The 46,753-nt window shown below is 50.5% G+C and carries 44 protein-coding genes (1 of these 44 running past the window's edge); 5 read left to right on the top strand and 39 right to left on the bottom strand.

Going from position 1 to position 46,753, the window contains the following annotated elements:
- Nucleotides 1–199: 199 nt before the first annotated feature.
- The 5 genes from AC0LWT_RS08790 to AC0LWT_RS08770 form a co-directional block, all read right to left on the bottom strand.
- Nucleotides 200–1,093, bottom strand: coding sequence for a carbohydrate ABC transporter permease (locus tag AC0LWT_RS08790; protein WP_474680857.1), 894 nt, complete (start codon nucleotides 1,091–1,093; stop codon nucleotides 200–202).
- 17 nt (nucleotides 1,094–1,110) lie between these two features.
- Nucleotides 1,111–2,001, bottom strand: coding sequence for an ABC transporter permease (locus AC0LWT_RS08785; protein ID WP_474680856.1), 891 nt, complete (start codon nucleotides 1,999–2,001; stop codon nucleotides 1,111–1,113).
- Between the two features lie 87 nt (nucleotides 2,002–2,088).
- A complete protein-coding gene (locus AC0LWT_RS08780) occupies nucleotides 2,089–3,804 on the bottom strand; it encodes an extracellular solute-binding protein (protein ID WP_474680855.1) in 1,716 nt (571 codons plus the stop codon).
- 132 nt (nucleotides 3,805–3,936) lie between these two features.
- Nucleotides 3,937–5,382, bottom strand: coding sequence for a response regulator (locus AC0LWT_RS08775; protein ID WP_474680854.1), 1,446 nt, complete (start codon nucleotides 5,380–5,382; stop codon nucleotides 3,937–3,939).
- Nucleotides 5,375–7,126, bottom strand: coding sequence for a sensor histidine kinase (locus AC0LWT_RS08770; RefSeq protein WP_474680853.1), 1,752 nt, complete (start codon nucleotides 7,124–7,126; stop codon nucleotides 5,375–5,377). The genes AC0LWT_RS08775 and AC0LWT_RS08770 overlap by 8 nt, the downstream gene beginning before the upstream one ends.
- Before the next feature lie 223 nt (nucleotides 7,127–7,349).
- Between AC0LWT_RS08770 and greA the strand changes: the two genes are divergently transcribed.
- A complete protein-coding gene (gene greA / locus AC0LWT_RS08765) occupies nucleotides 7,350–7,826 on the top strand; it encodes a transcription elongation factor GreA (RefSeq protein WP_474680852.1) in 477 nt (158 codons plus the stop codon).
- Nucleotides 7,827–7,924: 98 nt separating this feature from the next.
- Here greA and AC0LWT_RS08760 read toward each other — a convergent pair whose 3' ends face one another.
- From AC0LWT_RS08760 to AC0LWT_RS08750, 3 genes are all read right to left on the bottom strand, one after another.
- Entirely contained in the window at nucleotides 7,925–8,323 is a 399-nt protein-coding gene (locus AC0LWT_RS08760; RefSeq protein WP_474680851.1) for a GyrI-like domain-containing protein, read from the bottom strand.
- A 93-nt stretch (nucleotides 8,324–8,416) separates the two neighbouring features.
- Entirely contained in the window at nucleotides 8,417–9,622 is a 1,206-nt protein-coding gene (locus AC0LWT_RS08755; protein WP_474680850.1) for an aminotransferase-like domain-containing protein, read from the bottom strand.
- Between the two features lie 174 nt (nucleotides 9,623–9,796).
- The gene (locus AC0LWT_RS08750; RefSeq protein WP_474680849.1) at nucleotides 9,797–10,222 is read right to left on the bottom strand and encodes a VOC family protein; all 426 of its coding nucleotides are present in this window, start codon (nucleotides 10,220–10,222) and stop codon (nucleotides 9,797–9,799) included.
- A 272-nt stretch (nucleotides 10,223–10,494) separates the two neighbouring features.
- Between AC0LWT_RS08750 and AC0LWT_RS08745 the strand changes: the two genes are divergently transcribed.
- A complete protein-coding gene (locus tag AC0LWT_RS08745; RefSeq protein ID WP_474680848.1) occupies nucleotides 10,495–11,202 on the top strand; it encodes a YoaK family protein in 708 nt (235 codons plus the stop codon).
- 15 nt (nucleotides 11,203–11,217) lie between these two features.
- Here the strand turns inward: AC0LWT_RS08745 and murI are convergent, their stop codons facing one another.
- From murI to AC0LWT_RS08720, 5 genes are all read right to left on the bottom strand, one after another.
- Nucleotides 11,218–11,991 carry a glutamate racemase gene (gene murI, locus AC0LWT_RS08740; RefSeq protein WP_474680847.1) on the bottom strand — a complete coding sequence of 258 codons (774 nt, stop codon included), beginning with the start codon at nucleotides 11,989–11,991 and terminating at the stop codon, nucleotides 11,218–11,220.
- Between the two features lie 276 nt (nucleotides 11,992–12,267).
- The gene (locus AC0LWT_RS08735; RefSeq protein WP_474680846.1) at nucleotides 12,268–13,482 is read right to left on the bottom strand and encodes a serine hydrolase domain-containing protein; all 1,215 of its coding nucleotides are present in this window, start codon (nucleotides 13,480–13,482) and stop codon (nucleotides 12,268–12,270) included.
- Nucleotides 13,483–14,440: 958 nt separating this feature from the next.
- Nucleotides 14,441–15,553 carry a cupin domain-containing protein gene (locus AC0LWT_RS08730; RefSeq protein WP_474680845.1) on the bottom strand — a complete coding sequence of 371 codons (1,113 nt, stop codon included), beginning with the start codon at nucleotides 15,551–15,553 and terminating at the stop codon, nucleotides 14,441–14,443.
- A 13-nt stretch (nucleotides 15,554–15,566) separates the two neighbouring features.
- Nucleotides 15,567–16,067, bottom strand: a complete 501-nt coding sequence (locus AC0LWT_RS08725; protein WP_474680844.1) for a DinB family protein — start codon at nucleotides 16,065–16,067, stop codon at nucleotides 15,567–15,569.
- 6 nt (nucleotides 16,068–16,073) lie between these two features.
- Nucleotides 16,074–17,015, bottom strand: coding sequence for a fumarylacetoacetate hydrolase family protein (locus AC0LWT_RS08720; RefSeq protein ID WP_474680843.1), 942 nt, complete (start codon nucleotides 17,013–17,015; stop codon nucleotides 16,074–16,076).
- A gap of 229 nt (nucleotides 17,016–17,244) precedes the next feature.
- On the opposite strand from AC0LWT_RS08720, the gene AC0LWT_RS08715 reads away from it, so the two are divergent.
- A complete protein-coding gene (locus AC0LWT_RS08715; protein WP_474680842.1) occupies nucleotides 17,245–18,006 on the top strand; it encodes an IclR family transcriptional regulator in 762 nt (253 codons plus the stop codon).
- A gap of 450 nt (nucleotides 18,007–18,456) precedes the next feature.
- Here the strand turns inward: AC0LWT_RS08715 and AC0LWT_RS08710 are convergent, their stop codons facing one another.
- Nucleotides 18,457–19,143 (bottom strand): PIG-L deacetylase family protein, encoded by a 687-nt coding sequence (locus AC0LWT_RS08710; protein WP_474680841.1) that lies wholly within the window; start codon nucleotides 19,141–19,143, stop codon nucleotides 18,457–18,459.
- Between the two features lie 184 nt (nucleotides 19,144–19,327).
- Here AC0LWT_RS08710 and AC0LWT_RS08705 point away from each other — a divergent pair, with 184 nt between their 5' ends.
- Together AC0LWT_RS08705 and AC0LWT_RS08700 are read left to right on the top strand one after the other, a co-directional pair.
- On the top strand, nucleotides 19,328–19,552 hold the full coding sequence (locus AC0LWT_RS08705; RefSeq protein ID WP_474680840.1) for a hypothetical protein: 225 nt from the start codon (nucleotides 19,328–19,330) through the stop codon (nucleotides 19,550–19,552).
- A 15-nt stretch (nucleotides 19,553–19,567) separates the two neighbouring features.
- A complete protein-coding gene (locus tag AC0LWT_RS08700; RefSeq protein WP_474680839.1) occupies nucleotides 19,568–19,879 on the top strand; it encodes a hypothetical protein in 312 nt (103 codons plus the stop codon).
- Nucleotides 19,880–19,890: 11 nt separating this feature from the next.
- Here the strand turns inward: AC0LWT_RS08700 and AC0LWT_RS08695 are convergent, their stop codons facing one another.
- The 25 genes from AC0LWT_RS08695 to AC0LWT_RS08575 form a co-directional block, all read right to left on the bottom strand.
- Nucleotides 19,891–21,978: an MMPL family transporter gene (locus AC0LWT_RS08695; RefSeq protein ID WP_474680838.1), complete on the bottom strand. Its 2,088-nt coding sequence runs from the start codon at nucleotides 21,976–21,978 to the stop codon at nucleotides 19,891–19,893.
- Nucleotides 21,979–21,990: 12 nt separating this feature from the next.
- A complete protein-coding gene (locus AC0LWT_RS08690; RefSeq protein WP_474680837.1) occupies nucleotides 21,991–23,145 on the bottom strand; it encodes an NAD(P)/FAD-dependent oxidoreductase in 1,155 nt (384 codons plus the stop codon).
- Nucleotides 23,146–23,169: 24 nt separating this feature from the next.
- Nucleotides 23,170–23,877, bottom strand: coding sequence for a methyltransferase domain-containing protein (locus AC0LWT_RS08685; RefSeq protein WP_474681041.1), 708 nt, complete (start codon nucleotides 23,875–23,877; stop codon nucleotides 23,170–23,172).
- Entirely contained in the window at nucleotides 23,870–25,021 is a 1,152-nt protein-coding gene (locus tag AC0LWT_RS08680) for a type III polyketide synthase (protein ID WP_474681040.1), read from the bottom strand. The genes AC0LWT_RS08685 and AC0LWT_RS08680 overlap by 8 nt, the downstream gene beginning before the upstream one ends.
- Nucleotides 25,022–25,185: 164 nt before the next feature.
- The gene (locus tag AC0LWT_RS08675) at nucleotides 25,186–26,730 is read right to left on the bottom strand and encodes an FAD-dependent oxidoreductase (RefSeq protein WP_474680836.1); all 1,545 of its coding nucleotides are present in this window, start codon (nucleotides 26,728–26,730) and stop codon (nucleotides 25,186–25,188) included.
- Between the two features lie 123 nt (nucleotides 26,731–26,853).
- Nucleotides 26,854–28,290 carry a hypothetical protein gene (locus AC0LWT_RS08670; protein ID WP_474680835.1) on the bottom strand — a complete coding sequence of 479 codons (1,437 nt, stop codon included), beginning with the start codon at nucleotides 28,288–28,290 and terminating at the stop codon, nucleotides 26,854–26,856.
- A 99-nt stretch (nucleotides 28,291–28,389) separates the two neighbouring features.
- Entirely contained in the window at nucleotides 28,390–28,830 is a 441-nt protein-coding gene (locus tag AC0LWT_RS08665; protein WP_474680834.1) for an AAA family ATPase, read from the bottom strand.
- Between the two features lie 2 nt (nucleotides 28,831–28,832).
- Nucleotides 28,833–29,570, bottom strand: coding sequence for a tRNA(His) guanylyltransferase Thg1 family protein (locus AC0LWT_RS08660; protein ID WP_474680833.1), 738 nt, complete (start codon nucleotides 29,568–29,570; stop codon nucleotides 28,833–28,835).
- Between the two features lie 225 nt (nucleotides 29,571–29,795).
- Complete coding sequence (locus tag AC0LWT_RS08655; protein WP_474680832.1) at nucleotides 29,796–30,944, bottom strand: Ger(x)C family spore germination protein; 1,149 nt, start codon at nucleotides 30,942–30,944, stop codon at nucleotides 29,796–29,798.
- On the bottom strand, nucleotides 30,941–32,416 hold the full coding sequence (locus AC0LWT_RS08650) for a spore germination protein (RefSeq protein ID WP_474680831.1): 1,476 nt from the start codon (nucleotides 32,414–32,416) through the stop codon (nucleotides 30,941–30,943). The genes AC0LWT_RS08655 and AC0LWT_RS08650 overlap by 4 nt, the downstream gene beginning before the upstream one ends.
- Entirely contained in the window at nucleotides 32,406–33,497 is a 1,092-nt protein-coding gene (locus AC0LWT_RS08645; RefSeq protein WP_474680830.1) for an endospore germination permease, read from the bottom strand. Before AC0LWT_RS08645 ends, AC0LWT_RS08650 begins: the two co-directional genes overlap by 11 nt.
- Before the next feature lie 66 nt (nucleotides 33,498–33,563).
- The gene (locus AC0LWT_RS08640; RefSeq protein WP_474680829.1) at nucleotides 33,564–33,950 is read right to left on the bottom strand and encodes a hypothetical protein; all 387 of its coding nucleotides are present in this window, start codon (nucleotides 33,948–33,950) and stop codon (nucleotides 33,564–33,566) included.
- Between the two features lie 24 nt (nucleotides 33,951–33,974).
- Entirely contained in the window at nucleotides 33,975–34,397 is a 423-nt protein-coding gene (locus AC0LWT_RS08635; protein WP_474681039.1) for a tetratricopeptide repeat protein, read from the bottom strand.
- Nucleotides 34,398–34,479: 82 nt separating this feature from the next.
- The gene (locus tag AC0LWT_RS08630; protein ID WP_474680828.1) at nucleotides 34,480–34,890 is read right to left on the bottom strand and encodes a hypothetical protein; all 411 of its coding nucleotides are present in this window, start codon (nucleotides 34,888–34,890) and stop codon (nucleotides 34,480–34,482) included.
- A gap of 27 nt (nucleotides 34,891–34,917) precedes the next feature.
- Nucleotides 34,918–35,325, bottom strand: coding sequence for an immunity 22 family protein (locus AC0LWT_RS08625; protein ID WP_474680827.1), 408 nt, complete (start codon nucleotides 35,323–35,325; stop codon nucleotides 34,918–34,920).
- A gap of 47 nt (nucleotides 35,326–35,372) precedes the next feature.
- Nucleotides 35,373–36,170, bottom strand: a complete 798-nt coding sequence (locus AC0LWT_RS08620; protein ID WP_474680826.1) for a hypothetical protein — start codon at nucleotides 36,168–36,170, stop codon at nucleotides 35,373–35,375.
- Nucleotides 36,171–36,175: 5 nt separating this feature from the next.
- Nucleotides 36,176–36,658, bottom strand: coding sequence for a hypothetical protein (locus tag AC0LWT_RS08615; RefSeq protein WP_474680825.1), 483 nt, complete (start codon nucleotides 36,656–36,658; stop codon nucleotides 36,176–36,178).
- A 276-nt stretch (nucleotides 36,659–36,934) separates the two neighbouring features.
- Nucleotides 36,935–39,292, bottom strand: a complete 2,358-nt coding sequence (locus AC0LWT_RS08610; protein WP_474680824.1) for a heavy metal translocating P-type ATPase — start codon at nucleotides 39,290–39,292, stop codon at nucleotides 36,935–36,937.
- Nucleotides 39,289–39,531: a hypothetical protein gene (locus AC0LWT_RS08605; RefSeq protein ID WP_474680823.1), complete on the bottom strand. Its 243-nt coding sequence runs from the start codon at nucleotides 39,529–39,531 to the stop codon at nucleotides 39,289–39,291. The genes AC0LWT_RS08610 and AC0LWT_RS08605 overlap by 4 nt, the downstream gene beginning before the upstream one ends.
- Nucleotides 39,532–39,836: 305 nt before the next feature.
- A complete protein-coding gene (locus AC0LWT_RS08600) occupies nucleotides 39,837–40,835 on the bottom strand; it encodes a type I glyceraldehyde-3-phosphate dehydrogenase (protein WP_474680822.1) in 999 nt (332 codons plus the stop codon).
- Between the two features lie 430 nt (nucleotides 40,836–41,265).
- On the bottom strand, nucleotides 41,266–42,024 hold the full coding sequence (locus AC0LWT_RS08595; RefSeq protein ID WP_474680821.1) for an HpcH/HpaI aldolase family protein: 759 nt from the start codon (nucleotides 42,022–42,024) through the stop codon (nucleotides 41,266–41,268).
- 21 nt (nucleotides 42,025–42,045) lie between these two features.
- The gene (locus tag AC0LWT_RS08590; RefSeq protein ID WP_474680820.1) at nucleotides 42,046–43,185 is read right to left on the bottom strand and encodes a M20 family metallopeptidase; all 1,140 of its coding nucleotides are present in this window, start codon (nucleotides 43,183–43,185) and stop codon (nucleotides 42,046–42,048) included.
- A gap of 6 nt (nucleotides 43,186–43,191) precedes the next feature.
- Nucleotides 43,192–44,700, bottom strand: a complete 1,509-nt coding sequence (locus AC0LWT_RS08585; RefSeq protein WP_474680819.1) for an alkaline phosphatase family protein — start codon at nucleotides 44,698–44,700, stop codon at nucleotides 43,192–43,194.
- A gap of 48 nt (nucleotides 44,701–44,748) precedes the next feature.
- Nucleotides 44,749–46,062 carry an ABC transporter substrate-binding protein gene (locus tag AC0LWT_RS08580; protein WP_474680818.1) on the bottom strand — a complete coding sequence of 438 codons (1,314 nt, stop codon included), beginning with the start codon at nucleotides 46,060–46,062 and terminating at the stop codon, nucleotides 44,749–44,751.
- 33 nt (nucleotides 46,063–46,095) lie between these two features.
- On the bottom strand, nucleotides 46,096–46,753 hold the 3' portion of the coding sequence (locus AC0LWT_RS08575) for a carbohydrate ABC transporter permease (RefSeq protein ID WP_474680817.1). It continues 167 nt past the right edge of the window; only the last 658 of its 825 coding nucleotides appear in the window; its start codon lies off the right edge, out of view — the gene reads right to left on this strand; the stop codon is at nucleotides 46,096–46,098.

Here is a 46,753-nt window from a genome sequence, read left to right as displayed (position 1 = left end):
TGATTCCCCCCCCCCCCCCCCGACTCGCCAAGCAAATGCGCTTCCCTGACAGGAGGGCCCTTCAACCGCCTGATGTTTGCACGCCAAGCAGATAGTGCTGCCTCCCGGCGTGCCGCTTTTTCAGCAGTCTGACTTTCCGGCGCAGCAAAAAAAAGCTTCAACCTGGCAGATTTTTCTGCGCGGTTGAAGCTTTTTCAAGCTACTCTTTCACGGAGCCGAGCGTAATTCCGTGAACGAAATATCGCTGGATGAACGGGTACAGAATAAGAATCGGCACCATTGAAATAATGATTTTGGCCGAGTTGAACGTCCGGTTGGATACGGCTAAAGCTTCGGCTAATTGCTCGGGGGACATTCCGGGCATCGTGCTTCCCGTCAATTGTACGAACAACGTTTGAATATACGTCTGCAGCGGATAATGCTCCGGTTTGTTCATCAGCACCAGCCCGTCGAAAAAGGCGTTCCAATGATGCACGATGCTGAACAGCGTGACGGTTGCGATCGCCGGCAGCGACAGCGGCACATACAGACGGAACATCGTGTACCACGGTCCCGCGCCGTCGATCGCTGCGGCTTCGGAGAGTTCCTTCGGCAAACCGCGAAAAAAGTTCATCAGCAAAATGACGTTAAACACGTTGACTCCGGTCGGAAGCACAAGCGCCCAGATAGTATCGATCAGTCCTAACTGCTTGATCGTCATAAACCACGGCACAATTCCGCCGTTGAACAGCATCGTAAAGACGAGAATCCACATATACACATTGCGCATGCGGAATTCCGCAGTTTCCTTCGATAGCGCGTAAGCCATTAAAACGGTCAGCACGAAGTTGATCGCCCCGCCGAGCGCAACCCTGTTCACGGAGTTTACGAACGAGTTGTAAAATTGGCTGTCGTTCAGCACTTTCGTGTAACTGGACCCCGTCGTCTGCACAGGCCACAAAATAACCTGCCCTGCGTCAGCCGCCGCTTTGCTGCTAAAGGATACGGCCAACGTATGCAAAATAGGAAAAAGGCATATGAGCGAAACGAGGATCAGAATCGCCAGGATGGCCCCGTCTGCGATCCGGTTGCGAATACTGTTACTGCCCACCATAGGCTATCGCCTCCCCGCTAAAATATTCGATAATTGGCAAATCGTCCGGCAAGCACATAAGACACGACGATCAGAATAAAGCTGACAGCCGATTTAAACAGCCCGACAGCCGTCGCCAAACTGTATTGAAGGTCGACAAGGCCTGCGCGGTATACGTAGGTGTCAATAATATCCGAAGACTGGTACACAACAGGATTGTACATATTGAAAATTTGATCGAAGTTGGCGTTCATCACGTTCCCCAGCGCCAATGTAGCGAGCAAAATAACCGTCGTCCGGAGCCCCGGCAGCGTAACGTGCCACAGCTGCTTCCAGCGGCCGGCGCCGTCGATCCCCGCCGCTTCGTACAAAGCGGGATTAATGGATGTCAAGGCGGCCAAATAGATGATCGTATTGAAGCCGAATTCTTTCCACACGTCGGTTCCGACCAGAATGACCGGGAACCAGGTATTGCTTCCGAAAAACATGATCTTCTTCATGCCCAGCAAGCCGAGCATTTGATTGACGATGCCGTCCAGGGAAAAAATATAGAAAAAGATCGTTGCCAGCAGTACCCATGACATAAAGTGAGGCAAATATACGATTGTTTGTATCCACTTTTTGGCGCTTCTTATCCTGACCTCGTTCAACAGCAGCGCAAACACGACGGGCACGATCAGGTTGGCGATAATTTTGGCAACGGCCAGTACGATCGTATTCGTTAAAAATTGCTTGCTGTCCGGCAGTTGAAACATATACACGAAATTATCGAAGCCGACCCATTCGGAATGGAAAATGCCCCGTGAAGGCTTGAAGTTTTGAAAAGCCATGACCGCCCCTAACATCGGCACGATGCTGAAGACAGCCAGCAGAATCATACCGGGCAGCAGCATGAGATGGTAATGCAGCTCATTGCGATTCATTTTCATCGGATGATCTCACCGCTTTCCGCTTGCTTGATTGGATCGGGGCCCCTGCAGCTACCCTACAGCCGGGAGCCCCTGCCTGACTTGCGATTATTTGGACTTCGCCGACGCTGCGACTTCCTTCGTAATTTCATCGCCGCCAAGCGATTTCCAGCGCGTGACAAAATCGTCGAACGAATCTACGGACTGCTGATTCATAATAATTTTCAGGAACGTTTCGTTTTCCAGCTTCTCAAGCGTCGACCATTTCGTTTCCATCGTGCGGGTCGTGCCGTAAAATACGCTGTACACTTTATCCATCGGCTTCTTGACCGCATCGCCGCCGACCAGGAAGGCGTAGGACGCTTTCCACGCGTTGATGTCTTTTTTCGGATTTTCTTTATCTTTCATGGCAAAATCATAAAGCTGCTTCGTGTCCTGATCCAATGTTTTCGGGTCAAGCCCGCCAGCCATCGCTTTTTGCACGTTGTCGCTGCGCTTCACGATCGCGTCCGCAAAGTCCAGCAGCAGATCGAAAGGATAGTAATTGCGGTTGTGCACGCCGGTTTGCGATTCGTAATCCGTCAGTTTTTTCGTCTGTTCGGCGTTCGGATCCTGGTTGCGTTCCAGACGGGTGAACACGTTCAGTTCCTTGACGACGGCTTCCGGGGTTTTGTAGCCTTTGCGCACAACGATGTAGCGGTCCGTTACCGGAGCCATGTGGGTGACGTACTTGCCGTTTGCATCCGTCGGAGCCAGCAGCGGAATCCATTCCGCTTTCGTATCGTTCGTTACGGCATCGCCGAGCGGGAAGTAAGGCGCCCACCATGGGCCGAAGAACATGCCGGCTTTGTTGGAGACGATCAGCTCCGTTGATTGCTTGCGCAGCGCGAATTCCTGATCGATCAGCCCGTCTTTATACCAGGACTGCAATTTGGCGAGCGCCTGTTTGTTTTCCGGCGTGATCGATCCGTAGACGACATTGCCGTCTTTATCTTTAATCCAGTTTTTCGGAAAAGCATGGAACGAATCGAACACCGCATCGAAGCCGCTGCTGTTCGGCTTTTGCCCCCAGACGACGGTTTTGTCCCCGGTTATTCCGACCGTATCCGCTTTGCCGTTGCCGTCAGGGTCCTGCTCCTTGAACGCCCTGGCGACTTTTTCGACATCGTCAATCGTCTTCGGCTCGGGCAAATTCAGCTTTTGCAGCCAGTCTTTGCGAATCCACAGCAAGTTCGGCGAATCGGCGTCGATGGCGACATTGGGCAATCCGAGCAGCTTGCCGTTAAATGTGGCGTCCTCCAGCGCTTTGCCGCCCGTGGACTGATAAATATCTTTGACCAGCTTGGACGCATATTTGTTATAGACATCCGTCAAATCCGCCAGCATGTCGTTATCGGCCAATTTGCGGAGCTGGTTGCGGTCTACGACCAATGCGTCCGGCAAATCGCTGCTGGCCATCGCCAGATTCACCTTTTGCGTATACGGATCGGTGCCGGGAGAACCGCCTTTCGCTTCCCAGGTGTGCACAACCTTAATATTGGTCAAGCTCTCCAAATACCGGGATACGGGATTGTTGTCGTTGGTGTCTCCGGAGGCCAGCTTGTTCGTCTCGGGAAGCGTAAAACCGATATTCAGCGTGACCGGCTGATCGTATTTTTGATAGGCCAGTTGTTCATTGGCTTCGGAGGTCGTTGCCGCTTTGCCGGAATTGGCGTCGCCGTTGGCCGTGCCGGGGCTCTTCCCGCTATCGGGCGCACTGCTGCATGCAGTGGCGAGCAGTGCCGCGGATACGAAGGCTGTAAACACTTTCAAAGTAACTTTCATCGTAATCCCCCTTGTTTGTATGTCGAATGCTTACACCGTTATTGTATAGGAATCCTGGCAAAGACCGGGAGAGAAAGCCGTTGCCCAGGCTCGTGCGGCTGTCTTGAGATTTCGGACGAATTTCTACCGGCATTAAACCAAATTCGTACCCCGGGCTTTGGAAACGCGGAATTCCGTAGGCAGCAGGCCGTTTTTGGCGCGAAACATTTTGCTGAAATATTTGTCGTCTTCAAAGCCGACGCGGGCCGCGATCTCGTAAACGGGATCATCGGTGCCGAGCAGCAGCTCTTCCGCCTTGCGCAAGCGCAAATCCCTCAGCACATGGCCGAACGAATCTCCGGCAAAACGTTTGAAGCATTGGCTGAAATAGCTTCGGCTCATGTTGACATGGAGCGCGACGCTTTCTTGGCTCAGCCGATCGCCGTCGCCAAGCCGGCTTGTCATATACAGCATCGCTTTCAGCAGGCTGCTCATCACTTCCCTGGACAGCTCAAGCTCGTTCGATCTACGCATCACCTCGTGTGCCATTTCCCGGAACCAGCGCTTCCACTCCGCCCATGACGCAATCCGGCTTGCTTCCGCAAGAAGATGCGGAGCTTCCGTATGCCAGTGAAACCATTCCTTCCATTCGGTTACAATCCCGCGGGCCAGCAGCCGAATGTTCCGTTCCCCGGGACGGACAGCTTCGATATGCGCCACGAAAGACTCCCACTCGTCCCGGTACAAAGCCCATCTCAGCTCCAAAGCCGCTTGAGCCCGCATCCCCCAGCTTTCATCCGGCTGCGCCTCGGAGGCTACGTCCAATTCGGCGGCCGATACGCCGGCATAAGCCGAACCCGGCTTCCATTCATAAAATAGCCACGCCCGGACTTGCCCGGCAAGCTTGTCCCGCATGGCTGACAATGAGTCCGGCGCAAGACCGGTCAGATGGAGAGCCCGCCCGCCCCCGCCGGACAAGTGCAGCTTGCGGAGCTCCTCTCCTACGTCGCCGCCGCCCCGCTGCTGGCGCAGCGGGATCAACCAAACGGGGCGATCCGCTTCCCCCGCCTCCTGCAGCTCGCCGAAAGCGTGGCGCAGCGCTTCTTTTTGCCCGGCCAGCGAATCCTCGGCCGGAACGAACGCCAGCGCTTCCTGCACCGGTGCCGCTGCCGAGGCGGATTCGCCGACATTCCAGGCGATCGATTGGCGGATCCGCTCTTCCGTGCGGATTCGCTCGACAATCCGGTTCATCACCTCGTCGATGCTGTCCATCTCGATCAATGTTTTCACGATGTAATCGATGGCACCGAGGCGCAGCGCTTCCTGCACGTAATCGAACTCATGATGGCACGTCAGCACAACCGTCCAAACGTGAGGATATTGGCGCCGCAGCTCAGCAATCAGCTCAAAACCCGACATGCCCGGCATCGTAATATCGGTGATCAGCAAGTCTACTTCCAGTTGACTCAGCAGCTCCAACGCGCCTCTCGCATGGCCCGCCTCGCCGACGATCGTCATTCCGTAAGACTGCCAATCGATCAGGGAAATAAATCCTTTCCGCACAAGTTTCTCATCGTCGACTACAATCGTTCTAATCATCCAGCTCCTCCTTATTTTTCACGGGAATATCGATCGTCACTGTCGTGCCTTCGTCAACTCGGCTATCAATCGAAAATTGCGCTTCATCGCCAAAATATTTCCGGATCAGCCGGTGCACGTACGAAATGCCGATGCCGAGCCCGCGCGGTCCTGCCGTTTCATCCTCGACCAGCAGGCGCTGCACCGCCTCTTCGCTCATACCCGACCCGTTATCCGTAATCTGAACGCGCACCCTTCCCGGCTTCAGCCACCGCACCGCCGTTTCAATGCGGGCCTCCCGGTCGCCGGAACCGTGATAGATCGCATTTTCCACGAGCGGCTGGAGAATGAACCTCGGGACCAGCACCTGGCCGACGTCCTGCTCCGCCTCGACGGTAAAGCCAAAATCGTGATCGTACCGGAGCTTTTGCAGCTCCATATAATTGTTCAAAGCTTCGATCTCATCATCCATCGTCACAATGATGCTCTGCTTGCCCATGTTGTAATGAAGCACCTTGACCAACAGGGAAACGAGCTTGTCAATCTCCTTCTGCCCGTTCATTCTGGCCAGCCACTGCACGGAATTAAGCGTATTGTGAAGAAAATGGGGATTGATTTGCGTGAGCAGCTTCTCGATCTCCAATTGGCTTTTCCGCTTCTCGTTTTGCTGGACTTCGACTATGAGCCGGTTGATCTGTTCCTTCATGACCTGAAAATTTTCGAGCAGAAAATCAAACTCCGCAACCTGCGTCATCTGCACCGGCATATCGCGGTTTTCCACCATGGACACGATTTCACGGTTCAGCTTGCGCATCGGGCGGTAAATCATGCGCCATATAAAATAAGCCAGCAGCAGGGCGAATACCAACGTGCCTACGCCGAAAAGCGCGGTCCGCAGCAGCCACCTGTCGATTTCGCTGTTAAACGTCGTTTTTTTAACGAGCGTCACCAGTTTCCAGCCCTGCGCGCTCTCGTGCTGAAACATCAGGTAGCCCCCGTACTCATGCTGCGATTGCAGCGCCTGGAGAAGCTTCGCTTCGCCGGTTTCGTCCGTTATCGCTGCATTTTCCATATAAGTAATTTTGCCCGACTGGTTGACAAGCAAATGTGCAACTTCCATGCCGTAAGCGCGTTGATTCAAAATATTGCGAAACAAATTGTAATTCGTTTCCAAATAAATATACAGCTCGCGCTTGTCGGATGTGGCAACGCTGCGGAAAGCTGAAAACACCATATTGCTGCTCCCGCTGTAGACGGTTTTATGGGGACCGGCATAAGAAGCTCCGTTGTAATCCGTGAAATGCGGCAAACGTCCGGGATCAAAAGCCTTGTTCACACTCAAATTCTCGAACATAATAGGATTGGAGGCGTTAGGCGCATAATAAAACGTAAGTCCGAGATACGGATTCGTAAAATTGACCAAAATCACTTTCTTTTGCATGTTTTCCATCAGTTGGGCTTTTTTATAAGTGTCCTTCTCGTCCATATAAGCTTGCACCTCGCTTACGATTTTATCGTCGAGCGCAAACTGCTTGGATGCAAAGTCCAGATTGTTGAGCGTATTTTCCAGGGCCACCCCCTCCTGGTTCAAGCTCGCTTGAATGCCGGACTGTATTTTATTTTTTAAAATGGAGTACGTTGACGAATACGTCATAATCCCAAACAGCGTTAAAGGCAAAATCGAGGCGGCCAGCACGCTGAGCACCAGACTCCGCCGCACGGAATTTTGCGACCATTGAAAAAGCACGTTTGTAAACCCTCTCATTTTAACTGCTCCCCGCTGCAAAAATACAAACGGCTGACGCGATTACCAGCGAATCGTCAACCGTTGTTTGTCTCATAATGTATTAAACCTCTTCGGGTTTGGCTAGTCAAGCCGCTGCATGAAAATGAATTTTTGCCGCCTATCAGCTATCTTTGACTGCCGGAAATAGTGTAAAATGCAATATAGACTCAAAAATATCGTTGATTCATTAGGAGATGCCAAAATGTCACATGAAGAAATTCTTTTAACCCCCGAGGGACTGCAGCAATTAGAGCTTGAACTTGAAGAGCTCAAAACCGTAAAGCGCAAAGAATTGGCGGCCCGCATAAAAACAGCTATCAGCTACGGCGATTTAAAAGAAAACAGCGAATATCATTCCGCCAAAGATGAGCAAGCTTTTATGGAAACCAGAATCCTTACGCTGGAAAAAATGCTGAAAGTAGCCCGCGTGGCTGACATCGGCGACACATCCGCCGTTCACGTCGGTTCCATCGTCATACTGAACGATTTGGAGTTTTCCGAAAAAGTGGAATACCGGATCGTCGGGCCTTCCGAAGCGAACGTTCCTGAAAACAAAATTTCATACGAAAGCCCTCTGGGAAAATCGCTCCTCGGCAAATCTGTAGGCGACATCATCACCGTCAACGCGCCTGTAGGCGAAATTAAGTATGAACTGCTTGAAATCAGAGCGGCGAATTAATGACGGGGTAAAAAAAAGAAAAGTCAGTATGCGCTTTCCGCGCAACTGACTTTTCTTCAAAATAAAGGAAACCCTATCCCTTAGGTTCCCCATGTAAACTATTTTATTGCTATGTGAACCTCAATTTCTCCATTCGGATCATATTTTTCAAAATCGTATGTATACGCTCTCTCCAGTGTACCTGTGCTCTCACGTTCCCATATCTTTCTCCAAGTGCTTATAACCCCATCTTCTTTTGTTGTGTCCACGTTAAAGATTTCATATTTCGCGTTAATCGGCACATCCAGTGAAGGCTCGCTGTTGCTATCTTCTATAGCAATGCTTAGCGAATAATCGCCCTTGTAGTCACTCTCGTAATCATGATAGACACCGTAGATCATCATATCTCGATTATTTAGACGATTAAAAGCCTCTTTCCACAATCCTCCAATCTTTTGCAGCAAAAGATCATCATTAAAATTATTAGTTCGTAAACTATTAATGATCGTTAATTTCACAAGTTTTCTTCCTTTCAAATTCACTGAATCGAATGTATGTTCTTACAATAAGTATATCAAGAATTTGGACGGGCATCAACTATTACTGTTCGGCTACGAATGAAGTTCACTTACATAATCGTGGTAAGCATCCGCCAACGTTTTTATGCCGGCCTCGATGCTTTCCGCGCTGACGTAGCTGAAGCAAACTCTCGCATAATTCAAGCCCTCCGCAGCGATATGAAAACTCCTCCCGTCCACAAAGCTGACGCCCCGTTCCTCGACAAATCGCAAAAACTGGCTCGCATTGAACCGTTCTTCAAACTTGAGCCATATAAAAAAACCGCCCTGCGGCAAATGAAATTCGATATGATTGCCCAAATGCCTCCGGATGGCGCCGGCCATCACGTCCCGCTGGCTGCGGTAATGATCGACCAGCCGCTTCAAATGCGCTTCAAAATCAATGTTATCCAGCAGCATGCCGACAATCTCTTGCGTGAAAACGCCTACGCTGCCTCCCAAGAGCAGCAGTCTTGTTTTGTCGATAATGGTTTTGTCGGCGATAATCCAGCCCAGACGAACGCCAGGCGCTATAATTTTGGAAAAAGTGCCGAAATAAATGACCCGCTGCGGCGATAACGTGTACAGCGGCTGGTTGTATTCGCCTGTGAAGTTCAGCTCCATATACGCATCGTCTTCCAAAATCCAGAAATTATACTCCTCCGCGAGCTTAACCAAATGCTTTCTCCGCTCCAGAGACATCGTAACCCCGCTCGGATTATGGAACGTCGGCATCGTATACAACAGCTTGGGAATCGGCTTGTTATGCAGCTTCGCTTGCTTCAGCGACTCTTCGACCGCATCCACGCGAAGCCCGTTCTCATCGATCGGAAAAGAAGTGATGTTCGCCTCAGCGACGCGAAACGCCTGAAGCGCCCCGAAAAACGAAGGGGCTTCCACCCAAACATGGTCGCCGGGATCGATAATCGCATTCGTCGCAATCGAAATGCCTTGCGTGGCGCCGTAGGTGACCAAAATGTTTTCGTTCTCCGCCTGAATGCCGTGCTTGCGGGCGCGATTTTTGATCCACGCCAATATTTTGCCGGGACCTTCCCCGCCGGAATATTGCAGCGCCTTTCTTCCCTGCAAAGCGATGGCTTGCGAGGCCGCCTTTTCCAGTTCGTCGATTGGAAACAGATCCGGCGCCGCAAATCCGAACGACAAATGGACATGGCCCGGCTTCATAACGGTCGTGCTGCCGATGGACGGCGTGGCGGGAACGCGTTTGGCAAAAGTTAATGACTCCAGCACATTGGACATGAGAAAGACCTGCCTTTTTCGCAAATTAAAAAGAAGCCAGGGCAGCCTGCGTGCAAAGCACTGCGGCCATCCCTAGCTTCCAGATTACCAGTCAGCTAAATTACAAGTATCATACTTGATTTGTTTTCTCATGTCTAATCGAAAACTTCTATTCAAACCGGCTTTGGATAGAAATTACTGCGGGCGCTTGGTGAACACCTGGAAAGTGACGCCGAACTTGTCCGTCACCATACCGTATGCAGGGCTGAAATGGATTTCGCCGAGCGGGATGTTAACTTGGCCGTTTTGCCGCAGCGCATCATACAACTGCCTGGAATGGTCCGCTTCGTCCACCACAATGCAGATGTTCACCTGCGCTCCCTTTGGATAAGCTTGGCCTGTTAGCGTATCGGAAACCATAAGCTCCGCTTCCCCGATTTTCAGCACGGAGTGGGCCACACGGTTTTTGGCTTCCGCGGGTATAGGGACTTGAGGGTCCTCCGGGCCCTCCCCAAACGTCTGTTTAAAAACGACCTTGGCACCCAGCGATTTTTCATAAAACTCAATAGCTTCGTGGGCATTTCCGTCCAGCATAATAAATGGGACCATTTGCATAATCATCGTCCGACAACTCCTTAAGTTCGTTTTTTTACCGGATGCATCCGGTTGTTCTACTTCTCCATTCTAGCTTATAATAGTGACAAGAACTGTCATAAACTAAAAAACGGAGCCGGCAGTACGGAGGAGCGGAATAGCCCCCATTGATCGATTGTAATTATTTGTATGCTCGTGGAGAACTATACACTTGAACCGCTGCGCGGACAGTGTAAAAAAGGCTGCACACCCGCAGCACAAAAAAGCCGCGTTCAATTTTCGACCAAGGTGATGTCATTATGGAAAAACATGCAATCAGGGAACGATTCAAGTTTTTGAATTTGACTTACGAATCCGTACATTTGGGAGTTTTGCTGGCTATCGTCGGAGGATTTCTGGATGCCTATACTTATATAGGCAGGGACGGGGTTTTTGCTACTGCGCAGACGGGGAATATGGTGCTGCTGGGAGCTGGGCTAGCCAAGGGCGAGTGGGCTCAGGCTTTGCTGCACGTACCGCCTATCATCGCGTTCGTATTGGGAGTGGTAGTGGCCGAGACGCTCAAGCATCCTCGTATCGTACAATTGCTGCGAGACGCGTCCCGGGCCGTGCTGCTTCTGGAGATTGTCGTGCTTGCGATTGTCGGTCTGCTGCCGCCGAGTGTGCCGAATATGGCGGTTTCGATCATTATCGCTTTTGTCGCGTCGGTTCAAATTTCATCGTTCACGAAGCTGATCAAATGGTCGTACAATACGACCGTTACGACCGGGAACTTGCGCACGGCGGCTCAGGCCGCATACCTGGCTATTTTCAAACATGACACGGAAGCCAGACAGTGCTGCATCGGGTTTTTCACGATCATCGCCTCGTTCTGTTTTGGAGCACTCATCAGCACTTTGGCCACTTTACAGTTGGGAGCACGGTCCATTTGGATTGCCGCGGCCGTACTTACGTATGCGTTATTGTTTTTCTCTTCCAATAGCCGGAAAAGCGTGTCAAAAGGATAAGTTCACAGCCCCGAATCAGCCTTCGGTGCGAATGATTTCCAAAGCCTGCTCCATTTTTCGTACATAGGCCTGATCCTGGTTCGAACACATGAATGATATGTCGGTGCTGCCGAGCGCATTCAATTGACCGCTGCTTTCCAATACTTGGATCAACCTTTTTACAGTGCCTGCGCTCCCGTCGATAATTTGGATATGCCCGGGCAAAAGACCGCTTAACAGGCGTTTATAAAAAGGATAATGCGTGCAGCCGAGAACGACTGTGCCGTATGCACTCAGGTCAAACCCGGAAAGCTTCGCTTTAAAATAATCCTCGACCGTGCGGCTGTCGAAATTCAGGCGCTCGCACAACTCGACCAGCTCCGGTAGCGGCAAGGAATCCACGATGCCCTTGTCGTCCGTGCGGGAAATCAGCTGGGCGTAATTCGATTGGCTCAGCGTTAGCTGAGTGGCGAACACCAGCACTCTTTTCCCGCTGGAGCGGTTCATTTCGACCGCCGGTTTGACTGCCGGCTCCATGCCGATGATCGGAATATCGTATGCGCTTCTCAATTCCGCGGCAGCTATGCTTGTGGCGGTGTTGCAAGCGATGACAAGAGCTTTCACGTCTTCTTTGATGATCGTATCCACCGCGTTTTTTACGTGCCGTTTGACCTCGTCCCGCGATTTCGTTCCATAAGGAACGTGGAGCGTATCCGCAAAATATAAAAATTGTTCTTTCGGCAGCTGCTTGATCGCCTTGTGCAATACCGTTATGCCGCCGAGTCCCGAGTCAAAAAAAGCTATTCTCATTGCTTTCACCTTATTATCTAAATTTTGCCTTTGTCAGGCGCTGTTCATTGCAATACTACTATCTTATATGCATTTGGCGCATCTGTCGAATATGGAATGAACATGAGATAAACCTCTATCGAGGTCTTTCGAAGATGAGCGACCGCGTTTAGAGGTAGGTTTATTCGCCAATAAGAATGTGTTCTACACGCTTTAGCGCTGTAAAGAACTTTAAGGTAAAAAGGCTGCTCCCGGGCAGCAGTCGCTGTTCAGGGGCAGCCATCGATATATGCAACGCTATGGCGTTTTGAAGGATTGGATCGCTTGATTCAGCTTGCCGGCAGCTTCAGGGTTGTCAGCAAGCGGCTTGTTCGAGCGAATGGATTGAACGATGCGGCTCAGCAGCTGCTCCGGCATCTCTACGTCGGGCGAAGTGGCCGTAAACGCCGCGATCAGGTTCAGTCCGGGCACCACAAAAATTCGCGGTCCTCCCGATCCCGCTGCATAAAACGTTTCGTACGCCGTCCCGCTGCCTTCGGGCAGCCCTTGGACCAAAGGCTTCGTCCACCACAAATAGCCGTACCCTCCCTGCGTTCCGTCGCCATAATTATGTACCACCCGTTTGATCAGCGACTCCCGGACCCACGATTTGGGAGCAATCGTCGCCCCGTCCCACCGGCCTTCATTCAAATACAGCAAGCCCAACTTGGCCATGTCGCGGACCGTCAACGCCATCGCCCATGCCCCGATGGTGTATCCTTGCGGATCATCGTTCCATTTGACATTCGCAATGCCGAGCGGCGCAAACAAGCGTCTTTTCGCATAGTCGAACAACGATTCGCCCGTCGCTTTATGCACAATTGCCGACAACAGATGCGCGTCTCCGTTGCTGTAGTTGAATATCGTACCGGGCCTGTGGCGGGAAGGACGCTCCAAAATGTTTTGAATCCAGTTCGGCGAATACATCATATCGACTGAAGCTTGATCGTTTTCGTTGCTCCATTCCAGCCCCGAGGTCATATATAACAAATGTTTGATCATAATTTCGGCTTTCAACGGATCGCCCGCCAGCTCGGGGAAAAATTCCGCAAGCGTCTGGTCGACGCTTTTCAGCTTGCGCTCGGCAAGGGCGATGCCCGTAAGCAGGGACGTAATGCTTTTCGTTACCGAACGCACATCTTGCGAGACGTCGGCTTGGGTGCCTTCATCGTACGCTTCCGCCACCAGCCACCCGTTGCGCACAATGACTAAACTGTGCACGTTCCGGGTGCGAAATTCCTCGAGCGCATCGGCGATCGCGGCCGCATCCATCCCCTGCGCCTCCGGCGCCGACGTTCTCCAGCCCTCGGTCGGCCAGTAATGACTCTTGTTGGCGCCGGCTTCCGCAAGGCCGGCTGCTTTCGTCAGCGATTTGTTGGCAAGGCTTATATAGTTTTTGTGTCCGCCCTCTGCAGAGACTGCAAGAGACAGGTCCGTTCCATGTCCGATACGTCTTTTCTTTTTGTTCCCCATACCCTCGTACCCTTCTAATTGTAAAATTATTCTACTTTATATAGGCATCTTACTCTTGAGATATGAATTAATTGTGATCTAAACCTTAAAGGAACATAAAAATTAGATGAAAATAACATTAAAATTTTAACATTTCGTCCGAAATGAGAACAACTTGAGGCTGTACTGTGAAAGCTGATTTTCTGGAAATGTCTGCGTAAATGCAGCAAAAAGACGACTCCGATTCATGTTCTGAACGAGAAGTCGTCTTTTTTGCAAGTTTGAATATTTTCTTAAGGCAATCTCCCAAAATGAACCGCTTCCATCGAAACCGGCTGATCATAACCAGTCCCCAGAGCTAACGCATCATTAGCGGCACGCAGAAAGCCTGCAAAAGTCAGGCTGCCCGATAAAATCGTGACAAAGGGCTATGGGAAACAGTGAAGCCCTATTTTGAGGGACAGCAGCTTTTTCTGGGCGCCGCACCTCTCCTTGTGAGGTCGCGGAACTGAACAAAATCGGCAAAAGACACCACCGTGGTAGGGAAAAAACCTGCGAAAGTGCAGTTTTTTTCTCTGAAATTGGCTTATTTGGGCGAAAAACCTGCAAAAGTGCAGGAATTTTCGCTAAAAGTGAACCTGAGCCCCTGTCCCCGCTGAAAAGCCTGCACAATTGCAGGAATTGTTCGTGGCTAGCGATCAAGAACGCAAATTCCTGTATTTCTGCAGGTTTTCTTCCTGCAGCCGGGCAGATTGTGGTTATCGCCTCTGACTCGGGGTTTTTTGGGCAGCCTGAAAAGTGCATGTTTTTGCTCCCAGATACGCCTGCCCGCGAATATGCAGCTTCAGCCCCATTTTTGCCGATAATTCCTGCACATTTGCAGGCTTTCGCCAAAACGAACCGTGTTCGCCGAAAATGCCTGTACTTTCGACTTTCGCAGGTTTTTCGGTACCCTGCCGAGCCGAATGGGCGGCCACTTTCAAGGAAGAAGCGCTTTAAATTCACCCGTCACTTGCTGATGTCCTTGATTTTCTTCATATGCCTCTTCGCGCTGCAAATTGAATTTTTCCATAATCGGAATGTCACTGACAGAGAACAAATACGCGTCTTCCGAAGCCGCATGTTCATGCCAAGCCCAGTTCGGCACGACGAGGAAATCGCCTTGCGACCAGTCAAACCGCGTTCCGTTGATGATCGTATGACCGGACCCTTTGAACACCTGATAAATGGTCGAGCTGGTGTGCCGGTGAGCTTTGGAACGGAAGCCGGCCGGCAATTTTTGCAGCCAAGCGGCGATGTTCGGATTAGCCGTTTGGCCATTCGACGGATTGATATATTCTACGGCGTACCCGTCATAAGCATCCGGCTCAAAGCGGCACAAGCTTTCAATGGCTGACACAGTTTGCGACCACTTGTAGCTGCCCAGGGGAGCGATTTTCGGCTTGCGGTCCGAAATCGGACGAACCATGCCTCCGGCATATCGCTGAGCCGTGTAATTATCCGGCACAGACGGCTGTTCAAGCCGTTCCGGATAGCTCTCAAAAAACGTGCCGCCAAGCGCATAAATGGTCGGAATGTCCAGAACATCCATCCAAATCATCGGCTGATCGCCGACATGGCCGTGCCCGTGCCACAGACCTGGGGGCGTGATCAGGAAATCGCCTTCTTCCATGAAAATACGCTCGCCCTGAACGATGGAATACGCCCCGCTTCCCCGCATAATGAACCGAAGCGCCCCCTGGGAATGCCGATGAGACGGCGCGGTTTCGCCCGGGAGCAACAACTGAACGGCGGCATAGAGCGTTTGGGTCGTCGAGGCCCAACCCCAAGGCTGGCGGTACGTCAATCCGGGGTTTTGGAAAAAGATGGCCCTTCTTTCCCCGCCGCGATCCGGCGTGAAAATGTCGCGCGCTTCCATAAGTTTGGTGTACAGCGTCTTCCATTTCCACAAATACGGTACGGCTTGCGGTGTCGGCTGCTTGTGCATCAAAGCCGGGATCGCGTTCCAAAGAGGGCCCAAATGATACCGCTCGATATCTTTGTTAAAATCCTGCACGATTTGACTTTGGAAAAAATCAAGTTGTTCTGCCATTGTCCAGTCCCCCTTATTTATTTGACTGAGTTCCTTCTTCAAACGCTTTCAGGTTGCGATGAATTTGATCCAGGTGCTTGTCAAGATGTTCAACCAGGAGATGATCGACGATAAATGACATCGGTTTTGTTCCAAATCGAGGATTGCGGCTAGGAGCCTCGGCGTTGAGGTCGGCATCGCTGAGCGAACCAAGCACTTGATGCACATGCTGCTTTGTATTCGCAATACCCTCCGCAACGCTTTGTACGGTGCGGGAGCCCGCCTGATCCACGGCCGCCAAGCGCGCTTCATGCTGCAGTCCGCGGCCCCATTCCGCTCCCGGGGCTTTGACCAGCCGCTCGATTTCTTGCAGCCAGTACGTCACCGCTTCTTCCACATGACACAAAATTTCCATGATGGACCATTGATCTGCCGCAGGTTTCCGGCGAATCACATCTTCCGGCAATTTTACAGTTTCGGCAATAATCCGGTCCGTCGCAGCGTGGACGTGCGCAATAGCCTCGTTCATATTCATGTTCCACTACTCCTTGTCTATGTTTTTGACCTGATTCTCAAGTACACCGACGCCGGCGATTTCAATGCGGACAACGTCTCCGCCTTTCAGGAACACCTGAGGATCGCGGGCAACACCTACCCCTCCAGGAGTGCCTGTCAAAATCACGTCTCCGGGCTCAAGGGTCATAAGATTCGACAAAAACTCCACCAAATAAGGAACCGTAAACACTAAATTCGCCGTATTCGTATGTTGGCGTTCTTCTCCGTTAACCTTGAGCACGACTTCCAGACCGGAAGCGTCATTCAGCTCATCGCGAGTAACCATCCATGGTCCCATCGGAGCGCTGCCTTCAACCGTTTTGCCTTGCAGCCATTGCAGCGTTCTTCTTTGGAGATCACGATACGTTACGTCGTTGACGATCGTATAACCGGCGACATATTGCAGCGCATCCTTTTCGGAAACGTTTCTGGCGCGCTTGCCGATGACAAAAGCGAGTTCGGCTTCATAATCAAGCTGTTCGGAGATCGGGTAGAAAGGAATATCGTCCTGAGGACCGATGATCGTATTTGCGAACTTCGCGAAGATGACAGGGTACGAAGGGAGCTCGCGGCCCATTTCCAAAATATGCTCGCGGTAATTGTGGCCGACGCAAATCATTTTTCCCGGGTTCAAAACGGGAGCCTCCAGCTTTACATCCGACACGCGATGGACGACCTTATATTTAAAATTGCCGGAGCTGTTGCGAACGAACTCGACTGCTTTCACAGCCAATTCCATACTTTGCTTCCCGCCTTGCAAAAATTCAACCATGTTGGCAGGAATAAACGCCTCGGCGATTTGCTGCGCGCGTAGCTGTCCCTCGGCTTCGAGCTGCGACAAGTAGGCATAATTCAAATCGATGACCTTGTCGTCAAGGATACAACCGATTCTCTTGTACGTTTCGTAGCTAAAACTTACTAATTTCATTTAAAATTCTCCTTTAGCAATGATTTTTTTAATAGATATTATAAATATAGAGAACTTATTTCTCTTATTATAGAATTAGAAGTGGTGTTTTTGTCAATACTGCTTTTCGTCGTAGTTCCAAAATAGGGTTGTCTATTATGAAGTTTGACACTTAGCCGAAATGGCCTTATTATCGAATTGGCGAGTGGGCATCACTAAATTGAACTCGGTTTTGGACAGGTGAGGAAAGATGGAGGATATCAAAAAAGGGACGGTTATCCAGTCCCTGCAAGTTGGACTTACGATTTTGAATTTAATTGCCAAGCATGGACAGCCCATGTCTTTTACGGACATATCCGAAAGGCTGGATATTACCAAAAGTAATTTGTACAAATATTTAAATACGTTTTGCCAAATGGGTGTATTGTACCGCGATAAGAAAAACAGTACATATATTTTGGGCAGCAAACTGATCGAATATGGGATGACTGCGGCTAATCAGGAAAATTTAGTGGACCGCGTTACCCCGTATTTGCACGAAATAACCCGGGAATGCAACGAAACGGCGCTGCTATCCGTGTGGACCGCGAACGGACCGGTGGTGGTGCAGCTTGTTAGCACAAGCCAGGGGTTTAACATCGGGGCCCAGTTGGGAACGAACCTGCCTCTTCTCTCAGCGGCGGGGAAAGTGTTTGCGGCATTTGCCGACCCGGTATTGATCGAGGAATGGAAAAAAAGCGAGCTGCAAAAGATCCCTTTTGACCGGCGAAAAGAGATGGATAAAGAAATTGAGGTTATACAGGCGGAGAAAATCGCTTTCGCGCGGGAGCCGCTAGTTCCGTCCGTTTCCTCCGTATCCGTGCCGATTATGAATTTTAAAAATCAGCTTTTAGGCGTACTGACCGTTGTCGGCTTCAATCATACGATCCCGGATCGCGCCGACGAACAATTGAGCCGGTACTTACTGAAAATGGGACAAGAACTTTCCGAAGGATTCGGGTATTCGTTATAAAAGAATCTGAGGCTGGCGACCCGGGTCAAATCGCCTGTGAAGTCTCGACAGGGCTGGGAGCTAGTGGGATAACACGCGCCGCTCCACCGGGGTAGTTCGTGGAACCGCGTAACTGGGCAGGCAGCAGCTTGGCAAAGAGAAAACCTGCAAAAGTGCAGGTTTTTTCTTCGAAATTGGTTCATTTTGGCGAAAAGCCTGCAAAAGTGCAGGTATTTTCGCTGAAAGTGAGTCTGAGTCCATGTGTTCGGCGAAAAGCCTGTACTTTTGCAGGAATTCAGCGTGGCCAGCGGTCAAGAACGAAAATTCATGTATTTTTGCAGGTTTTCTTCGTACAGCCAGGCAGATAGTGGCTATCGACTCTGATGTAGGGGTCTTGCACAGCCTGACCTGAGGCCAAGCCTCAGGTCTTTTTGCGCTTCATGCATTACAGCCGGCTGACACGCCTGCCCTTCACCAAATCCACGCCTCATCTGTCGAAGGCCAATGAACGCCATCCTCCCAAGCCAAAACGAACGATTCGTACCTGCGCTGCTCAGGACACGCATCCAAAGGGCCAAAATACCGCCCGATCGCCAACTTTTGCGACTGGTGCGCCTGCAAAGCTTTCGCTTTGACGGGCCAATAGGGTTTGGAATCAACGGTTAATGACGCGCGGCGCCCTTGTTCCAGCAGCGGATTGGACAAGACGTAGTACAGCTTTTTGACCGAAGGGCACCTTCCCTCCAGCACTGCTTTTGTCACTATGCGCGAGATAGCCATGTGGTCCGGATGATAGTTGCCCCCATCTTCAGGAAACGTAACCACAACCTGCGATTCGTGGACTTGAATAAAGTCCGCTACCCGCTGCACAAACGTTTGTTCCTCTGCCGTATTCAGTTTGCCGTCCGGGTAGCCCAGAAACTGCACGGCGGACAAACCGAGAATTTCGGCTGCCGTCCGCATCTCCTTCTCGCGGATTGCGGCCAGCTCCTCATCGGTGGCGTGGCTGTAGGCCCCATTCTTTTTCCCCGCCTCCCCATTCGTCGCCTGCAGAAGAACGGATTCGTTCGCCTCATCGGCAAGTTTGCGGATCAGCGCCGCACAAAGAAACGACTCATCGTCGGGATGGGCAAAAATAAACGCAACGGGCTTAGTCATTTCGGCAAGTCTCCTTTTTCATCTGCTGGTAGCAAATCTCCTTTTTATTTTAGCGCATTCCGGCTGCTATGTGTACAGCCCTGCCCGCGATGAAAATTCAAGGAATTGCTTTTCACCGTCATGGACAACCTACCAATGAAACGGGTTCAACCACAAATTCAACCGTCAAGGAGGCCGAAACCCGATGATGCTGACCGTCTTGCTTTCCGTGGCTTTCATCATCGCCGCCGTTGCATTTATTATGACCGTCGCAGTCATGCGCAAACAGCAAAACGATGAGCTGGACAAAGGAATGAACCTCACCTCGGTGCGCCATCCCTTTATAGCGAATCCGATTTTTATCGCGCTTGTGCTGTTTCCGTTTGCCGTCGTTTTGGGCGCGGCGATCTGGATGTATTATTTCCGCTGATTTGGAGGGGCAGACATGGACAGGGACAAATATTACGTATCCGTTCAATCGAGAACGATTATGCAAAATCAAGGCGACGCCGCGTACGAATTGGATATCCTCGCTACGCCCGAAGAGATTGTGATGCTTCAGGAATTGTTTGTGAACGAGGAAGATTACGATGAAGCGACTTTTTTCAGAACGCATGCGGCAGCCGTTCCTTACCATCACGATCACGACAATGACGGCCATGACGCCAGCCTGAAAGACATTTATCAAACACTGTACAACCTGGGAACGGCGGAGACGAAAGCTCATATCGAGCGCATGGGAATTTTAAGCGATTGAACATTCGCGGCTTATTTCATCCAACCGGGCGCCCACCAATTCCATTTGCCGAGCAGCTTCATTAAGGACGGTACCAAAATCATGCGGACCACCGTAGCGTCTATGAAAATAGCGGCCGCAATGCCGACGCCCAACTGCTTGACTCCGGCAACTTCTCCGAATGCGAACGGTGCTGTCACCGCAATCATAATGGCCGCGGCCGAGGTGATGATTTTGCCCGTTGAAGCCAGTCCTGTCCTTACTGCGAGGTCGTTGTCCGGCTGGCGGCGGTAGGCCTCGCAAATGCGCGATACCAGGAATACCCCGTAATCCATGCTGATGCCGAAAACGAGCCCGAAAATAAATACGGGAATCATAATGGCAATCCGGTCCGGTTCCATCCCCAAATGACCCTCCTGGAAAATCCATACAAGAATGCCAAACGAGGCTCCTATGCCGAGCAAGTTCATGACAATCGTTTTGAGCGGAATAAGAACGGAGCGGAAAGCGACAAACAGGACAACGAAATTGGAAATAAAAATAAATGCGAATACTTTTCCGATATGTTCAAAAATAGCGTCAAAAACTTCCTGCTCGTACTTCGGCTCCCCGCCAATAAGAAAAGGAATGCTTCCCGCCTTCCCCTCCTCCTCCCACTGCCTGACCCAATTGAGCGTTGCCGGCGCAGCCCGATCTCCTTTTAACATGACATGAATCAGGACGGGAATCTCCCTCACGGTAGGTCCGGACATCGCAGGCCAGCCGGGTGAAACGAGCTGCGCCCGCTGCACGTACGGGTCGCTTTCCAGTCTGCGCAGCAACGCGTCAAGCTTGCGCCGCCCGTCCTCCTGCTTCAAGAAGCGCGTGCTCTCTTGGACGGCGATATAAACCTGCGAAGTGACCGGCGAAGCAAAATGCGCTTGATACGCTTCGGCGGCCGCGCGGGAATCGTAGCCTTTCGGCAAGGAAGCGGCGTCCGGAATGGCGACCTTCATTTGGCTTAAAGGCAGGAAGCATACGAGCAGCAGCAGCGAGGCCAGAATGGCCGATCGCGCCGGCTTTTTCATGGCGTACAGTGACAATCCGTACCAAAAGTTCGCTTTTCCCGGCCTGGCAGCGGGCCTGCTTTCCGCTTGAATCGCCGGCCATACAAACGAAAACAGCGCAGGCAGCAAAGTGAACGTCAGCAGCACCGACACGGCGAGCACCGCCATCGCGCCTAGAGCAACCGTAGCGAACATCGGCAGCGGGATAAACAATATCCCCGCTAAACCGAGAAATACGCATGCTGAGGAAAATAACACGGCCTTCCCCGCTGTACGCGCGGTGGCGAGAAACGCCTGTTCCGGAGCGGCGTGCCTTAGCTCCTCGCGAAACCGGCTGACCAGCATAAGCGCAAAATCGATGCTGAGCGCCAGGCCCACCATCGGAATGACATTCAACACAAAATTGGAAACTTCAATCGCCGTGCCGATCCTATACATCAACCCCATAGTGACCGTCACTCCGATAACGCCGGCGATTACGGGAATCATCGCGGAGACGATGCCGCCAAAAGCGAGCCACAATATACAAAAAGCGGCCGGAATGCCAATCAGCTCGGCGCTCAGCAAATCACGCCGGCTGGCCGCGTTTACATCCGCCTGCACCGCGGATTTCCCCGTCACCGTCACGGTGATGGAAGACTGCTTCGGCAGCCGCCGATGAATGTCATCAAGAACCGGTTTCATTTCATACGGCTTTTGCTGAAAGCCGAGAAGCGCGTAAGCGTAATTGCCGTCAAGCATGTCCGGCTTTTCCAGCGGCGACGCAGAGAAGCTCAAACCTTCGATTCCGTGAAGGCTCAGCATCGTTTGCCGGATGAACTTGCGGAATTGCTCACCGGAAACGTGCTGCCGTTTTTCAAACACAAGGATAACAGGCTCTTCGGGAATGTGGAAATTAGCGGCCAGGATGCGCTGAACCTGGGCATAGGAGCCATCCGGCCGCAAGCCGTGATCTTTCAGGACGGAAGCCAGTCTGGGGGCGTCCTGCCCGACCAGCAGCAGGAGCAGCGTCCACAGCACGACGATGCTTTTCGGATATCGCAGCGGCAGAACGGCAAGCTTGCGGAAGCCCATATCCGCGCTCTCCTACACATCTAACTGCCGGTTCGGATTGCTTTCTTTCAACCGGGTCCTCTGCACAAAGCCCGACGCCAGTCCCGGCGCGGCATGCGCAAGTCCAAGCAAAACCCGCGGCAAGACCGGGACGCCCAGCAGCCGGTGCACAAGCGTTCCCCACCTCAGGGGGCCCGTGAATTCCCTGCGGACGGACGCAGCGTAATCGCGCTGCCAGTCCGTGAGCGAGATCGCTCCCCGCAAAAAGCGGTCGGCATACGACGCGCACAGCTCGGCCGAGCGCAGAGCCATCGACATGCCGTCGCCGCAAAGCGGCGGGATCATCGAGACTGCGTCCCCTGCGAGGGGAATCTCGTCCCACGCAAGCGGTTTGCGGCTCAGCTCAACCGGCGCAACGGCCGCCTGGGTTCCCGCAACCGGAGCGCCTTGCGCCAGCTTTTCCCGCAGCCTTGGACTACGGCGGGCGGCGGCTTCTATCATCGCCGGAATCGTTTTGTGCGCGTTGTCGGCAACACTTCTTGCCAGCAGCGCCGCGACATTGACGAGTCCGTTCTCAACGGGTGAAATGCCCAAGTACCCGCCGGAAAAAAAATAGAGCTCAACAACCGGCTCCATGTCGATTCCGCTATAGTGGGATTTTACGCCCACATAGGCATGTTTGGCGGAAGCGGCGGGCTTCCGGCCCGGCAGCCCCTTGGCGCCACACGCGGCGATGACGATCCGCGCCCGAAAGGTGGCTGCCGCCTTGTGCCGGCGCGCTTCAACCGTGTACCCTGCGGCATCGGGGTACACGTTCGTTACCGTCGTCGCGGTGTGCAGCCGCACGCCCGACCTTACCGCGGCGCCGTGAAGCGCGGAGTCGAGCGCATACCGGCTCACGCCCCAGGCGGTGCCGGGCAAAGCAATGCCCAGCGGGGCGCCGCCGCCGGGGATCAGACTCGCCCGATGGATCGGACGAGGACAAAGCGCTTCCACGGTCTCGCGCAGCCCGAGCGCCGCCAGCGTGCTTTGCGATTCCGGGGACAGAAATTCCCCGCAAACTTTATGGCGCGGAAACAGCCGGCGGTCGATCAGCACCGTCTCCCACCCTTTGTCCGCGAGAGCTTTGGCCAGGCTGCTCCCGGCAATTCCCGCGCCCAGAACCGCCGCATCGTAGTACCCGTTCATCGTCCTCAACTCCGTTGAATGAATTCACGTTTTTCGAATGACCGCCACGTATCGGAACAGCGGCCTCCAGGCATAGAACAGCTCGGCTGCGTCCAGCGCTTCTCCGAGCTTCTTCCAATCTTCGGAACGAAACCCTTTGGCTACGGACAAAGGCCCGTCATGAACAATGTACCGGTTGCCGGAAACGATTCGCGCGGTCAGCCATACCGCAAACCACGGAATCCAGTGCCGGTGTATGTCATTGATCACCACGCCTAATCGCGACGCCCGGAGCATGCTTCCCACCGCCACAGGCAGAACGCCAGCGGCAAAATGGTGCGCAAACTGCGTTCCTGTGACCACATCTGCGCATGCCGCCTCAAGCTCAAACAAATCGCGGCGCACGACCCGAACGCGCGGTTCGCTGTGAAAAAGCCGGCTGGCCTCTTCGCACGCCTCTTCCGTAATGTCTGCGAGCGTAATCCGCAGATCGATCCCGCTGCTGTCCGCCCATCTCAGAAGATGCCGGTTCACATCGCCCGACCCCGATCCGATGTCCAATATGGATAGCCGGCTCGGCTTATTCGATTCCGCCCATAATCGCCGTATCCCGTAAAGGGCGGGGCCGGCGGCGCCGAAAATCCGGTTCAGCAATCTCAGATCGCGCAATGCCTCTTGAAGCTCGGAGCCCCCTTTGGACAGGTCGTCCATCAGCTCGGGCTCCTCGGCCCGCCGCCGCAGCGGGCTAAACATGTGCGGCACCTGTCAGCCGCCTCGGGATAACGGGGCTCGGAACATAGTCGAACCCGAGCAGCTCGGCGGTAAGTCCGGGGCCGAAAGCAAGCGCGATGCCGCTGGCCGGTCCTGCGCCGCGGTTCGCCAAGTCCCGCTTCATTTGCTGCAGGACGAATAAAATCGTCGCCGAAGACATGTTGCCGTAATCGCGAAGCACCGCCCGGCTGGGGCCTGCCTGCTCGTCCGCAAGTTCAAATACGTCCTGCAGCGTATCGACGATGCCCCGGCCTCCCGGATGAATCGCCCAAAGATCCGGCTTGCGCTTGCCATGCAGCAGCAGTTCCGCCTCTGCGGGAATGAATCGGCCGATCAGTTTGGGAATATGCGGCGAAAGATACAGATCGAAGCCATAATTGCCAACCTCCCACACCATTTCGTCGGCGGAGTCCGGCAGCAGCACGGAATGCCCCTGGCCCAGCTGAAAAACGCCTCTGTGATGAGACTCAGCAGAGCCGATGATACAGGCGGAAGCTCCGTCGCCGAAAAACGATGCGCCGAACAGCGCTTCCCGCGTGCCGGTAGGCTGCATATGCAGCGTGCACAGCTCCACGCAGACGACCAATACTTTGGCTGCCGGATCGCCGGAAACGATGTGCCCGGAAAGGGCGACGGCCTTCAATCCGGCCGCACAGCCCAAAAATTGCAGCGGAATCCGGGTCACTGTAGCGCTCAGTCCCAACTGCCGGACGAGCTCCGCATCGAGGCCCGGCAAAAACTGGCCGGTGCAGCTGACCGTAATCAGATGGCTTATCTCCGAAGCGTCCGTTCCGCTGTCCGCCATAGCTTTCCGGGCGGCTTCCAGTGCGAGGGGAACGGATTCTCTCTTATAAACTTTCATGCGTTCGGCGGTCGTCGGGACGTCATCGAACGAGTCGCGGGGCAAATACCGGCATTCGGCAGCCGATTCGAGCAGGTTCGGCTCGCACGTATACCGCGTCTGTACCCCGCACTGCTTGAAAATCCGCTTCGCCCAGCGTACGGAATCGGGGTGATTTTTCAATGCCTCGGCCAATCTGTCGGCCGTATCCGACTGATCGATACGATACGCCGGCACGGCCGTCCCTATTCCCAGGACCGCAGTGATGGGAGCTTGCTTTTCCATTTCCAACATCCATCTCCTCCCGCAATGTGCGACGTTCTCAACTGGGACAAGTGCTGCCGCTTTAACCATAACTATTCCCGTTTGCTTCTCAATATGACTGACGTCTGCCGCCGGGCAAAAATAAAGAGCCGCTCTGTAGTCAGAGCAGCCCTTCGATCCGGACGTCACGAGGATTCGACGACGGTTTGCAGCGGCTTTTTCGCCGGCCCTTCAAGCACGTCTCCTTTGTAGGAAAATCTGGAGCCATGGCACGGGCAATCCCAGGAACGTTCCCCCTGGTTCCATTCAACTTCGCATCCCATATGCGTGCATGTCGTGTCTACCATATGCAGCCCGCCTTGCTGATCCCGGTACGCCCCGGCTCTCTTGCCGTTCACCCTCACGACGGCGCCTTCGTCGGGCTCCAGCTCCTGCGGCGTCCTGTGAACCATCTCCAGCTTGCCTTCGACAAGATGCTTCGCCACGTACGCATTTTGCACGATGAACGTCTTCAAATCCGGATCGGCATGAAATCTGGCCGGTTTGAAAAGATCCCGGTACGGGCTCCCTTTGCCCGTTATCTCCTTTTCCAGCAGCAGCGCCGCCGCAGTTCCCGTAGTCATGCCCCATTTCTTGTAGCCTGTCGCAATCCAAATGTTTGCTTCGTCCGAGCCCGTCTTTCCGATATAAGGGAACTTGTCCAGCGTAACTAAATCTTGAGCCGACCAGCGGTAGCGGATTTCCTTCAACGCAAAATGATCTTCGGCAAAATATTGCAGCGCCTCGTAATGCTGCATCGTGCAGACGCCTTGCCCCGTTTTGTGGCCTTCGCCTCCGATGAGAATAAGCCTCTCGCCATTCACCATGGCCGACCGGATGGATCGTTTGGGCGCTTCCGCGCTGATGTACATCCCCCCCGGATAGTCTGCGCCGGATGTAATCCCGAGCACGTAGGACCGCTCCGCATGCAGCCTCGCAAAATAAAAGCCCCCTCCGTCGTAAAATGGAAAGTGGGAGCACGAAACGACATGATCGCAGGTGATCTTGTGCCCCTCGTTCGTCACTACCGACGCGGGCTTCCCTTTTTCAACGGTTGCGGCAGCCGTAAGTTCATAAATTTGGCCCCCTTGTTTGACGATCTGGTCGACCAGATGAGTCAAATACGGCACAGGGTTGAACCTGGCCTGATTGTTCATCATAACGGCGGCTTTGACGCCGAAAGGCAGCGGGGTCTGTTCCGTGTACGAGCCGGGGATCCCGAGCGATTCATAGGCTTTCATTTCGGCTTGCAATTGCGGCACATACTCGTCAGAATTCGTATATACATAAGCATCTTCCTCGGAATAATCGCAAACAATTTGCCGCTCCTGTACCGTTTGCCTGATGAATTGCATAGCTTCCCGGTTCGCCTCGTAATAGAGCTTTGTCTGCTCCTGGCCGAAATGGGCGATAAATTCGTTGTAAACGAGGTCATGCTGGGCGGTTATTTTGGCCGTCGTGTGTCCTGTCGTGCCGTTCAATATTAGCCCCGCATCGATCAAGGCCACTTTGAGCCCCTGCCCCGACAGCAGATAAGCGGTCGTGATCCCGGTAATTCCGGCTCCGACGATCGCCACGTCCACGCTGATGCTGTTCGTAAGTTTGGGAAAGCGCGGAATGCCCGAAGAGGTGATCCAGCACGATTCCGGAAATTCCGGGAGGATGGCTGGAGAAATCTGTTGTTTGTCCATGAAGTTCTCTCTTTCTACCTTTTAAACATAATATCACCTGTAGCAGTTTTATTATGCATATGCATGTACGCGGCGATGGCAAAACGCAAATAAACCCGCCCCGGTTTGAGGCGGATTTCATGACTATCCGATGTGCATCTCTTTGGCGAACATCCGGACGGCTTTAAGCCCCATAAGCGGCGGCTGCACTATGCTCAAAGGATCGAACGATTCATTGATCGTTTTCGAATTTCCGTTGGTTTTGCTCATAATCGTAGCTGAATAATCGATGTTCGAGGCCAGCCATTTCGTATCGTTGTCGACAAGATCAGGAGTAACATCAAACGATACGAGGTTGACGTCCGGCCTTTTCAAAGCGACTGCCAGACCCTCCTCAATCTCCATCATTCGAGTGTTCGCTTCCTCCGTACCAAGCACCAGATTGCTCGGAATTTGCGGCTTGCCGGTCCCTCCTCCAAAGCGGTGTGCGATAAGATGAAGCCACTCCCATTTGCCCGCATGCCCGAGCCCAAGCTCTGCCGCCACTTCGTTCGGTGACGATTTCATCGCTTCGATTTGATCGGGCTTGCGGTCGCGCCCTTTCCAATAATTGAGCGTCTTGGACGTGGCGGTCCCGTCCACGCTTCCCAGGGGTCGCTTGCTGTCGTCGTTCTTCGTCTCTTGGCTTTTTGCGCCATTCTGAAGTCGCGCAGCCAGGTCGGACGGAAAATCGACAGCATCCGCTCCGCCCGTCTTTTTCCGATAGACCGTATAGCCGAAGCCGCTGACATGATCCAGATCATACTCCATTAAATCGATTTCGTTAGCATCATCTGTCACATATTCTTCGCCGACCTCATCCTTCAGTGCGTCCGTATCCAGATTGTTGTCATCGACAAGGATCATAAATGAATCGTCGTCATCGTCAAACCGGCCGAAAGGATTCCCCTGAGCGGGAACTTCTCTGGGAGTTCCGATATCTATCTTGTTAAAGTCTTTTCCTTTCAAAATATAGCTTTTGGGCATTTCCACATGATAAAATTTGCCCCCGGTTTCGCTGTCTCCGGTATAAAAAGGAATCGTATACATGCTCTTTACTTTCGATTGAAAAATGCCGCGCCTGCTCGCTTCTTTCGGTCTCGCCACCGACGCATTCTTCGTAGGAAGCTTGAGCAGCTTCGGCGGGCTCTGATTCTCGTCAATAAACAGCCGCAGCTCCAGAAGCTGATCCGTAATTTTTTGAGCTTCCCTTCTTTCCCGCATGCGGGCGTCTCTTCTTTCCTTTTCTCGACGTTTCTTTTTCTCATCCCGGCCGGTGCCTCTCTGCACATCGCCGCCCGAACCGGAGCTAATTCCGGGATAGTTACGGCTGGAATCGGCGCCGAACAACCGGGACACCGCCTGATTTCCGTAAGTACGCTGCAATTGAAGAACATGAGCTCGTGTCCAGGAAGCGGAGGAGAAGCCTCCGCTCAATAATTCTTTGCCATCTTCGGCCGAAACGGCAGTCTCTTCGCTTTTTACGCCGTCCCTCCGCTGCGTGTCGTTATGTTTGCTTACCGCCTGCCTGTTCACTGACACGAATTCACTCCTTCCAGTCATTTCCTCTCTTTGTTATTGTAAAAGAGTTCTCTCAAACCAACAATAGGAAGGGGCTCTCATGCTTGCCCGCAACGATGATTACCGAATCAGTTCTTCCACGTAAAACGTTCCTTGTCCGGCGCGTACCCGGTACAGCTCGTCAAATCCTTCGTCAAACCGAGGCGCCTGAAGTTTTTTCATCACGCTTTTAATGCCGATTTCCGGAATCCTTTCTTTCCCGCTGCGCACTTCATTTCTTTGGATCGACTCCGCGTAATCGGGCTCAAAATAGTAGCCAACAACTCGAAAATCGTGCTTTTTTGCAAGTTCGATATACTTTCGCCTGTCTTCAGCCGCAGGATTGGTGTTATCTATGACAAAAGGCTGCTTGGCTTGAAAAGAGGCGTTGATGTATATGTTCTCCCTGTGCCGGGTCCGCAGCATGTCCAAATTAATTCGCATATGAGTTTGAAACAATCTTTCCTTGCAAAAAGTCGATTTCCCGGAAGCCTGCAATCCCATCAAAATTACACACTCCAAGGTCACTCATCCTTTTCCAGGTATACATATTGGTTGATATAATCCCTGTTTTGCGAAAAAATCGGAGTATCTTCATCAACCTCCCACTTGCTTCTCTCCGCGCCGCCTTTCAAATAGAGCTGTTTCGTTATGCACACGCCTCTTTTCTGCCACACAGGAAGGTCATTCCAGTTCATCCCTTTTTCTGTGAAAAGCTTGTCCTGGAGCTGCTTGCCGCTTAATCCTTGCAATTCGCTATGAGGAAAGTGAGCTTGCGCAACCATGGAAATACTATTTTTCGCAGCATCCTGCTGCCTCCAAAGAAAGTAATTGGTGACCTCATCGGCCGGCAGCACCCATGCCCTGCTGTCAAAAACCGCTAATTCCTTATGCGGATACGACTTTCTGATTTCCTCATTAAATTTGGCCGTCGCGAGCGATGCGGAAACGGAAACTATTTTCTGTATGTTGTTATCGAACCAAGATTCTGTCGTGAGCTTATCGTAGTTGGTAAGCAAAATGGAAATTTCATCGCTTTGATGATAAACCAGTTTGCAGCCCATAATATTGGCGGCGAGAAATTTACATGTCTCCCACAATGCTTTTGTCAAATGCTCATCAATAGGTTTGGCAAGCCCTCGCGTAAAAGTATGGAAATGGCAGCCATCGATTCTTAATATAACAGGCAGACGCCGCGGCAAACTGTGCCGGAACGCATTTTCGTACTCCTTCATTCGATTTCCAAAATCATCCTTTTTCATTCCCTTGTCCTCTCTTGTTTGTCCTATTTGAAATGAACGTTATCATCCATTATAACAACTTTTTCCAATGCGCGCCTCTCTCTCTACGTTCGTTGCAAAACGGCGGAACCGTTTCATTAAGCGGTTTGCTCCCCAAGCCAAAAAGCCTGCGATTATGCAGGCTTTCCGGCATCCTTTCTCCGGCAAACAATTTGTCGGGATCATTGAATATGAAGCGCAATGGCTTCAGGTGCGTAATTTATATTTGCCGGTATTTTCAATCCTCAACCGGACGTCTACGGAGCGCAGTGAATCCATTTGCAGAGGGAATGAATCCGAATCGAAAAACTGCTTCCACTTCGCGGGATCGCGCAAATACAAAGCATGTCCGAGTTGATAAATATCAATATGACGTTTCAAACCTTCATTATAGGTCGTATAAATTTCCTCGACAATTTGTTGCTTTGCCATTTCTATAAGTTTTTCTTCGCTTGTGTTTTGTGCTAATTCGTTTAAACTGCCCTTGAGGCTGATCCGGATCGTATAAGATAATATATTTCCCTGAACAATCGGTTCAATATGAACCTTCGGTTTGTTAATGACAATGGTTGCAACAATATGACCATCTTTTTTGATGACTACTGGTGCCCGATCCGTCTTGGAACTGACCCATCGCAAGCCGATCAGGTCATCTTTCGAGAGATATCCGCTCATTTTCTTGCGATCCATGAATATACAGCCAACTGTCTCTAATAACTCGTGTTTTTTAAGATTATTGCTCCATGATGTTTGGTTTATTGAAAGAGATGGAAGCCATGCGATCCTCCCTTGTTCATTAAAATATGAAATAAAGCGTTGAAATTGGACAGGAACAATATACGAACTTTGTTTAAAAGTACCTCTGGGCTCGTGGAGAATAGACGAAAGCGGCGATTCGTTGAAAAATGGAGTCGTGCTAAGCAAAGCTTCGATTGAGTCGCGAGTGCTGTAAACCCATTTGGTATAGCGGAGTTCTCTGTAGCGATTCGTCAAATCGAACGCGACCTCCGGCCCATGTTTCAAAACCGTTTCACTATAAATGATCGCGTTGATATGGGAATAGAACATCAACTGTTGAGAAGATTGGTATAATTTATCCAGAGCATCGTTTAAAGAAGCGCCAACGTGTTTGCCGACCCAAACATTCGCTTTTTGAACCGGCTTACCTCCTTCTTGTTTGGCTACGCTTGTAAAATCGAACATTTGTACATATACGACGTACTGATCTTTTTTATAATCCACGCCTAAAGCTGTAATGTAGTTGATGTCTTGAATTTCTTTCGCGTCCCAGCATCCGGAGAGTGCACATGTCATAACAGCCAAGGCTAACGCGCGCAGTATTCGATACTTGCTCATGGTTGGTCCGGTCCCTTTCTTGTCGGATCTTGCGGACTGAGAATAGCGGGGCGCTTGGAAAGCCGCCGCCGTGTTGTCGCCATCACTCCCTGCATCGCTTCTTTAAAAGTTAAAGGTGAAACCGGGGATAAATAAGGAAGACCGAAAGACCGTAACGTCGCCAAATGCAATACAAGAAGGATGACGGATATGATAAATCCATACATGCCCAGAAAGGACGAAGCGAAAAAGCAGAACAATCTTATCCAGCTAGCCGCACCTGCAAGAACTTGGTTAGGTATCGTAGAAGTAGCTACGGAAGCAACGGACGCGATGACCAGCAAGGTCGGCGATATAATTGCAGCTCGAATTGCCGCATCTCCGATGACAATACCTCCGACAACGGTCAGTGTTTGACCGATCGTTCTGGGCAACCGGGAACCCGCTTCGCGGAACATATCCAGAAGAAAAAGCATGAAGAACATCTCCATGGCCGCAGGCATAGGCAGACCAATGCGAGTTTGCGTTATCGTGGCCAGTATCGGGAACGGAAGTTGATCCAGATTAAATTGGGTTAAAGCCAGCCAAAAACCGGGCAAAAAGAAAGCAACGAGCAAGCCGAAGATCCGCATTACTCGGCCTGTGGCTGCAATCCAAAAGGGAAAATGCGCGTCCTCGGGACTTTTCAGCACAAGAAATAAATTTGCAGGAGCAATTATCGCCAGAGGATTTCCTTCCACTAACAAAATGAACCTGCCCCGAGTCAAGCAATCGACAGCAAAATCGGGTCTGCCTGTGCTAATAAGTAACGGAAATACGGTGAATTTCCGCTCACTGATAAACTCTTCCAGCTGTGCGGCGCTGATAAGGGCATCCACGTCGATTTTTTTTAAACGGCTTTGTATTTCCTGGATATACTCGGGATTTGCAATATCGTGAACGTACAGCAAGCCTGCCTTTGTCGCGCTCCGCTTGCCGATCGTATATTGTTCCAGAACAAGAGATTCCGAACGAAACCGATTTCGAATAAGAGCCAAGTTTGTACTGTAATTTTCTACAAACCCGTCCCGGGGTCCCTGGATGGATATATCCAATGCAGACTCCTCTGGAATCCGTTTTGGAATATCAGCCACGTTTAAAATAAATACTTGTTTTTCCAGTTCGTACGCGAGAACAAGTTCTCCCGAGAATATGTGTTTCGACAAATTGGCTGGTGTCACAGCCTGCTCAAACAGTTTGGATTGCCCAGAAATATCCGTTATTTCCTGATGGGGATTTGTTTTATGCAATGCCGGAAGCACTATCTCTTTAATTTGGTTATGGTTGCACAAGTTTTCACAATAAATCAATAGGATTGAGGCGTCGGAACTTAACTTGCGATTCTCGATGATGACATCCGGGCAATCGGCAAACCATTCGTGAATTGTTTTTTCATTCCATTCAGTGTTTGAACAGTGCATATCGGAATGTGCCGTGAAATATTCACTTTTCAAGAGTAGGTCCTCCTTGCGGTTTGACGAAAAATGAATACACCCAGACGATCAAGGATACTCCTACCCATACAGCCACACTTGCAGGTAAAAAATAAGCCGTTAGCAATTTCAAACACAAATTGTCCGACAAAGGCCAAAATGCAAAACAGAGCATGACGATACCCGTTATTGTCAAGAAAGCAGTCTTCCGTCCGTTAAAGAATTGGGACAGGCATTCGGCAATTAGCCATAGAGAAAAGGCAACGCGCACAAAAGCGCCGGACAGCCATTGATAGATCGACAGAAAATCCATATGTGAAATAAATCGGCCGATCTGAACGATTCTCCACTCTTCGTATGCAGGAAATCGCTGCTTGGTTGCTTCAGGAGTTCCGAATTCGGCAATGGCACCCGTCAATGGACCTATAGTCAAACCTGTGAGAATAATGACAAGGACAATAAGGGCAGGATAACCGATCTTTCCGAATACTCGATGCTGCAGCAAAACAATGAGAAATAATTCGCTTAGACCGCTTCCCGCATATATGATTCCCTGGATTACGGGACGAAAACCGTTCAATAGAACCGGGCGTAACAACGTATAGTCTTTGTGAGGCATATTTCCAAACATAACAAAATAACCGAAAACTACGACGAAAGGCAGCAGTATGCCCGTTGTTATCGCCAAAGCCTTCAATCCTGACTTTGCAGCAATGAACCCGGACAAAACCAAGATGAAAATAATAACCGACGACGGGGTTCGCGGCAAGTAAGACACATGAGTCCATGTTACCGTCTCTTTGAGGGTACAAGCCCCCATTCCGAACAAAGCCAGAAGTAAAGGAAACAGCAATATCAATGACCAATACCCCCAACGATGACGAATCCACTGTAAAAACGAACGATTGTCGATAACACGATTCACGCGTATCAAAACAGGCAACCATATCAAACAGCAAATCATGGCAATACCGACAGCAATCCATGCGTCTTTCCCCGAAACGTTCAATAATATCGGAATTACCGTGACATGATTCAACAAACCTGCCGACATCGTTAAGATCATAACAAGTTGGAGAACCGAAATGTTGTTGGTTTTCATACATGATATCCTTAATTTGGTTAAAATTTGATATCCGTATTATGTGCAGAAGAGGCAGGTTTATTCCTAACCGGCGCTTTCATACTGGCAGCCATCGCCGCAGGCCGTCTTCATCGGGGAGTTGTCGGGGGAATTTTCGGCCAAAAGCAGCCTACCGCTTGAATCATCTTCAATATCGATGCGAATTTCTTTTTCCTTATTCCAGTGAAAGGACAATGGAGAGTCTTTTGAAAAAGTCAGAGTAAGCGTTTTACCTATTAATGAATAAGAAAGCTCGGTTGTCTCGCGACCATATATTTGATCTTCTGCCTCCATATAAACCGCATCCGGACTTTCGAGCTCATCCCTCGACAAAGCGATATATCTTGGAGGTTCACTATCAACCCAAAATGTGACACTAATCAAGCCATCATCTTCAAAATCCTCGTCAATTTTCATTTCCCTGACTTTCATAGGATCTACCACTCTCCTGGAATTTCATATCTCTATTTTCGTCTCCAAAAACTCAAGATACTTCGGATCATCTTCCATAAAAATCCCAATACCGGCACCCATGTAAGCCCGGGTTAACTCGTCTGCCGCCTTTTCAAAATTTTCCTGCTCATAATATAACTGCCCTAGCCGGAGATGAATGTAGGGATTACCCAACCCTTTCGGACTCTGTACAGCATTAAAAAAGCACTTGAATGCCTTATCGTAATTTTTCATGCGAAAATGGACATCGCCAATAGCCACGTATATCCACGTAGCGGCCTCCCATTCTCGATGGTTTTCCGGCAATAAGCGGAGGGCGGCAATATACTTTTGCTTGCCTGCCTCAAGATCGCCTGCTTTCACCAACTCATCGCCTTGTTTACACAGAGCGGTAATTTCGGAATAAGTGGAATCTGAAAGTTGCAACGCTATCTCCCCTGTTCTGTTCTTTTCGATTTGATTCATGTCTAAAGGTTTGCCCGTGCCCATTCACTCTCATTCATGAGTTTTAGCGAATGATCGTTTGTTGACTTTCATCAAAAATGATTGCGCCTGGTATTTCCAATAAATAGTCTATCGCCCAAATGATATGATCCGTGAAATCACGTTCTTTATCAGGCGAAAATACGAAGCGAATGCGCTCGGTGCAGTCCTCGATTTCAGGCGGACAATCCTTGACGACGCCAGCAATGTAATTTGCATCTGCGACTACATTGGGGCCTGTTTCAAAATGTGCCGAAAAATTCCACCCTGACCAACGAAGAATTACATATCTTTCTTTCGTGAACGGATTCGCTGACGATCCAAATGTCAGACCATTCTTTGTTTCGAAATCAAAATAGGCGCTTAACTCCGATGCAAGACGCTCATATGAGTATGGATTTGACGATTTCGCAAGGTAGGCATGTATGACAGACATGATCCGATTCTCCTAGTCAATAGTTTGTCAATCGTATCGAATATTCCCGATATACTTGATATAACAGTCATTCTTTCTTGATTCTTTGATTTTCCCATGATATTTGTAGTTATATAACAATATTACAGCATTCGTATCGCTTGGAAGCTTGTTCTTGTTCAGTTCCAAGTACAAGGGGATAAGCACATCGTCATAAGAACACCCGTCTAATAGAACTGATAGATCCCCGCTTGGCGTATCGACGATATAGGCTTCCCGGAAATCCTCGTCAAAATGGACGATCTGAAACTCCGTACAAAATTCCGGCTTCACGACCTCATCGTCTGTATAATCGAATTCCAAATACTTTTCCAGTTGTTCTTCCGATTTGAATTGTCCTACCCACAAAGAAACTTCTCCAGGATGCTCCCATGTTACATCATCATTATTGTCCATAACCGATTCGTCCTTTCTTTTGCCAAGATATTCGTTCGGAAGAGACTCTAAGGCAAAGTTCTAGGGGGTTTTACTGGCGAGGGTGACTTCCAGGCAAGCAGAATTCCGGCCTCTCCACAGCATCTGCTAACACCTTCAATGTCATCTATCCCAACCTCCCAAAGCCACAAATCATTGCAGATTTTCCTTAGAGAGCCTCGGCCTCGCTCATTTACAATCCAATCTCCGAGCGTCATGCCTTGGATTTTTATGCGAAGATGTTGTTCGTTTATCATACTGCAAGGGTATACCATTCTCAACATATCTCCCCGATAGCGAGCCTCACCTTTGAATCTCCCGGGAGTTTCCGTTTTAAAAATCCTCGAATCCTCGTATGGAAACAATTTGATCAGATTTTCACCCTCTGCATAGTAAAATGCATCTGTAACTTTTTTTGCGGCGTACACGATTCCGTACGGATAGCTAATATTGTTCGATACATCCTCCACAAAACCGATGAAATTTTCATAAATGTCGTCAATAGGCAGAGCACACTGAGCATCAATGTGATGAAAACTGCCAAACTCATCGGTCATATAACCGAAGGATGCAAACCAAGGAGAATGGCCATTTTGTCCGCTGTATAATCTAAACGCCGTAACTTCTTTTGAAATGAGTTTACTCTTGAGATCGGAGAGCGATGTTTCTATCAAATCAATATCCAATCCATGATCGCCGTTTATGTATGTATAGTACCCCGCAGTTGTAATACTTGCACCGATCGCATCAAAAAAAGACTCGCCTGCATTGCAAGCCTCAATGGGAGTGATTTCGCTTGTGTCGTACATAGCCATTCCCGTACACATGTATCTCATCCTCTATACTTAAACTTATTGGGATTCCAAGATGAAAAGTCAGCTACATAGATTTCATTAAAAATCAAATCGAGCGGCATGTGCTCCGCAGCATCGGAAATTTCATTAAAAGGCGGAGGAATGACAAAAGAAAATCCAAAGTCATCATCTATAATCAACGAACTATTAAAAATACGCTGCCTGGATGTCAACCCGACGATATCCCTCATAGATTGCCCGGCATATAAGCATCCCTTATAGCGCCCCTTATAACTTTGATTGCAACCGATAGAAACGATCAGGCCATTGGAATCCGCTACAATTGTCATAGTGTTATCTAATGTATAGGCAGATCTTACTTCGCCATCCGGAACAGAATATTCTTTAAGCTCGACCCTGTGCCGCAAATAGACTTCATCGATATAATCAGATATATTTCTGCCCAAAACAACATTACCCATCGAATACCCCGATATGACTTCCGCATTAAAATCAATCATCTCACGGCCCTCCGTTCATTTTGCCCTAGATCGCGTTGTAATGGAATCCTTCGAATTTACCAATTTTACTAAAAAATATCACGTGCTGTCCATAAAGGCATCCGGCAAATCCAGCAGTTCGCCGTCATCTTCCTCCAGTCGGACGGTCAGTGTAGAGATTGAGCTCCGTCTCCGGCAAAAAAAATAGAGCAGCCTCCCGGCTGCTCCACTGCTACCCTTCGGCGCTCAACTGCACTCCCATGCGAGGACTCCGAGCACGCGCCGGGCACGAATCCGCTATACCGCTTTTGTAGCTTTTGATCCTGCAGGCGTCCTCAGCAGCCTCATGCCGTTCGCGATGACGATCAGCGAACTTCCGGTGTCTGCCAGTACAGCCAGCCATAGCGACGACCAGCCGAAGAAAATAAGCGCGAGGAACACCACTTTGACCGCAAGCGAAAAGGCAATGTTCTGCTTAATAATCCGCAGCGCGCGGCGGCTAAGCCCGATGGTGTATGGGAGCTTGGACAGATCGTCGCCCATCAGCGCGACATCCGCCGTCTCCAGGGCCGTGTCCGTGCCTGCGCTGCCCATGGCGATGCCCACCGTTGCGGCAGCCAGCGCAGGCGCATCGTTCACCCCGTCCCCCACCATCGCAACTCCTTTGCCGGGGGTCATCAGTTCCTGGACTGCTTTTACTTTGTCCTGCGGAAGCAGTCCGGCTTTGTAGTCGATTCCGCCTACTTTTGAGGCAACGCCGCTTGCCGTCCCGCTGTTATCCCCGGTTAGCATCACGACCTGTTTCATGCCGAGCGCTCTGATTCTGGCGACAGCTTCCTTGCTTTCCGGGCGGACGCTGTCGGATAAAGCGAGAACCGCGATCACTTCCTGCGCAGTTCCCAGCAGCATGACCGTTTGCGTCAATTGTTCCGCAGATATGCAGCGCGCCAATTTTTCATCGCTCAGATCCATTTGCAGATCGTTTTGGAACCAACGCGGGTTGCCCAAATAATAAGCCGTTCCGCCAACATGCCCGAGCACGCCGCCGCTTGTCACGGAGCGAAAGTTCTCGATCTCCGGCACAACAAGGCGGTCGGCTTGCGCTTTTCGAACGATCGCCTGGGCCAGCGGATGCTCGGAGTTTTTTTCGAGAGCCGCTGCTATCGCAAGAATTTCATCCTCCCTTTGCGCGTTTAGCGGGATAATGTTCGTCAATACGGGCCTGCCTTCGGTCAACGTCCCCGTTTTGTCGAATGCCACAACGGATACGGCGCCAAGCCGCTCCAAATGAGCCCCGCCCTTGATCAAAACGCCGTTCCTGGCCGCGTTGCCGATCGCCGAAACGATAGATACCGGCGTCGAGATGACTAACGCGCATGGACAAGACACAACAAGCATCATCAGCGCGCGATAAAACCAGTCCTGAAAAGATTGCTGAAAAACAAGCGGCGGAATGATGGCGATTAAGACGGCAATCACAATGACGGCAGGCGTATAATACTGGGAAAAGCGGTCTACAAATCGCTGTGACGGCGCTTTTTGCGCTTGCGCTTCTTCAACGAGGTGGATAATTTTCGCAATCGTATTATCCGTCGAAAGCTTCGTAACCCGGATTTCAAGCGCCCCTTGCCCGTTCAAAGTGCCCGCAAACACATCGTCGCCCGCCTCCTTCTCAACCGGAACAGATTCGCCTGTTATCGGCGCCTGGTTGACCGTTGAGCTGCCCTTGGCGACCGTGCCGTCCATGGCGATTTGCTCTCCGGGCTTGACGATCATCAAATCGCCGACCCGGATCGCCTCGACCGGCAATGCGGTCTCGATGCCGTCCCTGCGCACAAGCGCCTCGCGCGGCGCCAGCTCCATCAACCCGCGAATCGAGTTTCGCGTTCGGTCCATCGTGTACGCTTCCAGCGTTTCGCCCAAAGAAAACAGGAACACGACGGCTGCGCCCTCTTCCCACTGACCGATCAACGCGGCTCCGATGGCCGCGATCGTCATCAGCAAGTCCATCCCGATCGTGCGGGATCGAAGACCGTACAGGCCGCTTCTGGCAATCCGGTAACCGCCAACGACGATCGCCGCAGCGAAAATGACGGTAAGCACCGCGGTTGGAGCGGCGGAAGTCAGATCCAGCAGCCAGCCGATTGCAAACAACAGTCCGGACGACGCTGTAGGCACAACCTTTTTATTGCGTTTCCAAAAAGGTTTGTCTTCCGCAGGTCGGGGTTTGCCTGCCTGCTCCTCCGCAGCCGAATAACCGGCTTGCTCGACGGTTCTGATAATCGCTTGCGCGGCCGAGCCGTCATGCCTGACCGTCATTTTGGCTGCGCCAAAGTTTACGCTTACTTGACTGACCGACGGCAGCGCCCCGACCTTTTTCTCCAATTTGCTCGCGCAGTCCGCGCAATCCATGCCATCTATCCGATAGACCGACCTATGCCGGTCATCGTCAGGCTGCTCCGCAACGTCATAGCCCAGCTGCCGGATCTTTTTCACGATCGCGGCTTCATCAATCTTCGTTTCGTCAAAGCTGACGCTCATCTTGGATGTCGTAAAATGGGCCGCCACCTCCCCGATGCCGTCTGTCCGGGAGAAAACCCGTTCAATTTTCGCAGCACAATCGCCACAGTCAAGCCCGGTCAAGGTGAACGTCATGTTAGTGTAACGGTTCTCATGGGAGTGATGATGATGAGTGTGGTCATGGTCATGGTCGTGGTGAGCATGATCGTGATCGTGATCATGATCATGCCCGCCGCAGCTTGTGCCATCGGCCACAGCGGCAGCGGCTTCGCTGTGCCCTGCCGGCTCTTTGCTTGCTGCTGCCTGATCTCCGCTATCGGCAGTCGAATGCTTGCCGCAACCACATGAATGCTTTGCCTCCATGTAATATCCACCCCTTTACAGCCTATATATGATTAATTGTTCATATGTAATTTCCATATTATGCTGAACCGATCCGCGTGTCAACCGGTCCCGACCTAATTTTTACGGCGGCGGCCTGGCTGGTTGAAATAATACTCTTTAACAACGATATATTCCGTTTGCAAATGTTAACTTCATATTGCGTTGAAAAAAGAGCCCTCTTAGCGGGGCTCTTTATCAAACTTATTGTCATTATTCAGTAATCATGTAGGCTGTCCCTTTGGTTCAGCTCATACGTCCTTGGGTGCATCGAATTCGTCAACAATAGTCAAGCTAATTATTTTGCAGCAAGATAGGCGGCCACCTCAGCCAACCGCGAAGCATAACCCCATTCATTGTCGTACCAGGTAGCGACGGATAACAGTTCACCTTGTACTTGGGTTAAAGGCAGGTCGATAATCGAAGAATGCGGATCAGCTACGATACGGGACGAGGCCCATTCCCCTTCCAAAACATCAAGAACGCCCTTTAAATCGCCCTCTCTTGAGGCTTGTCGAAACATATCGTTAATCTCTTGAACTGTGCACCGTTTTTCCGTTATCAGGTTAAGTTCCGCGATGCTTCCGGTACGGGTCGGAATACGATAGGCTTTGCCTGTGATTTGCAGGTCGCTCCAAATAAATTTCAGAGCTTTGGCTGCACCTGAGGACGACGGAATGATATTCTCGGCGGCAGCCCATGAATCCCGACGGTCCTTCATCGGCTGATCCGTTAACGATTGCGTGTTTGTATACGAGTGTACCGTGGAAAACAAGCCGTATTGAATGCCATAGTTTTCCCGGACCAATTTAACTACCGGTGCAAGTGCATTGGTCGTGCAGCTCGCCATGCTAATGATTTTATGCTTATCCGGATCGAAGCTTTCTAAGTTGATTCCCTTAAGCAATACTGCGTCGCAGTCTTCTAACGATTTGCTCGGGCCGCTGACAAGCACCCTTTTGGCGCCTCGCTCCAAATGCAGCTCAGCTACCGGTCGTGTAACGGCGCGTCCGGTACAATCAATAACCAGGTCAACGCCCAACTCACCCCAATTTGGCAATTCACTGGCCGAATTCAAATACCGGATCTCCCGGTCGCCTATCACGATGGCGCCTTCTTGGGCCGATACATGCTCATGCCAACGCTTGTAATTTGTGTCCACTTCAAAAAGTGCGGCAAGCGTAGCTTCATCTTTAATATCCGATATGGAAAATGGGACAAACAAATTTTGCTGTAATGCCGCTCGAAGGAGCTGTCTTCCGATACGTCCAAATCCAAAAACCGCAATTTTCCCCATAAAAGCCTCCATATATATTAGATTAGTTATCCATTTTTGCTGCTGTGAAAGAATCGTTCTTCTTGCACCAGGCGTTGCACCTATCACACCTAAGCCAACTTCCTGAATCCTTTCACATGTAATCATATAATACTTTCAAAATTTTGTGTAGAATAACTTTAGTTAAGAATGCGCCCGCCGGACCCCCTGATGTAGGAAAATAAAGTTTTTTAATTGAAAGCAATTTAACTTCACATTTGTAAACAAGCCAATATTAAAAATAAATCCAAGGATTTCCTTGGATTTATTTTTAATATTATCCGATTACTTCTTATCCACTTGACACTTGTTCTTGCATCCTGAAAGGTCTCCATTTTTGATTCAACATTTTCACTATCTTCGCTGGGAATAACCCCGATTCTCAACTTATTAATCCTTTCAAATCATTGATTCAATCCCTAACATTCCCTAAGAATACGGAAGATGAATAAGCCAGCAGCGTTGTTAAATGCGTATAGTAATATTTAACGCCTTGTTCCAAACGTCTTGGCGTTATTTCAAGATTCCCTGCCGTACCCGCTACCTTTCCAGATGCTATGATTTTTGAAAAAGCATCATCCATAACTTTTTTTACTATAGGATGCCCGGCATCTCCGGGATGTCCAAGAGATTGAGAAAGGTCGGACGGGCCTATAAATAACACGTCAATTCCTTCAACTTTAGCGATAGAATCAAGGTTATCTACAGCATCCTTGTCCTCAATTTGGACACAGACCAACAGATCCTGATTAGCCCGTTGGGAATATTCAGTTAAAGTGATCCCAAATCCGTAATTGGCAGAGCGTGTTCCCACAGCCAAACTTCTGCTGCCGATCGGATAATATTTTACAGCATTGATGATTTCCTGAGCCTCTGCCGCAGAACTGACATGTGGCGCTTGTATCCCCATCACACCGCGATCCATGTATTGCCCGATTAGCTCCGGATCGTTTTTTAGCGGTCTAATGATGGGTGTAATGTTGCTCGCTTCCGCTGCCATTACCATGTATTCAACTGTTTCCAAGGATATGGAACCATGCTCGCAATCAATCAGCACCCAATCGTACCCTAATTTGCCGGCCATTTCTACAAGTTGAACAGAAGGGATCATAATGGAGACCCCTAAAACAGCTTTACCTGCTAAAAGTTTTTGCTTCATCTTATTTCGCAATGCAGTATCCCCTTAAATGGTTTATTCACGACTTAATCGTTTAATCAGGTTAGCCAGCAGCCTTGTTCTTGGCACCAAGCTTTCGATAACCACAAATTCCTCCGCAGTATGAGCGTTTCCGCCACGCGGACCTAGCGCATCAATCGTCGCTATCCCTACGGCCGAAGTCAGGTTACCGTCCGATCCTGAACCTATTGTCATATCCGATACTGACTCTCCCAATTGCATCGCTTCTTCTTGAACGATATTCAATAAATGCTTAGTATTTGCATTTTTTATCATCGGTGGTCTCGTAATACCGCCTTGCAAGACTAATGTGGTTCCTTCAATCATTGTAGTCGAGCAAATGTGTTTGATTTTGCGCTCCAACTCCACGGCCTGTTCCGGTGTCTCCATTCGTACATCGATAGAAGCTTTGGCGTGGGCAGCGATCGTGTTGCTGGTCGTTCCGCCGCTAACCACCCCGACATTGACATGTACGCCTGCATTTGGATCGGTCAAAGCATGAAGTTGAACAATTTTATACGCGAGTTCGCCAATGGCGCTTCGTCCTTTTTCCGGTTCTTCTCCGGAATGCGCCGCCTTTCCGGTTACAAGCAATTCGAATTTACCGCCGCCGCGCCTGCCGGTTATAAGCCTCCCCGTCATATCGCTCGGTTCAACGATCAAAGCATACTTAACGTCTGCCGCTTCCTGCTCAATCAGTTTCCTGGAATAGATCGAACCGTGCTCTTCGTCCGAATTCAGAATGATTTTGATCCGCTTGAAACTCTCGTCCACTTCTTCAATCAATGATTTTATTGCAAACAGCATCATGACCAAGCTGGCCTTCATATCGTATACGCCGGGTCCGTAAGCAAAAGATTCATCACGTGAAAAAGGTCGGCTTTGCGTTGTACCTACAGGAAATACCGTGTCCATATGTCCGATAATCAAGATGTTCGGATGTTGCGCCTCAGGATGAACGATGATCAAATGATCGCCCCGTTCGGACTGCCGATCGACCGCAACTTGAAATCCGAGAGCCTGATAAGCAGAGGCCAGCGCATTCCCCACCTGATCCACACCCGCTTTATAAAATGTCCCGCTATCGATATTGACAAGCTCCTCAAGCAGCTTGAGCATGTCCGTTTCCTTGTCTTCCCAATATTTTGTTGGCATCGCGCCTCATCCTTTCTTTGCGGCTTTCAAAAAAGCTGCTCTTGTATTTTCACAAAAACAATCGATGAGATAAGTCGATCCATTCACATCAGCGATCCGAATTCCTTTTGTTCGTTCGGAATCCGCATATATGTCCTCATACTTAACAGCGTCGTGCTGAACCGCCTGCTCCTCGTAACCTTGCAAACCTTCAAATAAAACCCTTCCCGAAAAGCCGCTTTCACCTGTAACTCCAAGCAAGTGCAAAACCGTTGGCGCAATGTCAATAATGCCTGCCGGAATATGCGCCGCATAGTCCTTTTTAAAACTGGGCCCGAATCCCATGCAAAACGGCCGCATATCCTCATTTCGAATAGAGCCATGGTAGGATTTATTCTCCGTTTTGGCGTTTAAAAAATGAACAACTCCTTGAATGCCGTCCTGATTCAATTCATCGGTCCATGCTGGAACAACGGCTAACAGAGGCGCTCTTTCGTGAGTAATGCTACCGATCACCGCACTTAAAGGCAGAGCATTTTTCAATTGCTGATGAAGCGGTTCTTTCGCCAATAGCATACTGCACCAGCTTTGTGCAGATAGCCAGTCGGCGAGCGCCTGCAATTCCTCTACTTGATTTTCATCCCCATAAATAAAAGCGTCTACTGCGACAAAATTCAGTTCTCTGTTCAATTCTTTCCGGGCTTGATTCAAATAATGCTCCAGACTGCCGACCATATTTGCTGCCGAATGGCCGTGATCGCTGATGAGCAATATATCCAATTCATCCTCGATTCCAAGTCGCGAGACAGCCTCCAAAATCTCGGATAAACATTGATCCACAAGCCTCTGGGCTTGCTTGGCCTCATGCGAACCGATGCCGAAATAATGCTGCGTATCGTCCGGTTCGGGAAGCCACAGCACCATAACGGTATTCTGTTCATCGGGCAATTGCTGTTCAATGAGCGTCCGAACTGCCCATAAAGTGCGTTCCTTCTTTTTGATCCGGACATCGGTTTCAGCAGCGACTGCACCTCGCGCGGCATGCAATCGGCTAAGCTCCGGGATCCCATAGTCGGTAGAAGGATTCATGACATGCTGCGGATGATGAAAATTCCAGATCAACGAAGCTCCGGGCGAGCTTCCGGCCGAAACTGTCAAACGCAAGTCCGCTCGGGCTAAACGATCCCCTAACGTCGGACGCAAGAGCAGCTCTTCCCCCGTTCGCTCCTGAAATTGCAATAATTCTCGGTGGTCTCCTGTCTGGAGCAGTCCGTCCTCTGAAAAAACAGGCGCATACATGAGATTGTTCATCAACCCATGCTGTCCCGGATAGCATCCTGTGGTTAAAGAAGCCATGCATACCCGTGTAAGCGATGGATATACCGAATAAAAAGATTGGAACACCGTCCCGCTTTTCATTAACCGGCAATACGTAGGCATCGTATCGGCTTTAACCTGATCGGGCCTTAATCCGTCCGCTCCGATAATGAGTACCCGCCGTCCCGAAGGACTTTTCTTCTCAGCCGTTTTTCCCATGGTGTTCATTCCTTTTTATTTTATAGTCATCCGTTTTTTTGCTATCCTCTATTTCTTAAGCAGCGCACGTATCTGGTCGGCGGCTTCCTTCATCGATTCTTGGGCCGGAACATTTTGAGCATAGGTTTTACCGATTGCCTTTTGGAGCTCTGCTTCGATTTTATCGAAGTCAGGCACGACCGGGAGTGCCCTTCCGTAGGGAAGCTCATCGACAGCGGTTTTGAAGAACGGATTTTGTTCATAAAACTTCACCATTTCAGGCGCTTGAGCGGCAGATTTTCGAATCGGCATATATCCGGTGTGCTGAGTGAAATAAATGGTTTGCTGTTTATCGGTAAGAAACTTGATGAACTTCCAGGCCGCGTCTTGCTTTTCCTTGGGGGCCTTCGCTACTATGGCGAGATTCCCCCCGGAAGACGTAGTTACGGCATACTCTTTAAACTTTGGCACGAAACCGACGCCAAGGTTAAACTTGATACTTTTTTGAATCTCACTCAAGTCGGCTGTCGAGGCCACCAGGAAAGCCACCTTGCCATTTTTAAAATTGACGAGTTCCTGCCCGCTGTCGGTAGTCGTCCCGCCCGTAGGCTGCATCATCGTTTTCGTGTCATATATCATGTTCCGATACATTTCCAAACCTTGAATCGCCGGCGCTTGGTCGAGCACAACCTCCTTTTGATCCGGGCTGAAAATATCTCCGCCATTGGACCACATCAACGAGTAGTAGTAGAGAGGCGGCAGATAGGTCGAGAAGCCGAATCGTTCTGTTTTCCCATCCTTGACGACGGTCGCTTTCTTCGCGGCGGCCACCAATTCGTCCCATGTGGACACCGGATGCTCCGGATCAAGCCCGATCTCCTTCACGATATCTTTGTTGTAATACAAGATCGACGTACTCCGGTTGAAGGGAAGGGTGTATGTCTTTCCATCGATTGAAGTGTTCTTTACAAAGCTGTCCACAAAATCGCCGTAATCCAAGTTCGAATCGTTTTGAATATAAGAGTCAAGTGGCAGCAATGCTTTATTGTAAGCAAAGGTTGGCCAGAATCTGGCGTTCAACTGAACAACATCCGGTACAGCATTGCCCACAATTGCCGTCAATAGCTTCTTGCCGATATTATTCGTAGTCTCCTGGAACACCGCATTGACCTTTACCTCATTTTGCGATTGATTAAATTGTTCGACCAAACTCTTGGTGGTATCCCCGATCACCCCGCCATTGCCATACCAAAACTCAATTTGCACCGGCTTCCCCTGCTGATGCTGTGATGAGGAAGAAGACGGAGCTTCTTGCCCGCAGCCTGCAAGCAACATGACCGAACATGACGCCACGATAACACTTTTAATGAATTTACGTTTCATTGGTTTCACCTCATATTTATAATGGCTTATCGCTTACTTTAAACCCGTAGTGGCCACGCCTTTTACAATAAACTTCTGCATGGAAATGAACAATCCGGCTAATGGCGCGATAATGACTGCGGCAACTGCCATGACCAGATTCCACTGCGTTCCTCCTTCCGTAATAAATCGCGTCAGTCCTAACTGAACCGTTCGCAAATTTTCATTATTAGTCACAATGAGCGGCCAAAACAATTCATTGTAACTCTTGATAAAGGACAACAAGATATACGTCACAACGGCTGCTCCCGACAAAGGGATAATCAAATGGCGCATGATTCTGGCGTGTCCGCAACCATCGAGAATGGCGGCTTCCTCCAATTCCTTCGGTACTTGCATAAAGGCCTGCCGCAGCATAAATATGCCAAAGGCATTCACACTGAATGGCGCGATCAAGCCCGCATACGTATCCACCCACCCAAATTGTTTGATCGTCAAAAAATTAGGGATAAACGTGATTTGGTTCGGAATCATCATAGTAGCCAGAACCGAGAGAAATAGAAAGCCGCTTCCTTTAAACCGCAGTCTGGCAAAAGCATAAGCCGCCGGTATGATCAGCAGCAGTTGCACTACGATAATGACGCTTGCTGTAAATAGGCTATTGAATAGATACCGAAGCAGCGGAGCCGACTTCCATATTTCTGCGTAGTTT

This window comes from Paenibacillus sp. sgz302164 (genome assembly GCF_056120505.1).
This window is presented reverse-complemented; position numbering and strand designations above follow the sequence as displayed.

Excerpts from the sequence above, each read along its gene's own strand:
- AC0LWT_RS08790 (WP_474680857.1), bottom strand. The coding sequence starts at position 1,093 with ATGGTGGGCAGTAACAGTATTCGCAACCGGATCGCAGACGGGGCCATC.
- AC0LWT_RS08785 (WP_474680856.1), bottom strand. The coding sequence starts at position 2,001 with ATGAAAATGAATCGCAATGAGCTGCATTACCATCTCATGCTGCTGCCC.
- AC0LWT_RS08780 (WP_474680855.1), bottom strand. The coding sequence starts at position 3,804 with ATGAAAGTTACTTTGAAAGTGTTTACAGCCTTCGTATCCGCGGCACTG.
- AC0LWT_RS08775 (WP_474680854.1), bottom strand. The coding sequence starts at position 5,382 with ATGATTAGAACGATTGTAGTCGACGATGAGAAACTTGTGCGGAAAGGA.
- AC0LWT_RS08770 (WP_474680853.1), bottom strand. The coding sequence starts at position 7,126 with ATGAGAGGGTTTACAAACGTGCTTTTTCAATGGTCGCAAAATTCCGTG.
- greA (WP_474680852.1), top strand. The coding sequence starts at position 7,350 with ATGTCACATGAAGAAATTCTTTTAACCCCCGAGGGACTGCAGCAATTA.
- AC0LWT_RS08755 (WP_474680850.1), bottom strand. The coding sequence starts at position 9,622 with ATGTCCAATGTGCTGGAGTCATTAACTTTTGCCAAACGCGTTCCCGCC.
- AC0LWT_RS08750 (WP_474680849.1), bottom strand. The coding sequence starts at position 10,222 with ATGATTATGCAAATGGTCCCATTTATTATGCTGGACGGAAATGCCCAC.
- AC0LWT_RS08745 (WP_474680848.1), top strand. The coding sequence starts at position 10,495 with ATGGAAAAACATGCAATCAGGGAACGATTCAAGTTTTTGAATTTGACT.
- murI (WP_474680847.1), bottom strand. The coding sequence starts at position 11,991 with ATGAGAATAGCTTTTTTTGACTCGGGACTCGGCGGCATAACGGTATTG.
- AC0LWT_RS08735 (WP_474680846.1), bottom strand. The coding sequence starts at position 13,482 with ATGGGGAACAAAAAGAAAAGACGTATCGGACATGGAACGGACCTGTCT.
- AC0LWT_RS08730 (WP_474680845.1), bottom strand. The coding sequence starts at position 15,553 with ATGGCAGAACAACTTGATTTTTTCCAAAGTCAAATCGTGCAGGATTTT.
- AC0LWT_RS08725 (WP_474680844.1), bottom strand. The coding sequence starts at position 16,067 with ATGAATATGAACGAGGCTATTGCGCACGTCCACGCTGCGACGGACCGG.
- AC0LWT_RS08720 (WP_474680843.1), bottom strand. The coding sequence starts at position 17,015 with ATGAAATTAGTAAGTTTTAGCTACGAAACGTACAAGAGAATCGGTTGT.
- AC0LWT_RS08715 (WP_474680842.1), top strand. The coding sequence starts at position 17,245 with ATGGAGGATATCAAAAAAGGGACGGTTATCCAGTCCCTGCAAGTTGGA.
- AC0LWT_RS08710 (WP_474680841.1), bottom strand. The coding sequence starts at position 19,143 with ATGACTAAGCCCGTTGCGTTTATTTTTGCCCATCCCGACGATGAGTCG.
- AC0LWT_RS08705 (WP_474680840.1), top strand. The coding sequence starts at position 19,328 with ATGATGCTGACCGTCTTGCTTTCCGTGGCTTTCATCATCGCCGCCGTT.
- AC0LWT_RS08700 (WP_474680839.1), top strand. The coding sequence starts at position 19,568 with ATGGACAGGGACAAATATTACGTATCCGTTCAATCGAGAACGATTATG.
- AC0LWT_RS08695 (WP_474680838.1), bottom strand. The coding sequence starts at position 21,978 with ATGGGCTTCCGCAAGCTTGCCGTTCTGCCGCTGCGATATCCGAAAAGC.
- AC0LWT_RS08690 (WP_474680837.1), bottom strand. The coding sequence starts at position 23,145 with ATGAACGGGTACTACGATGCGGCGGTTCTGGGCGCGGGAATTGCCGGG.
- AC0LWT_RS08685 (WP_474681041.1), bottom strand. The coding sequence starts at position 23,877 with ATGTTTAGCCCGCTGCGGCGGCGGGCCGAGGAGCCCGAGCTGATGGAC.
- AC0LWT_RS08680 (WP_474681040.1), bottom strand. The coding sequence starts at position 25,021 with ATGGAAAAGCAAGCTCCCATCACTGCGGTCCTGGGAATAGGGACGGCC.
- AC0LWT_RS08675 (WP_474680836.1), bottom strand. The coding sequence starts at position 26,730 with ATGGACAAACAACAGATTTCTCCAGCCATCCTCCCGGAATTTCCGGAA.
- AC0LWT_RS08660 (WP_474680833.1), bottom strand. The coding sequence starts at position 29,570 with ATGAAAAAGGATGATTTTGGAAATCGAATGAAGGAGTACGAAAATGCG.
- AC0LWT_RS08655 (WP_474680832.1), bottom strand. The coding sequence starts at position 30,944 with ATGAGCAAGTATCGAATACTGCGCGCGTTAGCCTTGGCTGTTATGACA.
- AC0LWT_RS08645 (WP_474680830.1), bottom strand. The coding sequence starts at position 33,497 with ATGAAAACCAACAACATTTCGGTTCTCCAACTTGTTATGATCTTAACG.
- AC0LWT_RS08640 (WP_474680829.1), bottom strand. The coding sequence starts at position 33,950 with ATGAAAGTCAGGGAAATGAAAATTGACGAGGATTTTGAAGATGATGGC.
- AC0LWT_RS08630 (WP_474680828.1), bottom strand. The coding sequence starts at position 34,890 with ATGTCTGTCATACATGCCTACCTTGCGAAATCGTCAAATCCATACTCA.
- AC0LWT_RS08625 (WP_474680827.1), bottom strand. The coding sequence starts at position 35,325 with ATGGACAATAATGATGATGTAACATGGGAGCATCCTGGAGAAGTTTCT.
- AC0LWT_RS08620 (WP_474680826.1), bottom strand. The coding sequence starts at position 36,170 with ATGTGTACGGGAATGGCTATGTACGACACAAGCGAAATCACTCCCATT.
- AC0LWT_RS08615 (WP_474680825.1), bottom strand. The coding sequence starts at position 36,658 with ATGATTGATTTTAATGCGGAAGTCATATCGGGGTATTCGATGGGTAAT.
- AC0LWT_RS08610 (WP_474680824.1), bottom strand. The coding sequence starts at position 39,292 with ATGACGTTCACCTTGACCGGGCTTGACTGTGGCGATTGTGCTGCGAAA.
- AC0LWT_RS08600 (WP_474680822.1), bottom strand. The coding sequence starts at position 40,835 with ATGGGGAAAATTGCGGTTTTTGGATTTGGACGTATCGGAAGACAGCTC.
- AC0LWT_RS08590 (WP_474680820.1), bottom strand. The coding sequence starts at position 43,185 with ATGCCAACAAAATATTGGGAAGACAAGGAAACGGACATGCTCAAGCTG.
- AC0LWT_RS08585 (WP_474680819.1), bottom strand. The coding sequence starts at position 44,700 with ATGGGAAAAACGGCTGAGAAGAAAAGTCCTTCGGGACGGCGGGTACTC.
- AC0LWT_RS08580 (WP_474680818.1), bottom strand. The coding sequence starts at position 46,062 with ATGAAACGTAAATTCATTAAAAGTGTTATCGTGGCGTCATGTTCGGTC.